General features: G+C 72.7%; 47 protein-coding genes and 1 tRNA gene (2 of these 48 only partly in view). 23 read left to right on the top strand and 25 right to left on the bottom strand.

All coding sequences use genetic code 11. The annotated features are described in order from the left end of the window. Nucleotides 1-648: the 5' end (the start) of an energy-dependent translational throttle protein EttA gene (ettA, locus tag ACIGO6_RS01735; RefSeq protein WP_399869932.1), read on the bottom strand. 1017 nt of this gene lie to the left of the window's left edge; only the first 648 of its 1665 coding nucleotides appear in the window; it begins with the start codon at nucleotides 646-648; its stop codon lies off the left edge, out of view. A gap of 192 nt (nucleotides 649-840) precedes the next feature. On the opposite strand from ettA, the gene ACIGO6_RS01730 reads away from it, so the two are divergent. Continuing rightward, a complete protein-coding gene (locus tag ACIGO6_RS01730) occupies nucleotides 841-1359 on the top strand; it encodes an HAD domain-containing protein (protein ID WP_399869930.1) in 519 nt (172 codons plus the stop codon). Between the two features lie 62 nt (nucleotides 1360-1421). Here ACIGO6_RS01730 and ACIGO6_RS01725 read toward each other — a convergent pair whose 3' ends face one another. The 4 genes from ACIGO6_RS01725 to ACIGO6_RS01710 form a co-directional block, all read right to left on the bottom strand. Further along, on the bottom strand, nucleotides 1422-2837 hold the full coding sequence (locus ACIGO6_RS01725; protein ID WP_399869929.1) for a Cys-Gln thioester bond-forming surface protein: 1416 nt from the start codon (nucleotides 2835-2837) through the stop codon (nucleotides 1422-1424). 308 nt (nucleotides 2838-3145) lie between these two features. Then, nucleotides 3146-3613: a single-stranded DNA-binding protein gene (locus ACIGO6_RS01720; protein ID WP_399871560.1), complete on the bottom strand. Its 468-nt coding sequence runs from the start codon at nucleotides 3611-3613 to the stop codon at nucleotides 3146-3148. Nucleotides 3614-3865: 252 nt separating this feature from the next. Beyond that, a complete protein-coding gene (locus tag ACIGO6_RS01715) occupies nucleotides 3866-5917 on the bottom strand; it encodes a GTPase (protein ID WP_399871558.1) in 2052 nt (683 codons plus the stop codon). 447 nt (nucleotides 5918-6364) lie between these two features. Then, a complete protein-coding gene (locus ACIGO6_RS01710) occupies nucleotides 6365-7972 on the bottom strand; it encodes a dynamin family protein (protein ID WP_399869927.1) in 1608 nt (535 codons plus the stop codon). A 321-nt stretch (nucleotides 7973-8293) separates the two neighbouring features. On the opposite strand from ACIGO6_RS01710, the gene ACIGO6_RS01705 reads away from it, so the two are divergent. After that, nucleotides 8294-8366: transfer RNA gene (locus ACIGO6_RS01705), tRNA-Arg, on the top strand. A gap of 246 nt (nucleotides 8367-8612) precedes the next feature. After that, nucleotides 8613-8876 carry a hypothetical protein gene (locus tag ACIGO6_RS01700; RefSeq protein ID WP_399869925.1) on the top strand — a complete coding sequence of 88 codons (264 nt, stop codon included), beginning with the start codon at nucleotides 8613-8615 and terminating at the stop codon, nucleotides 8874-8876. A gap of 170 nt (nucleotides 8877-9046) precedes the next feature. On the opposite strand, the gene ACIGO6_RS01695 is transcribed toward ACIGO6_RS01700, so the two are convergent. From ACIGO6_RS01695 to ACIGO6_RS01670, 6 genes are all read right to left on the bottom strand, one after another. Next, nucleotides 9047-9319, bottom strand: coding sequence for a hypothetical protein (locus ACIGO6_RS01695; RefSeq protein ID WP_399869923.1), 273 nt, complete (start codon nucleotides 9317-9319; stop codon nucleotides 9047-9049). 146 nt (nucleotides 9320-9465) lie between these two features. Continuing rightward, entirely contained in the window at nucleotides 9466-9741 is a 276-nt protein-coding gene (locus ACIGO6_RS01690) for a hypothetical protein (protein ID WP_399869921.1), read from the bottom strand. Nucleotides 9742-9921: 180 nt separating this feature from the next. Continuing rightward, nucleotides 9922-10788 (bottom strand): tyrosinase family protein, encoded by an 867-nt coding sequence (locus ACIGO6_RS01685; protein WP_399869919.1) that lies wholly within the window; start codon nucleotides 10786-10788, stop codon nucleotides 9922-9924. Then, the gene (locus tag ACIGO6_RS01680) at nucleotides 10772-11329 is read right to left on the bottom strand and encodes a tyrosinase family oxidase copper chaperone (RefSeq protein ID WP_399869917.1); all 558 of its coding nucleotides are present in this window, start codon (nucleotides 11327-11329) and stop codon (nucleotides 10772-10774) included. The genes ACIGO6_RS01685 and ACIGO6_RS01680 overlap by 17 nt, the downstream gene beginning before the upstream one ends. Nucleotides 11330-11501: 172 nt before the next feature. Next, nucleotides 11502-11774 carry a hypothetical protein gene (locus ACIGO6_RS01675; RefSeq protein WP_399869915.1) on the bottom strand — a complete coding sequence of 91 codons (273 nt, stop codon included), beginning with the start codon at nucleotides 11772-11774 and terminating at the stop codon, nucleotides 11502-11504. A 167-nt stretch (nucleotides 11775-11941) separates the two neighbouring features. After that, nucleotides 11942-12784 carry a hypothetical protein gene (locus ACIGO6_RS01670; RefSeq protein WP_399869913.1) on the bottom strand — a complete coding sequence of 281 codons (843 nt, stop codon included), beginning with the start codon at nucleotides 12782-12784 and terminating at the stop codon, nucleotides 11942-11944. 383 nt (nucleotides 12785-13167) lie between these two features. Here ACIGO6_RS01670 and ACIGO6_RS01665 point away from each other — a divergent pair, with 383 nt between their 5' ends. The 8 genes from ACIGO6_RS01665 to ACIGO6_RS01630 all read left to right on the top strand — a co-directional run bounded on the left by ACIGO6_RS01665 (nucleotide 13168) and on the right by ACIGO6_RS01630 (nucleotide 23136). Further along, a complete protein-coding gene (locus tag ACIGO6_RS01665; protein ID WP_399869911.1) occupies nucleotides 13168-14265 on the top strand; it encodes a DUF3344 domain-containing protein in 1098 nt (365 codons plus the stop codon). A gap of 44 nt (nucleotides 14266-14309) precedes the next feature. Next, the gene (locus ACIGO6_RS01660) at nucleotides 14310-15506 is read left to right on the top strand and encodes a glycosyltransferase (RefSeq protein WP_399869909.1); all 1197 of its coding nucleotides are present in this window, start codon (nucleotides 14310-14312) and stop codon (nucleotides 15504-15506) included. After that, nucleotides 15503-16975, top strand: coding sequence for an exopolysaccharide biosynthesis polyprenyl glycosylphosphotransferase (locus tag ACIGO6_RS01655; protein ID WP_399869907.1), 1473 nt, complete (start codon nucleotides 15503-15505; stop codon nucleotides 16973-16975). Before ACIGO6_RS01660 ends, ACIGO6_RS01655 begins: the two co-directional genes overlap by 4 nt. A gap of 5 nt (nucleotides 16976-16980) precedes the next feature. Then, nucleotides 16981-18324 carry an O-antigen ligase family protein gene (locus ACIGO6_RS01650; protein WP_399869905.1) on the top strand — a complete coding sequence of 448 codons (1344 nt, stop codon included), beginning with the start codon at nucleotides 16981-16983 and terminating at the stop codon, nucleotides 18322-18324. A gap of 308 nt (nucleotides 18325-18632) precedes the next feature. Next, the gene (locus tag ACIGO6_RS01645; RefSeq protein ID WP_399871555.1) at nucleotides 18633-20570 is read left to right on the top strand and encodes a lipid II flippase MurJ; all 1938 of its coding nucleotides are present in this window, start codon (nucleotides 18633-18635) and stop codon (nucleotides 20568-20570) included. Beyond that, on the top strand, nucleotides 20554-21318 hold the full coding sequence (locus ACIGO6_RS01640) for a polysaccharide deacetylase family protein (protein ID WP_399869903.1): 765 nt from the start codon (nucleotides 20554-20556) through the stop codon (nucleotides 21316-21318). Before ACIGO6_RS01645 ends, ACIGO6_RS01640 begins: the two co-directional genes overlap by 17 nt. Nucleotide 21319: 1 nt before the next feature. Beyond that, the gene (locus ACIGO6_RS01635; protein WP_399869901.1) at nucleotides 21320-22471 is read left to right on the top strand and encodes a glycosyltransferase; all 1152 of its coding nucleotides are present in this window, start codon (nucleotides 21320-21322) and stop codon (nucleotides 22469-22471) included. Next, nucleotides 22468-23136 (top strand): lipopolysaccharide biosynthesis protein, encoded by a 669-nt coding sequence (locus ACIGO6_RS01630; RefSeq protein WP_399869899.1) that lies wholly within the window; start codon nucleotides 22468-22470, stop codon nucleotides 23134-23136. The genes ACIGO6_RS01635 and ACIGO6_RS01630 overlap by 4 nt, the downstream gene beginning before the upstream one ends. Nucleotides 23137-23183: 47 nt before the next feature. Here the strand turns inward: ACIGO6_RS01630 and ACIGO6_RS01625 are convergent, their stop codons facing one another. Then, a complete protein-coding gene (locus ACIGO6_RS01625; RefSeq protein ID WP_399871552.1) occupies nucleotides 23184-24464 on the bottom strand; it encodes a glycoside hydrolase family 26 protein in 1281 nt (426 codons plus the stop codon). A gap of 189 nt (nucleotides 24465-24653) precedes the next feature. Between ACIGO6_RS01625 and ACIGO6_RS01620 the strand changes: the two genes are divergently transcribed. Beyond that, on the top strand, nucleotides 24654-25937 hold the full coding sequence (locus tag ACIGO6_RS01620; protein ID WP_399869897.1) for an ATP-grasp domain-containing protein: 1284 nt from the start codon (nucleotides 24654-24656) through the stop codon (nucleotides 25935-25937). Further along, entirely contained in the window at nucleotides 25937-27205 is a 1269-nt protein-coding gene (locus ACIGO6_RS01615) for an NAD(P)-binding domain-containing protein (RefSeq protein WP_399869896.1), read from the top strand. The genes ACIGO6_RS01620 and ACIGO6_RS01615 overlap by 1 nt, the downstream gene beginning before the upstream one ends. 120 nt (nucleotides 27206-27325) lie before the next feature. Here the strand turns inward: ACIGO6_RS01615 and ACIGO6_RS01610 are convergent, their stop codons facing one another. From ACIGO6_RS01610 to ACIGO6_RS01595, 4 genes are all read right to left on the bottom strand, one after another. After that, the gene (locus ACIGO6_RS01610; RefSeq protein WP_399869894.1) at nucleotides 27326-28237 is read right to left on the bottom strand and encodes a chaplin family protein; all 912 of its coding nucleotides are present in this window, start codon (nucleotides 28235-28237) and stop codon (nucleotides 27326-27328) included. Between the two features lie 221 nt (nucleotides 28238-28458). Continuing rightward, complete coding sequence (locus ACIGO6_RS01605; RefSeq protein ID WP_399869892.1) at nucleotides 28459-29349, bottom strand: ABC transporter permease; 891 nt, start codon at nucleotides 29347-29349, stop codon at nucleotides 28459-28461. Continuing rightward, entirely contained in the window at nucleotides 29346-31997 is a 2652-nt protein-coding gene (locus tag ACIGO6_RS01600) for a CocE/NonD family hydrolase (protein ID WP_399869890.1), read from the bottom strand. Before ACIGO6_RS01600 ends, ACIGO6_RS01605 begins: the two co-directional genes overlap by 4 nt. A gap of 114 nt (nucleotides 31998-32111) precedes the next feature. Further along, a complete protein-coding gene (locus tag ACIGO6_RS01595; RefSeq protein WP_399869888.1) occupies nucleotides 32112-33536 on the bottom strand; it encodes an APC family permease in 1425 nt (474 codons plus the stop codon). Nucleotides 33537-33879: 343 nt separating this feature from the next. Here ACIGO6_RS01595 and ACIGO6_RS01590 point away from each other — a divergent pair, with 343 nt between their 5' ends. Beyond that, entirely contained in the window at nucleotides 33880-34764 is an 885-nt protein-coding gene (locus ACIGO6_RS01590) for a hypothetical protein (protein ID WP_399869886.1), read from the top strand. Between the two features lie 75 nt (nucleotides 34765-34839). On the opposite strand, the gene mmsA is transcribed toward ACIGO6_RS01590, so the two are convergent. Next, entirely contained in the window at nucleotides 34840-36342 is a 1503-nt protein-coding gene (gene mmsA, locus ACIGO6_RS01585) for a CoA-acylating methylmalonate-semialdehyde dehydrogenase (RefSeq protein ID WP_399869885.1), read from the bottom strand. A 708-nt stretch (nucleotides 36343-37050) separates the two neighbouring features. Here mmsA and ACIGO6_RS01580 point away from each other — a divergent pair. Further along, on the top strand, nucleotides 37051-37242 hold the full coding sequence (locus ACIGO6_RS01580; RefSeq protein WP_399869883.1) for a helix-turn-helix transcriptional regulator: 192 nt from the start codon (nucleotides 37051-37053) through the stop codon (nucleotides 37240-37242). A 51-nt stretch (nucleotides 37243-37293) separates the two neighbouring features. Continuing rightward, a complete protein-coding gene (locus ACIGO6_RS01575; RefSeq protein ID WP_399869881.1) occupies nucleotides 37294-37896 on the top strand; it encodes a GNAT family N-acetyltransferase in 603 nt (200 codons plus the stop codon). Here ACIGO6_RS01575 and ACIGO6_RS01570 read toward each other — a convergent pair. After that, nucleotides 37883-38920 carry a zinc-dependent alcohol dehydrogenase family protein gene (locus tag ACIGO6_RS01570; RefSeq protein ID WP_399869879.1) on the bottom strand — a complete coding sequence of 346 codons (1038 nt, stop codon included), beginning with the start codon at nucleotides 38918-38920 and terminating at the stop codon, nucleotides 37883-37885. The genes ACIGO6_RS01575 and ACIGO6_RS01570 overlap by 14 nt on opposite strands. Before the next feature lie 176 nt (nucleotides 38921-39096). Here ACIGO6_RS01570 and ACIGO6_RS01565 point away from each other — a divergent pair, with 176 nt between their 5' ends. Together ACIGO6_RS01565 and ACIGO6_RS01560 are read left to right on the top strand one after the other, a co-directional pair. Continuing rightward, on the top strand, nucleotides 39097-39336 hold the full coding sequence (locus ACIGO6_RS01565; protein ID WP_399869877.1) for a heavy-metal-associated domain-containing protein: 240 nt from the start codon (nucleotides 39097-39099) through the stop codon (nucleotides 39334-39336). 18 nt (nucleotides 39337-39354) lie between these two features. Continuing rightward, entirely contained in the window at nucleotides 39355-41634 is a 2280-nt protein-coding gene (locus tag ACIGO6_RS01560) for a heavy metal translocating P-type ATPase (RefSeq protein WP_399869875.1), read from the top strand. Between the two features lie 606 nt (nucleotides 41635-42240). Here the strand turns inward: ACIGO6_RS01560 and ACIGO6_RS01555 are convergent. The 6 genes from ACIGO6_RS01555 to ACIGO6_RS01530 all read right to left on the bottom strand — a co-directional run bounded on the left by ACIGO6_RS01555 (nucleotide 42241) and on the right by ACIGO6_RS01530 (nucleotide 51030). Further along, entirely contained in the window at nucleotides 42241-43530 is a 1290-nt protein-coding gene (locus tag ACIGO6_RS01555) for a citrate synthase (protein ID WP_399869872.1), read from the bottom strand. 237 nt (nucleotides 43531-43767) lie between these two features. Continuing rightward, nucleotides 43768-46035, bottom strand: coding sequence for an ATP-dependent RecD-like DNA helicase (locus ACIGO6_RS01550; RefSeq protein WP_399869870.1), 2268 nt, complete (start codon nucleotides 46033-46035; stop codon nucleotides 43768-43770). Between the two features lie 381 nt (nucleotides 46036-46416). Continuing rightward, on the bottom strand, nucleotides 46417-47070 hold the full coding sequence (locus tag ACIGO6_RS01545) for a hypothetical protein (protein WP_399869868.1): 654 nt from the start codon (nucleotides 47068-47070) through the stop codon (nucleotides 46417-46419). A gap of 56 nt (nucleotides 47071-47126) precedes the next feature. Further along, the gene (locus tag ACIGO6_RS01540; protein ID WP_399869866.1) at nucleotides 47127-47744 is read right to left on the bottom strand and encodes a TOPRIM nucleotidyl transferase/hydrolase domain-containing protein; all 618 of its coding nucleotides are present in this window, start codon (nucleotides 47742-47744) and stop codon (nucleotides 47127-47129) included. A 56-nt stretch (nucleotides 47745-47800) separates the two neighbouring features. Next, nucleotides 47801-49474, bottom strand: a complete 1674-nt coding sequence (locus ACIGO6_RS01535) for an amidohydrolase (protein WP_399869864.1) — start codon at nucleotides 49472-49474, stop codon at nucleotides 47801-47803. A 41-nt stretch (nucleotides 49475-49515) separates the two neighbouring features. Continuing rightward, a complete protein-coding gene (locus ACIGO6_RS01530; protein WP_399869863.1) occupies nucleotides 49516-51030 on the bottom strand; it encodes an APC family permease in 1515 nt (504 codons plus the stop codon). A 160-nt stretch (nucleotides 51031-51190) separates the two neighbouring features. Between ACIGO6_RS01530 and ACIGO6_RS01525 the strand changes: the two genes are divergently transcribed. Continuing rightward, nucleotides 51191-51913 (top strand): TetR/AcrR family transcriptional regulator, encoded by a 723-nt coding sequence (locus ACIGO6_RS01525; protein ID WP_399869861.1) that lies wholly within the window; start codon nucleotides 51191-51193, stop codon nucleotides 51911-51913. Between the two features lie 37 nt (nucleotides 51914-51950). On the opposite strand, the gene ACIGO6_RS01520 is transcribed toward ACIGO6_RS01525, so the two are convergent. Next, entirely contained in the window at nucleotides 51951-52946 is a 996-nt protein-coding gene (locus tag ACIGO6_RS01520; RefSeq protein ID WP_399869859.1) for an RNA polymerase sigma-70 factor, read from the bottom strand. 132 nt (nucleotides 52947-53078) lie between these two features. Between ACIGO6_RS01520 and ACIGO6_RS01515 the strand changes: the two genes are divergently transcribed. The 4 genes from ACIGO6_RS01515 to ACIGO6_RS01500 form a co-directional block, all read left to right on the top strand. After that, on the top strand, nucleotides 53079-53564 hold the full coding sequence (locus ACIGO6_RS01515; RefSeq protein ID WP_399869857.1) for a carboxymuconolactone decarboxylase family protein: 486 nt from the start codon (nucleotides 53079-53081) through the stop codon (nucleotides 53562-53564). Nucleotides 53565-53743: 179 nt separating this feature from the next. After that, the gene (locus ACIGO6_RS01510) at nucleotides 53744-54787 is read left to right on the top strand and encodes a LacI family DNA-binding transcriptional regulator (protein WP_399869855.1); all 1044 of its coding nucleotides are present in this window, start codon (nucleotides 53744-53746) and stop codon (nucleotides 54785-54787) included. Further along, nucleotides 54784-56319, top strand: a complete 1536-nt coding sequence (locus tag ACIGO6_RS01505; RefSeq protein WP_399869853.1) for a sugar ABC transporter ATP-binding protein — start codon at nucleotides 54784-54786, stop codon at nucleotides 56317-56319. Before ACIGO6_RS01510 ends, ACIGO6_RS01505 begins: the two co-directional genes overlap by 4 nt. After that, nucleotides 56309-57321, top strand: the 5' portion of a protein-coding gene (locus tag ACIGO6_RS01500) for a substrate-binding domain-containing protein (RefSeq protein WP_399869852.1). 943 nt of this gene lie beyond the right edge of the window; the window shows 1013 of its 1956 coding nt (coding positions 1-1013); it begins with the start codon at nucleotides 56309-56311; its stop codon lies off the right edge, out of view. Before ACIGO6_RS01505 ends, ACIGO6_RS01500 begins: the two co-directional genes overlap by 11 nt.

The following is a 57321-nucleotide window of genomic DNA, read 5'->3' as shown; positions in this document are numbered from 1 at the left end:
CCGGTCGTGGGTCACGGCCACGACGGTGCCCTCGTACTTGGCGAGGTGCTGCTCCAGCCAGTTCACCGACTCGGCGTCGAGGTGGTTGGTGGGCTCGTCGAGGAGCAGCAGGTCGGGCGCCTCGAGCAGCAGCTTGCACAGCGCGACGCGGCGCTTCTCACCACCGGAGAGGTTCACGACGGGCCAGTCACCGGGCGGGCAGCCCAGCGCGTCCATGGCCTGCTCCAGCTGGGCGTCGAGGTCCCAGGCGTTGGCGTGGTCGAGCTCCTCCTGGAGCTTGCCCATCTCCTCCAGCAGCGCGTCCGAGTAGTCGGTCGCCATCTGCTCGGCGATCTCGTTGAACCGGTCGAGCTTGCCCTTGACCTCGGCGACACCCTCCTGGACGTTCTCCAGGACGGTCTTGTCCTCGTTCAGCGGGGGCTCCTGCAGCAGGATGCCGGCCGTGTAGCCCGGCGACAGGAACGCGTCACCGTTCGACGGCTGCTCCAGCCCCGCCATGATCTTCAGAACGGTCGACTTACCGGCACCGTTCGGCCCAACCACACCGATCTTCGCGCCGGGCAGGAAGTTCAGGGTGACGTCATCGAGGATCACCTTGTCGCCGTGCGCCTTGCGCGCTTTGCGCATGGTGTAAATGTACTCAGCCAAGAGAAACCGTCCGGCAGCTTGAAATCAGGCAGTGGGCAGATACACCCCATCTTGCCGTACCGCCACCCCTGTGAGGAAACGCGTTAGCCGTGAGGCCTCTGACCTGGCCTTTCACGGACGACACCGGAGCCCCGCCGGTCACCATCGGTCGCCGGGTGCCGCTCCCCCACCCCGCCGGGCTACCGTGCCGCCGTGACCAGCGCAGCGGAGCGCCCGCCCCTCTTCCTCGACGTCGACGGCCCACTGATCCCGTTCGGGTCGCAGTCCGGTCGGCCGGAGGTCGCTGCGGCCGACACCTCGACGCCTGCCGGTCAAGGGAACCCGCTGCTGGCCCGACTCGACCCCGGGATCGGGGCGCGTCTCATGGCTCTGGGCTGCCGGCTCGTGTGGGCGACGACCTGGATGGAGGAGGCGAACGAGGTCGTCGCGCCGCGTGTCGGGCTGCCGAGGCTGCCCGTGGTGGAGTGGCCGGGTGTCGGGGCCGAGGGAGGCCCGCGGGGCCTGCACTGGAAGACCCGCTCCCTTGTCGAGTGGGCCAAGGGCCGCCCGTTCATCTGGGTCGACGACGAGATCGGCGCCGTCGACCGCCTGTGGGTCGCCGCCGGCCACCCCGGGCCGTCGCTGCTTCATCGGGTCGACCCGGCCAAGGGCCTCCAGGACGCAGACTTCCACGCGCTCACCGAATGGCTCGTTGCCGCCACGTCGGGATGAAGGTGTCAACCGCTGGCTCGCTGTTGAGTTGCCAAGGATCGGGGCGGCCCGTGTGCTGCCGGTCAGCCCTGGTCCTGTTCGCCCTTCTTGCGGAGGAGGAGCAGGACCGCGCCGCCGATCACGACCAGGCCGATGGCCGTGCCGCCGATCAGGGGCGTCGCTCCGGAGCTGCCGGTTTCGGCGAGGTTGGGGTTGGGGTTGGCGGAGGGGGTGACAACGGGGGCGGGGGCCGGTTCTCCGAGGGTGCGGGTGGTGTCGGCCGCCGCGGCGGTCGTGGTCCGGCAGTCGAGGACGCCGCTGAAGCGCTGCTCGAAGCCGGCCGGGCCGCGGACGGTGAAGTCGTAGGGCCGGTCCTCCGGCAGCGGAACGGTCACGGTCCGGGTCTCGCCGGGCGCGATGGTGTACTCGGTGTCCAGCAGCTCGAAGGTGAAGGCCTCGTCGCCCTTGTTGACCGCGGTGATGTCCAGGGCGCCCTCGGCGCAGTTCTTCTCGGCGGACAGGGCGGGTATCGCGCCCTGCTCGGCCCAGGTCGCCGTCGCCGTCGCCGCGACCGTCGACTCGCTGGAGCCGGCCAGGATCTGCGTCTGACTGCGGCTCTCGGAGGCAAAGGCGCGGCCGACTGGCACGGTGGTCGAGGCCTGGACGGTCAGCTCGGCGGTGTCGGCCGCCGCGTCGTCGGGCACGTCGAAGAAGATCTGGGTGCCGGAGGTGACGGAGGTGACGGGTGCGCCCTTCTGGTCGACGATCCGCACTCCGTTGGTGGTGGCGTCCACCGGCGGGGTCACCGTCGCCCCGCGGGCGTTGGTGCGCACCGTCACCGGGCCGAGCCGTTCGCCGGGGCGGCCGGAGACCGCCGGCGGGTCCAGGGTGAGGGACGCCGCGGGCTCCGCGAGGTCGCGGGCGTTCTTCTCCAGGTAGTCCGCGAGCCGCTCGGCCTGGGGGTCGACGGCCTCGACGTCCGTGTCGTCCGAGTACCGCCAGATGGCCACCTGTGTGCCGGCCGCCGCGTCCTGCTCGGTGAGCCCGCCGCGGACACCCGCCTTCTCAGCGAGCGCGGCGAGATCGTTGACCTGGGGGTAGGAGTTCTGCAGGATCCAACGGATGCGGCCGGCGTCCTTGTTGGTACCCAGCGAGGTGCCGCTCCACGGCGTCTCGTGGTACTTGGCGTCCTTCTGGGTCGGGTTCTGGATGTCGACGCAGTACGTCTGCAGCATCCCGCCACCCTCGACGGACATCTCGAACAGGCCGGCCGACACCTCCTGGTCGCCGTCGGCCCCGTGGATGACGGCGGTGCCGTACGTCTTGAGGCCTCCTATGGTGGCCGTCGCCCCGCCCTGGCCCTGCGCCGGCCCCTGCGCGGCGGCCGGGGCGGCGCCGGTCACCACGGTGGCGACGGCGAGCGCGGACGCCAGCGCCGCGGCGGCGAGGCGCGCCGTCCTTCGACCGGACAGAAACGGCGCAGTGAGCGAAGAAAACACCAAATTCCCCTTCGAGCAGGACCCGTTGGCGTGGGGGGAACGGTCCCACCAGCAGAATCAGCAGCCCCTCAGGGCTCGTTCGGCATCCTAAGGACGTGACACAGCGTGGCGCCGATGATGTTTCGTCCGGGCCGCGATCCGACTCGGAATCGTTATCGCCGACACCGCTGTGAGCAGGGCTTATCGACAAATCCATCCGGGATTGTCCGGGCGTATGTGCCGATAAGCCGCACTCGGGTCACTCGCGACGGTCACACGCGGTGTCACGCCATCGCGTGTCACGCCATCGCGTGTCACGCCATCGCGTGTCACGCCATCGCGGCGGGCTCCGGCCGCTGTTCGGTGGCCGGGGTGGCCGATTCACCGGCCGGTGTCTCCCAGTTGGGCTCCGGCCGCGGCGGCGAGCCCGCCGGCTCCGCCTTGCCGGTGCGCCGGAACGCCGCCGTGCCGCGCGCGAGGTCGTGGCCGATCGCCACCGCGTCGATGTCCGCCGAGGTCCAGTTCTGCCCGTCGCGCACATCCGTCCGCACCTTCAGACGGCCCTGCACGACCACCGGGTCGCCCACCGCCAGCGATGCCGACGCGTTGGTGGCGAGCTGCCGATTGGCCCACACCGTGAAGAAGTTGGTGTGACCGTCCGTCCAGGTGTTCTTCTCGCGGTCCCAGTAGCGCGCGGTGACCGCCAGCCGGAACCGCGCCGACGGCCCGTTCGCCAGGTCCCGGAACACCGGGTGCGTCGCCACGTTGCCCACGGCGCAGATCATCGTCTCGTTCATCGCGAGTCCTCCCTCGCGTACGGGCCCGTCCCGTACGGCTGCGTCCGGCGCGGCGGTCGTCGTGTTCCGTACGCCGCCGCTGCCCGTGACGACCGCGTCCGTCGCGATCGCCGCGAGGCCAGACTGCCTCCGTCCGGGCCGGGCCCGCTGAGCGCTGTGGACCGTCTCCCCGTCTGTGGACAACTCCGCCACCCGGGCGAGTGGGCGCCCGGGTGACCACCGCGTCCCCGGCCCGGGGCGACCACCGCCCCCCTACCTCGTCGTCGCCCCCACCCCCATGACCCTCCCGTACTGCTCCCGAACCTCCCGGTACCGCAGCAGCTCAGCCGCCAGGGGATCCAGCACCCGGGCCCGGCCGCACCCCGCGGCCGCCTCCCGCAACCGGCGTTCCGCCTCGTGGCCGTAGCGCCGCGCCGGTCCTCGTGCCGCCATGCGGCAACCCCACTCGATGAGGGGGCCGCCGATGATGCCGGCCACCATCAGCAGCACCGGCACGCCCAGGTTCGGCGCCATGAAGCCGATGATCTGGCCCAGCAGCCACAGGCCGCCCACCACCTGCAGCAGGGTCATGGACGCCTGGGCGAGCACGGCCACCGGCCACCATCCCGGCCTCGGCGGACGCCCCGGCGGCAGTCCCGTGCGCACCGCCAGCTCGTCGAGGGCCTCGGGCAGCCCCTGGGCACCGCGGACGGCCGCCTCGCGCATCGCCTGTGCCCACGGCACCGGCAGTCCGGCCGACGCCCGGTCGGCCACCGTACGCACCGCCTGTTCGACGGCCTGACGGGCCGTGGCCTCCTCGTCCTCCTGGGCGCGCAGCGCGAGCCGTCCCGTGGGGGGCTCGCGCCAGTCGTGGTACCAGTGCCACAGCCGCAGCCAGGGCGTGCCGCACGCGCGGTTGGCATTGCGCAGCCAGGCTCGTTCGGCCGCCTCGCCCGCCGCGGTGGCGCCCACCGCGTCCGCGAGCCGGTCCGCGAACTCCTCCCGTGCCTCCTCACTGAGCCCGGTCCGCCGTCCCGTGACGTACACGGGACGCAGGCGCCAGCCGGCGGCGTCCACGTCGGCCGCGATACGGCGCGCCGGAGCCTGCCGTGCGGCGACGAACTGGCCGAGCGTCTCGCGCAGTTCGCCGATGCCCTCGCCGGTCAGCGCGGACAGGGCGAGCACGGTCGCGCCGGGTTCGCCGTACTCCCCGAGCGCGACGCCGTCCTCGTCGAGCAGGCGCCGCAGGTCGTCGAGGACCTGTTCGGCGGCTTCCCCGGGGAGCCGGTCGATCTGGTTGAGGACGACGAAGGTGACCTCCGCGTGGCCGGCCATCGGCCGCAGATAGCGCTCGTGGAGCACGGCGTCGGCGTACTTCTCCGGGTCGACGACCCAGATGACGGCGTCGACCAGCCGCAGGATGCGGTCCACCTGCTCACGGTGCTGCACTGCCGCCGAGTCGTGGTCGGGCAGGTCGATCAGGACCAGCCCGCGCAGCGGCGCCTCGGAGTCCGGGTGCTGGACGGGCCGACGGCGCAGTCGGCCGGGGATGCCGAGCCGGTCCAGGAGGCTGGCCGCGCCGTCGCTCCAACTGCACGCGATGGGCGCCGCGGTGGTCGGCCGGCGGACGCCCGTCTCGGAGATCGGCACCCCGGCGAGCGTGTTGAACAGCTGCGACTTGCCGCTGCCGGTCGCGCCCGCGATGGCCACCACGGTGTGCTGACCGGAGAGCCTGCGCCGCGCGGCGGCCTCGTCGAGGACGCGGCCGGCCTCGGCCAGGGTCCCGTTGTCGAGCCGGGCGCGGGAGAGCCCCACCAGCTCGCGCAGCGCGTCGAGCCGCGACCTGAGCTGGCCGTCGTACGCCAGCGGCATCAGGGACGAGGAACCGGCGGGGCGGCTCGTCAGGACCGCGCGCTGCTCCGGCCCGGCCGTCTCGTCCACCCGCCGCGCGATCAGCCCGTCGCCCCAGGCATCCTCCCCGTCCCCGACGCCGGACGATCCCTCCGCCGCACGCCGGGATTCGGCCGCACGCGCGGAATCCGTCGTACGCACGGAACCCGCACCACGCTCAGAAACCACAGCACGCTCAGAACCCGCACCACGCTCAGGCCCCGCAGCACGCTCGGAACCCGTCGCGCGCTCAGAATCCGTCGTACGCGCGGAGCCCGCCGTACGCGCGGAGCCCGGCGTACGCGCGGAACCCGCCGTACGCGCGGAACCCGCACCACGCTCCAGACCACCAGCGCGTCCCGGGCCACTCTCCCGCTCCGGGTCTCCCACACTCTCCCGACCAGTGGTGCGCTCCCGGCCCGCCGCTCGCTCCATACGCCCCAGGTGCTCGTCCTCACGGCCCCGGTCCTTGTTCCGGCCCCGCGGCCGATCCGGGCCCTGTCCCTGGTCCTGGCGCTGGCCCTGGCCCGGATCAGGACCCGGGCCGGGACCCGGGCCGGGGTCCGGATCCGGACGGCGGCGCGTTCCGGCGTCGTCCACGCGCGCGTGGGGCCCGCGCTCGGGCTCGCTCGGGCGCCCCTGCGCGCGTCCTACCTCCTGCCCGGCGCCCACGGCGGCGGCGCCCTCTCGCGCGGCGCCCCCTCGCCCGGCAGCCTCCCCGGCGGGCCGTTCCCCGCCCCGGCCTTCCCCGGGGACTGCCCGGCCCGCCCGGCCCGCCTCGCTCGCCTCGCCTGCCCGACCGGCTCGACCGGCCTCGGCCGCCTGGTCCACCTCCCCGGTCGTGTGCTCGGTGGGGTCCTGGTCAGTGACGGCAGTCACCGGTCACCTCTCCTTCTGCAGTACGGACAGCGCGGCGATGAGTTCGGCCTGCGGCTCGGGATTGATCTCCAGCCTGTCGAGCGGCGCCAGCCGGCGATCACGCTCGACGTCCATGACCCGGTCCACGTGTTCGGTGAGCAGCCGCCCGCCCCGGTCGCGCAGCCGCACGGCACCATGGGCACCGATCCGTTCGGCGAGCCGCTCCCCCGCGCCGCGCGCCCGCCGCCCGCCGAGCAGCACGGTGGCGACCAGGGCGGCCACGACCTCCGGGTCCGGTGCCGTGCTCCGGTCGAGCAGGCGCACCTCTTCCTCGGCGTACTCCTCCATCTCCCGCCGCCATCGCCGTACGGCCACCCCGATGCGGTGCTCGGCACTCTCCGGTACGGGATCCGGGCCCGCGAGTTCCGGGGCGCCGGCCGCCGGTTCGCTCCGCCAGGCCTCGCCGACGCGTTCGTCGGCGGCGGTGACGGCGCACAGCAGCAGGGCGCCCAGGCTCTCCACCAGCGAGTCGAGGAGTTCCCCGGGGGAGCAGTCGAGCGGAAAGGCCCGCCACCGCTTCAGCGCGTCCCCGGCGAGCACGGCCCCCGCCTGCAACCGTCCCCGCACGCGCGCGTGCTCGCCGTCGTAGGCGCTGTCGACGGCGGCGCTGAGCCGCAGCGCGGCGGCGTACTGTGCGGCCGTGGCACCGGCCAGCTCGGGCATCCGGGACTTGAGCGAGTTCAGGAGGCCGTACGCCGTACGGGCCATCGCGTGGTGACGGGCGTCGAGGTCCTGCGCCCGGTGGACGAGCCAGGACCGCAGCGGCGCGACGGCGCTGGCCGGCAGCAGGCCACCGCCCCAGGCCGACTCGGGCAGCTCCGGGACGGTGAAGCGGGGGACGTCGCCGAGCCCGGCCTTGGTGAGCAGCGCCGCGTACTGCCGTGACACCTCGGCCACCACCTGGTGGGGTACCCGGTCGAGGACGGTGACCAGGGTGGCGTCGTACTCCTTGGCGGTGCGCAGCAGGTGCCAGGGGACGGCGTCGGCGTACCGGGCGGCCGTGGTGACCATGACCCAGATGTCGGCGGCGCAGATCAGTTCGGCGGCCAGGACACGGTTGTCGGCGACGAGGGAGTCGACGTCGGGCGCGTCGAGGAGGGCGATGCCGGGCGGCAGGGTGTCGGCGGTCTCGACCCGCAGCACGCGCGTGGGGTTCTCGCCCGGCGCGAACAGGTCGTCGTCCGGTTCCCGGTGGGGCATCCACACACGCGTGAGGTCGGGCAGCACCCGCATGCCGCTGAACCAGTGGTGGTCTTCCGGATGGCACACCAGCACCGGTGTCCGCGTGGTGGGCCGCAGCACCCCCGCCTCGCTGACCCGCCGTCCCACCAGGGAGTTCACCAGGGTGGACTTCCCGGCGCCGGTGGATCCGCCCACAACGGCCAGCAAGGGCGCTTCGGGCTCTCTCAGCCGGGGCACCAGGTAGTCGTCGAGCTGTGCGAGCAGTTCGTCGCGGTTGGCACGCGCGCGTGGGGCCCCCGCCAGGGGCAGCGGGAAGCGTGCGGCCGCGACCCGGTCGCGCAGGGCGGAGAGTGCGTCGAGCAGCTGAGGCCGTACGTCCAATGTCACCACATGCGAAGAATGCCCAATTTTAGGGGAATTCTGAAGCATATGAGCATGTCTGCGTGCCGACCAGACACAAGGGGCGGAAGGGACTTGTGGGACGCGTGCACAGTCCAGGCATAACGAGTGCACAACACCCGGCACTCGAGACGTCAAAAGCGATGCACGATTCGCACCTGCCTGCGATTATCGGGACCGCTTCACCGAACCTCCACATCGAGCCACGGAGGCGAAGCATCTCGGGCAAGGAGTCGGGAGCCCTATCCTTGTCCCCGGCGACGTCACGGATCGGCCCATGCCCGGCCACCACGACCGAGGCCACCACACCAGGCCCCCGTAGCTCAGTGGATAGAGCAGGCGCCTTCTAAGCGCTTGGCCGCAGGTTCGAGTCCTGCCGGGGGCGCCCACACGTGGGAAGCGCGGAACACCCGCGTCCCGCCGGGCTCCGAACGGTCTGCACCGCTTGCAACCGGTTTCCACCGGTTTGGCGTGTCTCATCGATGCCATGTCAGCTCAACAAGTCCCCCAGCGCTGGGGTGTCACCGCCGACCCGGCCGGTCGGGCCGGTCGGGCCGGTCGGGCCGGTCCGGTCGGCCCCGGCCGGTTAATCCATCGGGATCGCCCACAATTGAGTAATTACGCCGGGAAAGTGCGCCCCCTGTGTAACGATGGACCGGAGGTCGTCACTCTGCGCTTCGCGCAGCGGCATCCCGAGTTCGTCCGTCGCATCGTCTTCTGCGGCGCGGCCAAGCGCCATGCGGAGATCTACACCGATGCCGTGCCGCGGCTGTCGCGGGCGCTCGAACGCGGCGAGATCGACGAGGTCGCCGGCGGAGCGGTGCGGCCATGCCTGTCGAACCCGGAGGCCGGGCGGGTCCGCAAGCAAAGGCGGTCGAGCACAGCACGAGGTTGATGAGCCGTCGAGTCGCCACAGAAACAGGCAGAACTCACGCAGAACGCACGTGGAGCACGCAAAGAATGGCCGGGACCCAGTATCGGTTCCCGGCCATTCTCGGCTGTACGAGAGGCTCCACGACGGGCGCCGCCGCCGCGCAGAGGGCGTCGCGGCTGCCTCGTCGGACGTCAGGACTGCTGCTTGGGCACGCCACCACTGGCGCTGCAGCTCATCTCGCCCGAGCCCGAGCAGGTCACCGACTGCCTGTTGACGATCTGGTACTTGCCGTCCTTGTCGGTGAGCACGTACTCGCTCTCCTGAACGCAGCGAACATTGCCGTTGCTTGCCTCAACGCACTTGGCGGGCTCGTTCTCGGCGAAGGCCTGGCCGGCACCCATACCAGCGAGCGCGATGCCCCCGAGGGCTCCCACCGTCGCTGCGATCTTCTTCGAAATGAACATCTGCTCTTTTCCTTAACGGGCGCCCCTCCACGACTGAACGGAGGGGCGTTCCCAACGCCTGAATCGGCATGAAAGCCGAACAGGCCCGGGACTTGAGCACCTGGGCTCCCGTCCCGGGCCTGCCTGGATCAGCTGGTCAGAGACCGTCAGCCGCCGAGACCGAACACGGCGTTGCACTCCTGAGCGGTGTCGTGCGACGCGCTCGCCTGGCCGAGGACGGCGATGGCGTTGTCGTTGAGGACGTCGCTGACGTTCACCAGGCCACCGAAGCCGGTGCTCGACTCGTTCGACTCACACGACGTGCTCTGCTCGTTGTCCAGCTTCACGGACGGGCCCTCACCGGCGTGGCCGACGCCGGCGCCGAGGAAACCAACACTGCCGAGCATGGCCGCGACGACCGCAGCCTTCTGGATCTTGCGCATTACCTCTCCGTTTCGGTTACGTCGATACAGCCCGTTATGAGCTGTTCACCGACAGTCACGACTATAGGTCGTCGTTGCGGCTCATGTGTACTCGAAACACCCATACGCGCAAATTTCTTTAGAAATCCCTGTTGAGGCGGGTCTGCGCGCCCCGTCGACCGGCCCTGAACCCCCGCCCGCTTACGCGTACCGGTAGATCCGCCCCACGTCCTCCAGCTCACTCGGCGTCACATCCCACGGCGGCAGCCGCTCGTGCCGTGCCACGACGCGGCCGTGCTGCGCGTCACCGGAACCCGGCGGTGTCGCGGGGAGGTAGCGGGCCCTCGCGTGACGGCGCTGCCAGCGGTACCACTGCAGGTCGACGAAGGCGTGGTGCAGCCAGAAGGCGGGGTCGTTGACGGCGGCGGCGCCGAGCATGTCGCCGCCGACCCAGCGGTGCACCCTGTTGTGGTTCCGCCAGGAGGCGCTGCCACGGCCGGTGCCCCATCCCTCCAGCTTGTTGCGGAAGCCCTTCGTGACCGTCGAGTCCCAGGGCGCCACGTCGTAGGCAGGGTCCTTCAGTGCCCACTCGAGGTCGCTCTTCAAGGGCAGATCGATCGGGGCGCCACGTCGGCCGAGGTCCCGGGTGAGGAAGCCGCCTTCGGTGAAGCCCACCCGGATGGTCCAGTTGCCCTGCCGATGCGCGAACGGGCCGGTCATCACCTGGCGGTCGGAGCTGCGTCCGTTGCCGCCCAGGAGGTCCGCCGTCCAGGGCACGGAGGTTGCCGTGCGATCGCGGGTCCAGTCCCAGTACGGCAGGGTCACGGAGGAGTCCACGCGGCGCAGGGCGTTCTCCAGGTCGAGCAGGAGCCGGCGGTGCCAGGGCAGGAAGGAGGGAGCCATGTGCGCGGCGCGCAGTCCGCGCTCGCCGTCGGGGGCGTTGTACGCGATGTGCATCCGCACGAACTCGTCGTACTCGCCCCGCCGCTTGACCTCCAGCAGGGCGTTGACGAACCGGCGCCGCTCGGTCCTGGTCAGCGTGGCGACGTCCCTACGCACGTGCGCCATGGAGGCCCCCCGCGTGCTCGTGCGGCCGTCCCGTGTCCGTCGGCGCCGACGCCGGGTCGCGCAGCCGCCGGCCGGGGCCGAGCGCGTCGACGGCGGCTCGGGCGGCCTCGAGCGGTGTGCGGTGCGAGCAGTAGTGGTCGAGCATGCTCAGCCAGGTGCCGTCGGCGCGACGCATCAGGTGCAGGGGACGGCCGTCGACGGTGACGTGCCACCGACCGTCCTCGGCCGGGCCCCGGGCGGGGGTCCGGACACCCCGGATGCGGCGGCCGCGATGGGTGACGTCGAAGCCGGTGTCGCGCGCGGCGCTCCCGGGCAGGGACTGAGGGCACTCGGGCCACATGGCGGTGAGCGCCGGAGCCAGGGCGGCGGCGAGTGCGCAGGCGCGCAGGCCGCGTGCCATGTCCCGCCGTGTTCTGCCCATCGGTTCGGGCTGCGTCGGGCCCTGCGCGCCGTCCGCGGCCCCAGCCCCGTCCCCGGCTCCGTGCCCGTGTCCGTCCTCGTGCTCGGCACGCGCCGGTGCCCCGCCCATGTGGATGTTCATGGTCCACTCCTCGTCCGTGCGGTTGTCGGTAGCGGTAACCGACGAACCCGGTACGCGGTCACCGCCTCGCGGCGAGACGGTGAACGCCGGGGGGGGGGCGGCGTCACTCACCGGGCGGCACACGAAAGCCGGCCCCCGTGAACCCGGGGGCCGGCTTTCGTGTGCCGCGGTGTCAGGCGCGCAGCCCCACATCGCCGTGGACCGGCTTGGCCTCGTCCACCACGGCCACCGCGTCCTTGGTCGTGTGCAGCAGCGAGCTCTCGTTCTCGGTGCCGCCCACGTGCGACGACTGCTGCTGCGGCATCAGCTCGAAGGGGACCGCGGTGCGCAGGCCGGTGTCGAGGCCGGTGGAGGCCAGCTCGGTCTCCCCGGCGTACGCGGGGGCGGCGACGCCGGCGGCGATCAGGGACCCGGCAATGACGGCGGCAGCCTTCAGGGACTTCATCGTGTTCCTTTCTTCGGCGAAGCAGGTCGCCGGAGGGGAATGGTTACGCCGTGCCTAACGCCTCCCGGCCGAAGCGGAAACCGGGAGGCCGAAGGTTGACGAGTCCTCATATGAGATCCACGAAGGCCAGGAACGCCGGGTCACCAGGGTCACCCGGGTCACCCGGGTCAGGAACCCGGCAGCAGCGAGGAGAGCAACGGAAGCTTGAGGCCCGACAGCAGGGGCAGCTGCGAGGCCGGTGCCGCCTCGGCCGGGGCGGGGAGGGTCGAAGCCTGCGGGTCGGCCGGGGCGGGCTGGGTCGACGCCTGCGGAGCGGCGGCGGTGCCGGTCAGCAGGGCGAGGAGGTCGTTCACCTCGGCCAGCAGGCTGTCCACCGAGGAGGGCGCCTGGGTGGTGGTGGCGGCGTCGTCGTCGGAGCCGACCAGCTCCATCAGGTCGTCGACGGCGTCGCTCACGGTGTCCAGCAGGTCGTTCGAAAGCTCGGTCTCGTCGTCGACCGTGTCGTCGGCATCTGCGTCGGCGTCGGCCGCGTCGTCGGTGGTGTCGTCGGTCGCGTCGTCGGCATCGTCCGTCGTGTCGTCGGTCGTGTCGTCCGTCGCGTCGTCGGCGTCGTCGTCGGTGAGCGGCGTGTCGTCGTCGTCCGGGTTCGGTGCCGCCGGTGTGGTCGTGGCCGCCGAAGCCGGTGCCGCGGGGGTGGCCGTGTCCTTCCGGGCCTTCTCGGCAGCCTTCTGCAGGGCCTCCTTGGCGGCCGCGCCCAGTTTCGTGGCCTCGGCCGGGGACAGCCGGCCGCCGTCCGCCGCGAGCACGGCCTCCAGCAGGTCGGCGACCGGGGCGAGTTCGCCCTCGTCCGCATGGAGGCTCCTGACCTGCACCAGCAGCGTGTCGGACGATGCCGCGGGAGTGCGTTCGCGGGCCGGGTCGGCCGCCATGGCGGCGGGGCCGGTGATGCCGACCAGGAGGGCGGCACAGCACGCACCGAGTGCGAGGCGCCGTGCGGGCAGAGCAGGCATGGGGTTCCTTTCGATGGATCTCGGAGTGTGAGCCCACCGTCAGTGCGCCCCAGGAGCCCCGCAACCGGGAGGGCCACCCGCACCGTCCCGCCTTTCACCCCCCTGCTTCGACCTGCCTGTTCAGACGCTGTGTCAGGTCGGGCGCTCCGCGCCCCCGTTCGGCGCAGTGCCAGTGGCTGCACCCCGGCGATCTCGGGCGGAACGGCCGTTCGAACGGGTCTTCACATTCCCAACACACTTCGCTTTATGTCCCGATTTTCGGTGAATTCTGCCCGTTGGTGGCTAGAGTTGCGAACTCCTGACGCACCTCCGCAGGCGGATGCATCGTGCTCGTACCGCTGCCCACCGCCACCACCACCTGCTCCGAAAGGGCACCGACGGTCATGCGCCAAACCCTGGGTCAGCGGCTACGCAGTGCGACGGTGGGCGTCCTCGCCCTCACCTCCCTGTGGGCACCCGCCGGCTCCCCGGCGGCGGCGCCGGCCGCACCGCCCGCGCCCGAGGCGGCCGACCTCCCGTTCGCCCAGCGGTACACCGCGCTCCAGCACGGTGACATCGTCCGCGCGGCCAACACCTCCATCAGCTGCCGCACCGCCGAGGCACCTTCGTGCCCGGGCGTACAGGCGGGCGGCGCCGGGGTGAACGGCGGCTTCGACATGTTCTACGTCGACGCCGACCGCGACCCGAACACCTACAACTCCTCCCACGCGGAGGTCCGCCTGCCCGTCGGTTCCCGGGTGACGTACGCACGCCTGTACTGGGGCGGCAACCTGCGCGTGGGCGAGCAGAAGCCCGCGGCGGACAACGGGCGGGTGCTGATCGCCGAACCCGGCGGGGAGTACAAGGAACTCCTCGCCGACACGGTCGTCGGACACCGCGTGACCGAGAGCGCGGACGCCTTCCAGGCCTCGGCGGACGTGACGCGGCTGGTGCGGGACAGCGGGCCCGGGCTGTACACGGTGGCGCAGGTCAACGTCGCCATGGGCAGGTCGGCGGCCGGCGCCTGGGGCGGCTGGACGCTGGTGGTGGCGTACGAGAACCCGGCGGAACCGCTGCGGCACCTCGCGCTCTGGGACGGCTTCGCACCGCTGCGGTCCCGCCCGGCGGAACTCCGGCTGCGCGGCCTGCGCTACCCCGCGGCCGCCGGGGGCAGTGTGGGCCTGGTGGCGTACGACGGCGACCGCGGCACCGGCGGCGACTCGCTCACCGTGACCACCGGGGGGGCCGGTGGCGGCCCGGTCTCGTTCACCGATGCGGCCAACCCTGCCGACGACGTCCTGAACTCCACCGTCGGCGGGCCCGGGGGCTCCGCCCCGACGCGGGTGCCGGCGTACGCGAACACGCTCGGCTACGACTCCGACGTGTTCGCTCTCGCGGGACGCCTGCCGCACGCCGGTGACGACGCGACCGTCCGGCTCACCTCCGAGCGCGACGCGGCGTGGGCGGGTGTGCTCTTCGCCGCGGTCGACGCGCGGCGGTGAACGCCGCGCCCCCCGTCCCCAGCGCCTACCCGAGCGAGGAAGCCGTGGCCCCCTCCCCCTCCGGCCGCCGGCCGCGGGTCCTGCACGTCACCCAGCCGGTGGACGGCGGGGTCGCGCGCGTCGTGACGGATCTGGTCCGCGAACAGGTCGGGCACGGCCTGGACGTCACCGCGGTCTGCCCCGACAGCGCCCTCACCGCCCGGCTGCGGGCGCTCGGCGCACAGGTGCGGTCCTGGCGGGCGACGCGGTCGCCGGGGCCGGCGCTCGTGCGGGAGGTACGGCAGCTCGCCCGGCTGGTCGACGAGGAGCGCCCCGATCTGGTGCACGCGCACAGCGCGAAGGCCGGGCTCGCCGCGCGGCTCGCGGTGCGCGGGCGGATCCCGACCGTGTTCCAGCCGCACGCCTGGTCGTTCGAGGCGGTCGGCGGGGGCACCGCCGCCCTCGCGCTCGGGTGGGAGCGCTGGGGGGCCCGCTGGGCCACGCGGGTGGTGTGCGTGAGCGAGGCCGAACGCGTGACCGGCGTGCGCGCCGGGATCAGCGGCCGGTGGACCGTCGTCCCCAACGGCATCGACCCCGAGCACTACCGGCCGACCGCCGCCGACGCCGTACGGGCGCGGCTCGCACCGCTCGCCGGTGTGTCCCCGGCGGCGCCGCTCGCGGTCTGTGTGGGACGGCTGTGCCGGCAGAAGGGTCAGGACGTCCTGCTGCGGGCGTGGGACGCCGTCGTGCGCAGGGTGCCCGCCGCCCGTCTCGTCCTGGTCGGTGACGGACCCGACCTCGACCGGCTGCGTCCGGACGCCCCCGCCTCCGTGCTGTTCACGGGAGCCGTCACCGACGCCGCGCCCTGGTACCAGGCCGCCGATCTCGTCGTCCTGCCGTCCCGCTGGGAGGGCATGGCGCTGGCCCCGCTGGAGGCGATGGCCTGCGGGCGGCCGGTGGTGGTCACGGACGTCGACGGCGCCCGTGAGAGCCTGCCGTCCTCCCTCACCGCGCGGTGCCTGGTCCGGCCCGAGGACCCGGCGGAGCTGGCCGAGGCCGTCACCGGACTGCTGCTCGACCCGCCGCTGCGCGCATCCCTCGGCGACCGGGGCCGCCGGCACGTGCTGTCCCTCCACGACGTACGGCGCACCGCCGCGCAGATCGCGGACGTCTACCACGAGCTGCTCGGCACCCGGCCCGCCGGCCACCGGACACCACCGCACGTCGAGTCCACCGAGCACAGGGAGTCCATCCACTCGTGACTGCCGAACGTACCGTGCCCTCCCCCGGCGCAACGCCACGGGGCCACGGATTCTCATCCCTCTCATCCCTCTCATCCCTCTCTCCCACCTCTTCCGGCTCCTCCGTCTCCGTCATGCCGCCGCTCGGCAACGCCACGGGCTCACGGTTGCCCGCCCCGCGGCGCCCGGCCCGGCCGCCCTCTCCCCTTCCGCTGATCGCCGCGGACGCGGGCGCCGCGCTGCTGGGCGCGTCGGTGCTCACCGGCGCGCACGGCCACCCGCTGGTCGTCGCCCTGCTGATCGCGGCGTCACTGCTGCTGCGCCCGCGCGCCGGCCGGCCACCGGTGCCGGGGCTGCTGGAGGAACTGCCCGCCGTGTGCGGCCGTATCGCCGTCGCCTGGCTGTCGTCCGCCGCGCTCTGGGCGGCGTACCGGCCGGAGCACGCGCTGTCCGCCGGCACCGTGCTGACCGGCCTCGCCGTGCAGGCGACGGCAGGCTGTGTGCTGCGCGCGGCCGTGCACGGGCGGCGGCGCGCCGCGCTGCTGCGTCACCCGCACGCCGCGCTCGTCGTCGGCCCGGCCGCCACCGCGCAGCGCGTCGCCGCCGCCGTGCTGCGCCATCCGTCGTGCGGGGTGCGCCCGGTGGGGATCGTCGCCGAGCAGCCGGACGGCACCGAGGGGATCCCGGTGCTGCGGACCGGCGAGGAGGTCGAACGGGCCGTCATCCAGAACGGGGTGCGGGCCGTGCTGGCGGTCCACCCCTCGGTACGCGCCGAACAGGGGCCGCTGCTGCGCACGCTGGCCGAGTCGGGGTGCGTGGTCTGGGAGGTCGACGCCGACTCCCCGTCGTACGCCGCGGCGGGACGGCTGGCCGGGTTCCCCTGCCGACGCCTGAACCTGTCCCCGGCGCGGCGCGACGGCGCGGGCAAGCGGATGCTCGACATCGTCGTGTCGGGAACGCTGCTGCTGATGGTCAGCCCGCTGCTGCTGGTGTGTGCGGCGGCGCTGCGGATCAGTGACGGGCCGGGCGTGGTGTTCCGGCAGGAGCGCATCGGCCGGGGCGGAAAGCCGTTCACACTGCTGAAGTTCCGTACCCACCGACCGGTCGACGAGCACGAGTCGGCGACCCGGTGGAGCGTGGCCAACGAGAGCGAGATGCGCTGGTTCTGCCGCATGCTGCGGCGCACCTCGCTCGACGAGCTGCTCCAGCTGTGGAACGTGCTGCGCGGAGACATGAGCCTGGTCGGACCGCGGCCCGAACGCCACTACTTCGTCTCGCAGTTCAGCCAGACCTACCCGGGTTACGCGGCCCGCCACCGCATGCGGACCGGCATCACCGGCCTCGCGCAGGTCCACGGACTGCGCGGCGACACGTCGATCGAGGACCGCTGCCGGTTCGACAACGCCTACATCGACGACTGGTCGCTGTGGCAGGACATCTGCATCCTGCTGCGCACCGCGGTCCTGCTGGTCCGTCCGACGGGGAGCTGACCGACGTGAGCCTCGCCCTCGCACCGCTGCCGCGCCGTGCCGCCGCGCTGGTGCCGGTCCTGCCGCTGGTGGCGGTCCCGGCGCTGCTGGCCCTGCCGCCGACGGGGGACGGTGCGGGGCCCGCCGACGTGGTCTCCGGGCTGGCGGTGGCGTACTGCGTGGTCCTGCTGCTGCGCGAGCGGCGGCGGCCGCTGTCGACCGCCGCGGTGCTGGTGCTGGGTCTGCCGGTGGTGGGGATCGCGCTCGCCGCGGTGGGGGCGTCCTCGCCGGAGGCCGGGCTCGCGGGCATGGGCCGTTATCTGCAGGTCTTCGTGCTCGTCCCGGCGGCCGTGCTGGTGCTGGTCCGACACCGGGCCGACTTCCGGGTGCTGGCCTGGTCGGTCGTGGGGCTCGCGCTGTGGCAGGGAGCCGTCGGCGTGCACCAGTACGTCACCCGCAGCGGCGCCTCCTACCAGGGCGAGGACATCCGGGCGGTCGGCACCTTCGGCGCCCACGACGTGATGGGCATGGCGTCGGCGGTCTCCCTCGGCCTGGTGTGCGCGGTCGGGATCGCGCTGGGCCGGGCACCGGTGTGGCATCGGGCGACCGCGGCGGGCTGCGCCCTTCTGCTGCTGGCGCCGCTCGCGGTCTCCTTCAGCCGGGGTGCCTGGATCGCGACCGCCCTGACGTGCGCCGTACAGCTGGCGCTGGCGGGGGTGCGGCGCGCGCTGAAGGTGGCCGCGGCCCTGGCCGCCGCGGGGGTGATCCTGATGGGCGGGCTCGGCGTCGGCACGGCGCAGCTGCAGGAGCGGATCGACAGCATCACGCAGGTCACCGACTCCCCCGACCAGTCCGTCATCGACCGGTACAGCCTGTGGTCGTCGGCCACCGGCATGTGGCGCGAACACCCGTTGACCGGCGTGGGCCTGAAGAACTTCCCCGCCCACCGCGACACCCACGCCACGCTGGCGCTGTCGTCGGGCAGCGACATCGAGGGCGCCGGGGCGGATTTCGAGCGGCAGGCGCTGCTGTCGCCGCACAGCATGTACCTGCTGGTGCTGAGCGAGCAGGGCCTCATCGGACTCGTCACGCTGGTCGGAAGCTGGCTGGCGCTGCTGGTGTGCGCGGTGCGCCGGCTGCTGCGCGTCCGGCGTCTCGGCCCGGGCCTCGACTGCGGGCTCGTCGCCTGCGGGCTGCTGGTCTGGCTGCTGACCGACTTCGTCTACGGCGACATCGGCGGCCCCTCGACCGTGCTGACCGCCGTGGGCCTGGGCCTCGCGGCGTGGTGGGCGCTGGCCGGCGTCGAGCGGCGGGACACGGTGCGGCGGGGCGGCGTACCGGAACGCGTCGAGGAGGCCGTGGCGCGATGACGGTGCTGCCCTCACAGACCCCGGGGCCGGAGACGGCCGGGGCGGAGCCGGACGAGCTGGCGACGGACGGCTCGGAGACCGACGGCCGGGAGACGGCCGGGCTGACGACAGACGCCCTGACTGCGGACGCCTTGACTGCGGACGGCCTGACTGCGGACGGCCGGGAGGCCAACGGCCAGGAGACCAACAACCTGACGCCGGCCGGCCGAAAGGCGGACGACCTGAAGACCGACGACCCCGAGGCCGATGGCCGGGTGCCCGACGGGCCGGCGACCGTGCCCGCGGCGCGGGCGTCCGGCCCGGGCGGTATCGGGGCCGAAGCCGGTGTCGGGGCCGGGGCCGGGGCCGGTGTCAGTGTCGGGGCCGGTGTCGGAACCGGAATCAAGGCCGGAGCCGAGGCCAAGGCCGGGGCCGGTGTCGACACCGGGGCCGGGGACGGAACCGGCGTCGAGACTGGGACCGGAGTCGGAACTGGGACCGGCGTCAAAGCCGGTGTCGGGGCCGAGACCGGAGACGGGGCCGAGACCGGTGACGGGCCCGACACGGCTGGGGCCGAGACCAAGGCCAGGGCCGGGGCCGGGACCGAAGCCAGGGCCGGGACCGAGGGCAGGGCCGGGACCGAGGGCAGGGCCGCGGCCGAGGTGGACACGGGGTCGGGGGCGCCCTCTCGGAAGTTTCTCGCACGGGCCACGCTCGTCACGGCGTCGTTGTCCATCGCCGGCTCGTTGCTCGGCCTGGTCCGCGACCAGTCGCTGGCGCGGCTGTTCGGCGCCGGGAGCGACACGGACGCCTTCCTGGTCGCGTGGACCGTGCCGGAGCTGGCCGCCACGCTGCTGATCGAGGACGGGCTGGCCCTGGTGCTGATCCCGGCGTTCAGCCTGGCGCTGGCCCGCCGCGCCCGGGGCGCCGCCGGTGACCCGGTCCGGGCCCTGGTCGCCGCCACCCTGCCCCGGCTGTGCCTCGCCCTGGCCGCGGTGGCCGCGCTGGTCGCCTTCGCCGCTCCCCTCCTGGTCCGGGTCCTGGCGCCCGGCCTGCCCGACCCCCGACTCGCCGTCGACTGCACCCGGCTCACCGCGATCAGCCTGCTGGCCTTCGGACTCGCCGGGTACTGCAGCGCCGCCCTGCGCGCCCACCGCCGCTTCTTCGCGCCGGCGGCGATCTACGTCGCCTACAACACGGGCATCGTCGCCGCGATGTTCCTGCTCGGCGGCCGGTGGGGCGTACGCTCCGCGGCGGTCGGCGTCGCGGTGGGCGGCCTGCTGATGGTGGCGGTGCAACTGCCGTCGCTGTGGCGGCAGCTGACGTCACGCACGCCGTCCGCCGGCGGGCCCGCGGCCGGGGCGGACGTCGCGGAGCGGCCGATGCGGCTCGCCCTGGTCGCCGCCGTGCTCCTGTTCGCGCTGTGCCGCCAGTCGCAGGTCCTCGTCGAGCGCTTCCTCGCCTCCTCCCTGCCCGCCGGGGCCATCTCGCACCTGAACTACGCGCAGAAGGTCGCCCAGATCCCCATGACCCTCTCGCTGATGGTGTGCACCGTCACCTTCCCCGTGGTCGCGCGGGCCCTCGCCGACGGGGACACCGCACGCGCCCGCGCCCGGGTGGAACGGGACCTGGTGCTGGCGTCCTGCGTCGTGCTGCTGGGCATGTGCGCGGTGCTCGCCTGCGCCCCGCAGATGATCGAACTGCTCTTCCAGCGCGGCGCGTTCACCGCGAGCGACACCGTGGCGACGGCCGACGTGATGCGGGTGTACGCGCTCGGCCTGCTGGGCCAGACGCTGGTGGGCGCCCTGGTCCGCTCGTACTTCTCGGCGGGCCGCCCCAGCTGGTACCCGGTCGGGGTGATGGCCGCGGGCATCGCCGTGACGTCCCTGATCGGCGCCCTGGCCGTACGTCCCTGGGGGGTGGCGGGGATCGCCGCCGCCAACGCCCTCGGCATCACCGTCACGGCCGCCCTCCTGCTCGCCGGACTGCGCACGGCCCGGCGCAGCGACCCGCACAGCGTGTCGGTCCGCGTCCGGCAGGTCCTGGCCGAGCTGAGCGGCCCCGTGGCCGCCACGGTCGCCGCCACCGTCGCCGGGGCGTTCGCCGCGAGCCGGTGCTCGTCCCCGGTGGCGGGCCTCGCGGCCGGGGCGCTGACCGTGACCGCCGTCTTCGTCCCGCTCGCCTGGGCCCTGCGGCCCGGTTCCCCGTCCGCACTGCGCTCCGTACGCACCGTCACACGAAGGCTCCGCCATGGCCGCTCCCGTTGATTCCGCACAGACCGGCAGACTCCCCGCCCCCCGCCCGGGCCCCCTGCCGTGGGTGGCGATGTACCACTCGGTGGGCGACTGCTCGGACGACCCGTACCGCATCACGGTCACCCCCGCCCGGCTGGGCAGCCAACTGGCCTGGCTGTCCCGGCACGGGCTGCGCGGCGTGTCCGTCGCCGACCTGCTCGCCGCCCGCGCCCGGGGCGAGGGGCGGGACCTGGTCGGGCTGACCTTCGACGACGGGTACGCCGACTTCCTCACCGGCGCCCTGCCGTTGCTGCGCCGCTGGAGGTGCGGCGCCACCCTCTTCGTACTGCCCGGACGGCTCGGCGGCGACAACGCCTGGGACCCGCTCGGCCCGCGCAAGCCGCTGCTGACCGCGGACGGCATCCGGCAGGCGGCCGCCGAGGGCGTGGAGATCGGCTCGCACGGGCTGACCCACGTCGACCTCACCCAGGCCGACGACCTCGCACTCAAGACCGAGACCGTCGAGAGCCGCGCCCTGCTGGAGGAGCTGACCGGCACCCGCGTCGACGGCTTCTGCTACCCGTACGGCACCATCGACGCCCGCGCCGTCGAGGCCGTACGGGACGCGGGGTACGCCTACGCCTGCGCCATCGACCCCGGCCCGCTGACCGGCCGGCACGCCCTGCCGCGCGTCCACGTCGGCCAGAACGACACGGCCTGGCGCCTGTTCCTCAAGCACCGGCTGCACCGCCTGCGCCGGCGCCCGGTGGAGGGCCTGTGAGATGAGAGCCCTGCACATCATCACCGGCCTCGGCGTCGGCGGGGCCGAGCAGCAACTGCGGCTGCTGCTGCGCCACCTGCCCGTCGACTGCGACGTCGTCACGCTCACCAACCCCGGCGCGGTCGCCGAGGGCCTCAGCGCCGACGGTGTCCGGGTCGTGCATCTCGGCATGGGCGGCAACCGGGACCTGACGGCGCTCCCCCGGCTGGTCCGGCTGATCCGCGCCGGCGGCTACGACCTGGTCCACACCCACCTGTACCGGGCCTGCGTCTACGGCCGGCTCGCCGCCCGCGTCGCCGGGGTCCGTGCCGTCGTCGCCACCGAGCACTCCCTGGGCGACTCCCAGATGGAGGGCCGCGACCTGACCGCGGGGGTGCGCGCGCTGTACCTCGCCAGCGAGCGGCTCGGCTCGGCGACGGTCGCCGTCTCCGCCACCGTCGCCGACCGCCTCAAGCGCTGGGGCGTCCCCGCGCCCCGTATCGAGGTCGTCCCGAACGGCATCGACCTGGACCGCTTCCGCTTCGACCCGGAGCGGCGCGAACGCACGCGCCGGCGCCTCGGACTGCCCCCGGGCGCGTTCGTCGTCGGCGGCGTGGGCCGGCTCGCCCCCGGGAAGCGGTTCGACGTCCTCGTCCACGCGCTCACCCGGCTCGGGGACGACCACTGGCTGCTGCTGGTGGGCGGCGGCCCCGAGGAACACGTCCTGCGGCGCACCGCGCACGAGGCGGGCGTGGCGGGCCGCGTCCTGTTCACCGGCGAACGCCCCTACCTCACCGACGGCTCCCCGGGCCCCGACCTGCCCTCGCTCACCTCGGCGATGGACGTGTTCGCGTCCCCGTCCGCGGAGGAGGCCTTCGGCCTGGCGGCCGTGGAGGCGCTGGCGTCGGGCCTTCCCGTGCTTTACGCCTCCTGCCCGGCGATCGAGGACCTGCCGCCGTCGGCCACCGCGCGGCGCGTGCGCGGCGGCCCCGAGGAGTACGCCCGCGCGATCGCCGAGGTGCGCGCGGCGGGCACCCGGCCGCGCACGGCCCCCGAGGTCACGCACCGCTACAGCATCACCCGCAGCACGGCCCGCCTCATGGACGTGTACGCGGCAGCCGTCTCCCGTTCGCCGTCCTCCTCCTTCTCACCCCTCGGAGCAAGCCCGTCATGACCGACACTCCGACCCGTAAGCGCCTGAAGCCCCTGGCTCGTCTCAAGAGGCTGCCGTCCTGGTCCGCGCTCGTGGCCGGCACCCTCCTCGGCGGCCTGCTCGGCGGCGCGTACGGCATGCTCACCCCCGTCACCTACACGGCCACCAGCTACCTGGTCGCCGTACCGACCTCGAAGTCCACCCCGGAGGCCGCGCGGGGCTTCGCGCAGGCCTACGGCCGGGTGGCCACGCAGCTCGCGGTGCTCGGGGACGCGCAGGTGTGGGCGGGCGTGCCGGTGCGGACGCTGCAGGACCAGGTGCGCACGGCGACCTCGCCGGACGCTCCGATGGTCGCCGTCTCGGCCAGCTCCGCGCGGCCGGGGCAGGCCGTCGACATGGCCAACGCGGTCGCCCGCGCGCTGAAGCAGCACGCGGACCACACCAAGAGCAGCACCCAGGTCCGGCTCGTGCAGTTCTCGCGGGCGGTGAAGCCGAGCGAGCCGGCGTCCGCGTCGCCCGCGGTGACCACGCTGGTGGGGGTGAGCGCGGGCGGGTTGCTCGGCGGGCTGGCGCTGCTGGCCCGGCCGCGGCGCACCGGCCGGGACGAGGCCCCCGCCCCTGGCCCCTCGGTGCCGGGCCCCGCCACCGCCACCGCCACCACCGCCGCCGTGTCCGGAAAGCGGTGACAGCGGTGACGGCGGTGACGGCGGTGAGCCCGGTGGCGGGAGGTGCGCTAGTCGGTGCGCGACCACCAGTCGAAGCGCAGGCAGAGCCGGCCTCCCAGCCAGTACTCCACCCAGTCGCCCAGGTCCAGCGGCGTGCAGTCCGCCGGGGGCTCGGGCGCGGTCGGCACGGGATCGGTCGGCGTGGGTGTGGGCTTCGGCGGGGGTGTGGGCTTCGGCGTCGGTGCGGGCGTCGTCCCGTCGGTGCGGCCGGTGAGGACGGACCGGTAGACGCGGGACGAGTCCGGGTTGTCGTCGCACTGCCACACACCGTGCGGGCAGTAGTCGGTCAGCGTGTTGTAGAGCGGTCTGTGCTCGTCGATCCAGGCGAGCATGCGCCGCATGTACTCGGGATTGTCGCCGTTGCGGAAAAGCCCCCATTCGGGATAGGAGATGGGTTTCCCGTGGGCCTTGGCGAAGTCCACCTGTGCCTGGAGGCCGTAGGGCTCGCTCACCTGCCGGTCGAAGGACAGCCCGGCCGGCTGGTCGTAGGAATCCATGCCGACGATGTCGACCACGTCGTCCCCCGGGTAGCACTCCGTCCAGGGAACGGCGTCCTGGCCTCGGCTCGGCGTGAAGTCGAACCGGAACTTCTGGCCCGGCACCGCGCGCATGGTGGTGACGATCCTCTTCCAGTACTTCTTCCAGGCCTCCGGGTCCGGTCCGCACCGGTGGGTGTACGTGGTGCCGTTCATCTCCCAGCCGAGCACCAGGACCGTGTCCGGCACCTTGAGCCGGACCAGCCGCTCGGCCAGGGCACGGAAGTGGTGGTCGAACTCCCCGGCCGCGCCGCGCCGCAGCAACTGCCGGACCTCGCGGTCGGGGACGCCCTCCTCGTTGCGCTCCTGCAGGGGCACGTTGAGGACGAGCATCCGGTCGTCCTTCTCGTTGCGCCAGTCCGCCCAGGCCTCGAGGAAGTGGATGTCACCCTCGATGTCGCTCCAGCGGTTGCCGGGCAGGTAGGTGTGGCCGACGCGCAGCTCCGCACCGCCCAGCCAGCGGCTGAGCTGCTCCATGCGGGCGACGCCATGGGCGTCGGACCGGAGGAAGGCGCCGAAGGCCGGGGTCTCCTCGCGCGGCACCGGCGTGGTCGCCGAGGACGTCGTCGACGGGGTGGGAACGGCCGGGCGCGGGTCGGCGACGCTCACCACCTCCACCCCCGTCGCGTGACCGGCCGCCAGGGCGGCCGACACGGCGACCGCCGCCGCGCCCACGAACAGCCTGCGGACCCGAGTCCGTCCGTGCATTCGTCTGTGAGTCCGTCTGTGCGTTCGTCTGCGCTGTGGAGCCATTCCCGCCATTTCCGCTCCTTTCCTCGCTCTGGTCCGCCTTCTGACCCGGTTTTCGTTATTGACGATCAGTCATATGAAGTCACGCACAGGAAATCCGGTGGCGCCACCGCCCCTGGGGCTTTCGAGTGCCGCACTCGCCCGTGCGGGTGAGCCGAGTCGTCCGAAAGAACGGGAAGAAAGAGAGAGTTCGTGTCACAGCTCGACACCCGCGTCCCCGCCGTACTGCTGCGGATCGACCGGAATCCCTTTCACCACGGAACGCTGGGCGCCGTGCGTTCGCTCGGCCGGGCGGGGGTGGAGGTGCATGTCGTCGCCGATTCGGCGGGCAGTCCGGTCACCCGGTCGCGCTACGTACGCCGGATGCACCCTCCGCCGCTGCCGGGCGCGTCCGCGGACGAGATCCTCGCCGTGCTGCGCCGGGTGGCCGGTCATGTCGCGTCCCCTGCCGTCCTGGTCCCGATGGACGACGCGAGCGCGATCGCCGTGGCCCGCATGCGGGCCGACCTCGCGCCCTCCTACCTCCTGCCCGCGATGCCCGCGGAGCTGGCCGCACGCGTCGCCGACAAGGCCGAACTGGCGGCCGTGTGCGCGTCCGCGGACGTGCCGCATCCGGTGACGCTGATCCCGGACAGCCCGGAGCGGGCCGCCGACGACGTACGCCGGCTCGGACTGCCGGTGGTGGCGAAGTGGAGCCGGCCCTGGCTGCTGCCGGCCGGCAGCGGGCTGCGCAGTACGGTGCTGGTGCGGTCCGCACAGCAGGCCCGTGAGCTGCACCGGCGCACCGAGGAGGCGGGCAGCCGGCTGCTGCTGCAGGCGTATCTGCCGCCGGGGCCGAACCGGGACTGGTTCTTCCACGGCTACGCCGACCACTCCGGCGCCGTGCGCGCGGGCGGACCGGGCCGCAAGCAACTGTCCTGGCCGCGGGGCGCGGGCCTGACCGCGGTGGGCCACTGGACGCCCAACCCGCAGGTGCGGGCGGCGGCCGAGCGGCTCATCGGCGCACTGGGCTACCGGGGCGTCCTCGACCTCGACTTCCGCCGCTGCGGCGAGACGGGCCGCTACCACCTGCTCGACTTCAACCCGCGCCCCGGCGCCCAGTTCCGGCTCTTCGCGGACAGCGCGGACCTGGACGTCGTACGCGCGCTGCACCTGGACCTGACGGGCCGTCCGTTCCCGGACGGGCTCCCGAGGGCGGGGCGGGCGTTCGTGGTGGAGAACTACGCGCCGCTCGCCGCGCTGCGTCCGGCGCCGAACGGACGCGAACTGGCCTGGTACGCCCGGGACGACCGCGGTCCCGGGCGGGCGATGTGGGCCCTGTGGGGCCGTCATGTGGCCGGCCGGCTGCGGGAACGGCTGGCCGCGCCGAAGCCGGCACAGGAAACACGGGCGGCACACGTGCCTCACCCGACCCCCGGGGCGGCCTCGGTCTCCCCGGCCGACAACCCGACCGACAACGAGAAAGCGAGCAGCTGATGATCTACGACCTTCTGGTGGTGGGCGCGGGTCCGTACGGTCTGTCGATCGCGTCCCACGCCGCTGCCGCCGGCCTGAATCTGCGTGTGTTCGGCCGGCCCATGGCGTCCTGGCGGGACAACATGCCCGGCGGCATGTTCCTGAAGTCGGAGCCGTGGGCGTCCAACCTCTCCGACCCGCAGGGACGCTGGCGCCTGGACGCGTACTGCAAGGAGCGGGGGATGACGGCACGTCACGCGCAGCCGATCCCGGTGGAGGAGTTCGCGCAGTACGGCCTCTGGTTCGCGCGCCACGCGGTGCCGGAGGTGGAGGAGCGCACGGTGACCCGGGTGGCGGCCGGCCCCGACGGCTTCACCGCCCTCACCGAGGACGGCGAGGTGGTCTACGCACGGACGGTGGCGCTGGCGGTCGGTGTGATGCCGTTCATCGAGGTGCCGCCCGCCCTGCGCGGACTGCACCCCTCGCTGGTGACGCACAGCAGCCACCACAACGACCTCACCCCCTTCCGCGGCAAGGACGTCACGGTGATCGGCGGCGGCCAGGCGGCGCTGGAGACCGCGGCGCTCCTCGCCGAACAGGGCACGCGGGTGCGGGTGCTGGCGCGTGCGGAGCGGCTGCGCTGGAACGACGTGCCGCCGCCCTGGGAGCGTCCCTGGTGGCAGTCGGTCCGTTCCCCGCACAGCGGCCTCGGCCCGGGCTGGCGGAACTGGTTCTACTCCGAGCGCCCCGGCCTCTTCCGGACCCTGCCGCAGGCGACGCGGGCCCGCATCGCGGCCACGGCGCTGGGCCCGGCGGGTGCCTGGTGGGTGCGGGACCGGGTGGAGCGGGCGGTGGAGCTGCTGCCGGGCCACCAGGTCACGGCGGCCTGCGCGGTGCCGGGCGGGGTGCGGCTGGACACGGTGAGCGTGACGGGTCTGGTGCGCACCCTGGAGACCGAGCACGTCGTCGCGGCCACGGGGTTCAAGCCGCGTTGCGACCGGATGGGGATGCTCGCCGCCGAGCTGTGCGGGACGCTGGCGGTGCTGCCCGACGGCTCGCCGGCGACCGGGCGCGACTTCGAGTCCTCCCACCCCGGGCTGTTCCTCGCGGGCCTGGTGACCGCCTCCGGCTTCGGCCCGGCCATGCGTTTCGTGCAGGGCGCGACGTTCACCGCGGCGACCCTCGTCCAGGGGGTACGGCGCCGGCTGCGGGCGACGCCGGCGCGCGGCAAGGTCCCCGTTCCGGGAGCCGGCAGCCGGAGCGGGTCGCCGACGCCCGTGAGCCACTGAGGCACGACGAAGCGCCCCCGTACCGACCCGGCCACCTCGTGGGGTGGCTCGCGTCGGGACGGGGGCGTCGTGGTGAGGGGCGTGGGCGCCGGGCGGGTCGCGTCCGGCGCCCGGGAGCGGCTACCGGCGTGCCGCGCTGCGGCCGCGGCGGTACAGCACCGCCCCGCCCATGAGCAGGGCGGCACCGGCGGCCGACGCCACCAGCATGCCCTCGCTGCCGGTCTCGGCCAGGTGGGGCGGCTCCTCGGGCACCTCGACGCCGACCGAGGGCGGCGTGTCCACGACGCGGGTGGGGGGCGGCGGGGTGGCGGGAGTGCCGGTGGTGGGGGGCGTCATCTCTTCGGTGCCGTAGCCGGTCTCCTCGTTGTAGCAGGAGTTGCCGTACGTGTCGTTGAGCACGGAGGCCACGTTGACGGCGTTGCCGCACACGTTCACCGGCGCGTGGACCGGCGCCTGGATGACGTTCCCGGACAGCAGACCGTAGGCGCCCTCGGAGGTGCCGACCGCCTCGCTGCCGCGGGTGGAGGAGGTGCCGTACGAGGACGCGTAGGCGTCCTGCGAGGTGTTGCCGCAGGAGTTGCCGTACGTGTCGTTGAGCGCCGCGGCCACGTTGACGGCGTTGCCGCACACGTTCACCGGCACGTTGACCGGCGCCTGCACGACGTTCCCGGACGCCACACCGTCGGCGTTCTCGGAGGATCCCACCGCCTGGCTGCCACCGGCGCGGGAGCCGGTGGTCGAGGACTCCGACGAGGACGCCGCCGAGGAGGCGGCCGAGGGGACGCCCTGCGAGGTGTTGCCGCAGGAGTTGTCGTGGGTGGAGTTGAGGGCCGCGAGGGCGTTGACGGCGTTGCCGCACACGTTCACCGGCGCGTGGACCGGCGCCTGGATGATGTTCCCGGACGCCACACCGTCGGCGTTCTCGGAGGTCCCCACCGCGATGGAGTCGGCGAGGGCGGGAGCGCTCGTCAGGGACAGAATGCCCGTGGCGGCGGCCGCCGCGAGCACTCCCCTGCTCAGGGTCTGTCGCAATGTGGTTATCTTCCTGCTTGGTGAACTGTGAAAGCCGGCCTCGGCACGAAAATCGACATCCAAGGCCGGCCCTGTCATAGCCGGGGGCTGTGCGGGCTCGTGACGTCGCGTGCCCTACTGCTACAACAACCCGACGGATGAGAAACGGTTTCGCAGGTTCACCCGGTTGGACCGCATGACAACGGGAAAAGCAGGAAAGGAGAAGAGGCGGCAACGGCCGCTCAGGACACCACGTCCTTACGGGCGAAACCCCGGAAGGCCAGCGCGAACAGCACGAGCGCGTACGTCACGGAAATCGCCGTGCCCTGCATCATGCCCGCCCATTCGGGACGCGGCTGGATGGCGTCCGCCCAGGCGAACTGCCAGTGCGCCGGCAGGAAGTCGCGCCAGTGTCCGAGGGCCGTCACGGCGTCCAGGACATTGCCGACGATGGTCAGGCCGACGGCTCCGCCGACCGCGCCGAGCGGGGCGTCGGTCTTCGTGGACAGCCAGAACGCGAGGCCCGCGGTGACCAGCTGCGAGACGAAGATGTACGCCACGACCACCACCAGGCGCTGCGCCGCCGTCCCGGGGGCGAGCGAACCGCCGGTGGGGATCGCCAGCGGCCCCCAGCCGTAGGCGACCGTGCCGACGGCGAGGGCCACCAGCGGCAGCAGCACCATGGCGGCGAGGCTCAGGCCGAGGCCGACGGCGAGCTTGGAGGCGAGCAGCCGGGCGCGCGGCACCGGGGCGGCGAGCAGATAGCGCAGGGAGGACCAGCCGGCCTCCGAGGCGACGGTGTCCCCGCAGAACAGGGCGACGGGGATGACGAGCAGGAAGCCCGCCGAGACGAACAGGCTCACGGCGGCGAAGTTGGCGCCGGACGCGGTGGCCGTGTCCATCAGCGTGATCCGGTCGTCGGGGCCGTCGGGCTCGCCGCCGATGGCGAAGGCGACGACGAGGACGAACGGCAGCAGGGCGAGGATCGCGCCCATCACCAGCGTGCGGCGCCGTTTGAGCTGACGCACCAGCTCCACCCGCAGCGGCAGGGTGCGGCCCGGCCGGTAGCCGGCGGCGGCCTCGACGGGCTCGGCGCGTCCGGGCTGCGGGTCTCGCTCGGTGAGCGTGCTCATGCGGAACCTCCGATCAGGGTGAGGAAGGCGTCCTCCAGGCGGCGGTGCGGGCCCACCGAGGACACCGGCACCTCCAGCCGGACCAGCTCCGCGACCAGGCGGGCGGCGGTGCCGTCGGCGTCGAGCCGGACCAGGAGCCCGTCGTCGGTGCGCACGGCGGAGGCGACGCCCGGCAGGGCGGCGACCTTCTCGGCGACGGGCTCCTCCACGGGCACGTCCGTGCCGACGAGGAGGGTGTCGCCGAAGCCGACGATCTCACCGACCGGGCCCGCCTGGACGAGCCGGCCGCGGTCCATGACCACCAGGTGGGTGCAGGACTGCTCGACCTCGGAGAGGAGATGGCTGGAGACGATGACGGTGCGGCCGCCGGCGGCGTACCGGATCATCACCTCGCGCATCTCGCGGATCTGCGGCGGGTCGAGGCCGTTGGTCGGCTCGTCCAGGATGAGCAGGTCGGGCAGGCCCAGCATGGCCTGGGCGAGGGCGAGCCGCTGGCGCATGCCCTGCGAGTAGGTGCGCACCGCGCGGGCCAGCGCGTCGCCGAGGTCGGCGATCTCCAGGGCCTCGTCCAGATGGGCGTCCTCGGGCGGGCGGCCGGTCGCCCTCCAGTACAGCTCCAGGTTCTCCCGGCCGGACAGGTGCGGCAGGAAACCCGCGCCCTCGACGAAGGCGCCGACCCTGGACAGCACCGGGGCGCCCGGCCGGACGGCGTGACCGAAGACGCGGATCTCCCCGGTGTCCGGCTTGATCAGGCCCATCAGCATGCGCAGGGTGGTCGTCTTGCCCGCGCCGTTGGGACCGAGCAGGCCGAGGACCTGGCCCTTCTCCACGCGGAAGGACAGCTCCCGCACCGCGTACCGGTCGGCCGACCCGGCGTACCGCTTGCCGAGGCCGGTGATCTCCAGGGGGACCGCGGCGAGCGCCGGGTCCGGGGCCGGGGGGGCGGTGCGGCGGCGTCCGGTGAGCAGCAGGAGCAGCGCCACGACGGCGCCGGCGAGCGGCAGCCACCACACCCACGCGGGCAGCGGGGCGGCGGCGGTGGTCACGCCGGGTGCGGTCGGCACCTGGAGGTCGCCCTTGAGGGAGACGGTGTAGGTCGCGGGGGCCGCCGGGGAGGCGTACCCGAGGTCGGTGGAGGCGAGGACCAGGCGGAGCCGGTGGCCCTTCTCCACCTCGTGGTCGATCGCCGGGAGGGTGAGCGTCACGTCCCGGCCGGCCTTGGCGTCCTCGACGCGGACGGGCGTCACCAACTGGGCGGGCAGCACCTGGCCGGTGCCGTCCGGGCCGACGTCGTACACCTTCCCGAACAGCACGGCGTCGTCGGTGGTGGACCGGACGTGGACGGTCACGGTGGGCGAGCCGGTGATGTGCAGGTCGTCGCCGACGGGGGCGGAGTCGAAGCGGGCGTGCTGGCCGGGGAAGTCCAGCGACACCCCGACGCCCAGCGAGGAGAGCTGGGCCAGCCCGCCGGAGCCGCCGAGTCCGGGCAGGGCGGAGACGGCGGGCGGGTTGGCGCCCGCCGGGTTGTCGAAGCGCTGCTCACGGCCGCCGAGGTCGATGGTCCGCCGTCCGCTGTCCAGGCCCGGGTACCGGTCGGCGCTCGCGCCCCGCAGCTGGGCCCGGCCGTCGGTGGAGTCGACGCCTCCGGTGCGGGTGACGCGGAAGGCCGGGCCGGTGTCGGCGCCCTTGTCGTCCTTGAGGTAGCGGTCGAACCACTCCTGTACGCGGCTGCGGACGCGGTCGGTCTCCATCTCGCCGCCGTCGTGCCCGCCGGCGATCCAGTCGACGTCGACGGGAGCGCCGTTCGCCCGGATCGCCTTCGCCGCCGCGTCGGCCTGGCCGAGCGGGAACAGGGAGTCGGTCTGGCCCTGCACCAGCAGGGTGGGCACCTTGATGCGGTCGCCGACGGCGGACGGCGAGCGGGCCTGGAGCAGCGAGCGAGCCTCGGGGTCCGGCTGCCCGGACTCGGCGACCCGTTCGTACATCCGGCACAGCCGGTCCTCGAACTCGGCGCAGCCGCCGCCGGAGTTGACGAAGATGCCGGCCCACAGCTTCTTGAACACGCCGTTCGGGAACAGGGCGTCCGCGAGGTTCCAGTACGTGACCGCCGGGGCGATGGCGTCGACCCGGCCGTCGTGTCCGGCGGCGAGCAGCGCGACCGCGCCGCCGTACGAGGCGCCGGCCATGCCGACGCGCGGGTCGCCCTTGCCGTCCAGCAGCACCTGCGGCTGCTTCGCCAGCCAGTCCAGCAGCCGTGAGACGTCGGTGACCTCGCCCTCCGGGTCGTTGAGCCCGATCTTCCCGGTGGAGCGGCCGAAGCCGCGCGCCGACCAGGTGAGCACCGCGTACCCGTCCCGGGCCAGGCTCTCCGCCTGCTCCCGGACGTCGGCCTTGCTGCCCCCGAAGCCGTGCGCCAGCAGGACGGCCGGGCGGCGGCCCTCGGCGCCGGCCGTGAAGTACGAGGTGTCCAGGCGCACCCCGTCGGCCACGGCCACGGCCCGGTCGGTGCGGTGCACCGCGGGCGCGTCGTCGTCGGCGACGGCCGTCCACGTACCGGCGCCGGCGAGCACGACGACGGCGGCCGCGGCGGCGAGCAGCCAACGCGGCCGCCGCAGCAGCCCGCGCACTCGGGGCAGTCGAAGATCCATGCGCCCAACGGTACGGGCCGCCGCCGACAACCGGAGCAGTCCGGAGGCTGAACCCTCGCACCTCCTACGGAGGTACGGGGACCCCGCCGCGTACCGCAGGCGCGGTAGGGCAGGTCACGGCCGGGCGGGCTCGCGGACGTCCTCGGGGACCGTCACCAGCCAGCGGGTGTCGCGGCGCGGGCGCAGGTACAGGGCCCAGTACAGGGTGGCGACGGCGGTGATGCCGCCGGTCCACAGCAGGTAGTCCGTCTCCTGCTGGGTGAGGATGTAGGCGAGGACCACGATCAGCACCACGGGCACGACGGGCCACAGCGGCATCCGCCACGCGTGCGCGTGCCGGTGGGCACCGCGCCGGGAGAGCAGGGCGGCGACCGCGACGAGCAGGTACATGCCGGTGACGGAGACGCCCGTGACGCCGTACAGCGTGTCCAGGTTGACGTAGCACAGCGCGGCGCCGGGGACTCCGACGGCGAGGGTGGCGACCCAGGGGGAGCCGAACCGGCCGAGCTTGGCGAAGAGGTGGTTCACCGGCTCGGGCCAGGCCTTGTCGCGGGCGGAGGCGAACAGCACGCGCGAGTTCTGGATGACCATCACGATGCCGGCGTTGACGATGGCGAGGGCTACGCAGAGGCTGACGAAGGTGCCGACGGCGGAGTTGGACCAGGCGGTCACCATCGAGCCGATGTCGCCGCCGGTCAGCTCGGCCAGGTCGGAGGCCCCGAGCGTGATGGCGACGACCGGGACCAGGATGATCACGGCGGAGATGCCGAGGGTGGCGAGCACCGTGCGGGCGACGTTGCGGCGCGGGTCCTCCAGCTCCTCGGAGAGGTAGACGGCGGTGGAGAAGCCCTGGGTGATGAACAGGGCGATGGCAAGCCCGGAGACGACCAGCATGCCCGTCACGGGGTCCGCGCCGCCGTCCGCGCCGGCCACCTCCATGGAGGCCAGGCTGCCGAGGCCGCGCTCGCCGTGGGCGAAGCCCAGCACCGCGACGACGGCCGCGGCGATGACCTCCAGCACCAGGAAGACGCCGGTGATCCAGGCGTTGGCGCGCAGGTCGAGCAGACCGGCGAGGGTGGCGAGCAGCATGACGCCGGCGCCGGCCAGGGAGGGGTCGAGGTGCAGGATCGGTTCGAGGTAGTCGGCCGTGCCCATCGCGATCACCGGCGGCACGATCATGACGACCAGCAGGGACAGCACGAAGACCAGCCAGCCCGCCAGCCGCCCGGCCATCGTCGAGACCATGGCGTACTCGCCGCCCGCGCTGGGGATGAGGGTGCCCAGCTCCGAGTAGCAGAACGCCACGGCGATGCAGAGGAGGGAGCCGATGGCGATCGTCAGGGCGGTGGCGGTGCCGAGCGAGCCGAACAGGTCGGGGACGACCACGAACAGCGTGGAGGCGGGGGTCACGCACGAGAGGGTCAGCAGCGTGCCGCCGACGACCCCGATGGAGCGCTTGAGCGTCCGGGCGTCCGGACGGTCCGGGAGATCCGGGGGAACTGCGGCAGCGGTCTCGGCGGGGCGGAGCGTGTCGGTCATGCAGCGGTTCCGATCGACTCGTGCGGCGTGGTTCGGGCGGGAGCGCTATCGCCTCCGGCGGCTTGGTCGTACGTCGTTCTCGTCCGCTCCCGGCGCAAGATGGAATCCCGACGAAAACCGCTGCGTCAATGGCTGTTCACCTACGGAATCCGTTGATCGGAGACGGCTGAACACCTGGAATCGCATCAGAGCCCGGTGAAAGAGCGCCCCTTGAGGCGTACGGGAACCGTAGGTAACGGGATGGAAAAACGTGCCGCCATCCGGCATGCGGACGCTGTCGGTGGAGCCCGGTAGAGTCCCGGACACAGAGAGAACACAGGTTCACAGCAACGGGTGGGGACTCATGAAGCTGAGGTACACCGCGGCCTGGGTGGGGCTGACGGCGGCGGCGATGATCACGGCCACCGCGTGCGGCTCGGGCGACACCAAGACGGCCACCGACACCGCGACCGAGAGCGCGACGGAGACCGCCGACAAGGCCACCGACAAGGCCGGATCCCCGGCCAACATGGTCATGGCGGCGCTCTCCCGCGCCACCGACCGCACCGAGGAGCTGGGCTCCGCCGAGGTCAGGACGACGACCGACCTGGGCACCGGCGAGCCGATCTCCATGGACGGCACGTACTCCTGGGGCGACGGCTACGCGCTCGACGTCGAGATGGACGCCGAGGCCGCGCAGATGCAGGAGCTCACGGACTCCCCGACGGTGCGCACCCTCTTCGTGGACGGTGCGTACTACTACGACATCGACCCGCAGCCCGCCGGCCCGCTAGAGGGCAAGGAGTGGATGAAGATCGACGGGTCGGCCGTGTTCGGCGAGTCGGGCGCCGCGGCGATGGCCGGCGGCGGCGGTGGCAGCCCGGCCGCCTCCATGAAGGGCCTCGAGTACGCGAGCGACGTCGAGGACCTCGGCAAGGAGACCGTCAACGGCAAGCCCACGACCCACTACCGGGCCGTCCTCGACCAGGAGGACATGGGCAAGTTCAAGGAGGCCTTCAGCGGCGCCGACAGCCTGCTCAACTCGGCCACCGGGGGCGGCTCGATCACCATGGACATCTGGGTGGGCGACGAGGACCTGCCGGTGCGCCTGAAGCAGGAGTTCGGTGCCATGAAGGTCACCATGGACTTCGACAAGTGGGGCGCCACCCAGGACATCGTGGCCCCGCCCGCCGACCAGACCGGCGACCTCACCGAGGAAGTGATGGAAGCCGGGACGCAGCAGGGCTGAGCCCGCGTACGGCGGTGCCCCCGCCCCACCCCGCGCGGGTGGACGGGGGCACCGTGCGTCTCGCGGCGGCCCGCCTCAGTGGTTGCGCGGGAAGCCCAGGTCCACGCCCGCCGGGGCGTCGGACGGGTCCGGCCAGCGGGTGGTGACGACCTTGCCGCGGGTGTAGAAGTGCGTGCCGTCGTTGCCGTAGATGTGGTGGTCGCCGAAGAGCGAGTCCTTCCAGCCGCCGAAGGAGTGGTAGCCCACGGGGACCGGGATCGGCACGTTCACGCCGACCATGCCGGCCTCGATCTCCAGCTGGAAGCGGCGGGCCGCACCGCCGTCCCGGGTGAAGATCGCGGTGCCGTTGCCGAAGGGGGAGGCGTTGATGAGCGCCACGCCCTCCTCGTACGTGTCGGCGCGCAGCACGCACAGGACCGGGCCGAAGATCTCGTCCTGGTACGCCTTCGCGGTGGTCGGCACGCGGTCCAGCAGGGAGATGCCGATCCAGTGGCCGTCCTCGTGGCCGTCGACCGTGTGGCCGGTGCCGTCCAGGACGACCTCGCAGCCCTCGGCCGCCGCGCCCTCGACGTAGGACGCCACCTTGTCGCGGTGGGCCTTGGTGATGAGGGGGCCCATCTCCGACGTCGGGTCGTTGCCCGGGCCGATCTTGATCTTCTCGGCGCGCTCGCGGATCTTCTCGACCAGCTCGTCGCCGATCGCACCGACCGCGACGACCGCGGAGATCGCCATGCAGCGCTCGCCGGCCGAGCCGTAGGCCGCGGACACGGCCGCGTCGGCCGCCGCGTCGAGGTCGGCGTCCGGCAGCACCAGCATGTGGTTCTTGGCGCCGCCCAGCGCCTGGACGCGCTTGCCGTTGGCGGAGGCGGTGGTGTGGATGTACCGGGCGATCGGGGTGGAGCCGACGAAGGAGACCGCCTTGACGTCCGGGTGCTCCAGGAGGCGGTCCACGGCCACCTTGTCGCCGTGGACGACGTTGAAGACACCGTCGGGCAGACCGGCCTCGGAGAGCAGCTCGGCGATCTTCACGGCGGCCGACGGGTCCTTCTCGCTCGGCTTGAGCACGAAGGTGTTGCCGCAGGCGATGGCGATGGGGAACATCCACATCGGCACCATGGCCGGGAAGTTGAACGGCGTGATGCCGGCGACCACGCCGAGCGGCTGCCGGATCGAGGACACGTCGACGCGGGTGGCGACCTGCGTCGACAGCTCGCCCTTGAGCTGCACGGTGATGCCGCAGGCCAGGTCGACGATCTCCAGGCCGCGCGCGACCTCGCCCAGCGCGTCGGAGTGCACCTTGCCGTGCTCGGCGGTGATCAGCGCGGCGATCTCGTCGCGGTGCGCGTCCAGCAGCGCCCGGAACTTGAAGAGGATCGAGGTCCGCTGGGCCAGCGAGGACTGGCCCCAGGTCAGGTACGCCTCCTTGGCGGCGGCGACCGCGGCGTCCACCTCCTCGACGGAGGCGAAGGCGACCTTGGTGGTGACCTCGCCGGTCGCCGGGTCGGTCACCGGCCCGTACGTGCCCGAGGCGCCTTCGGCGGTCTTGCCGCCGATCCAGTGGTTGACGATGTTCGTCATGACCGAGAACTCCTTCACAGATGGCGGCGACGGGTCGAGACGTGCCGTTGGTCCTGCTCACGGGCCGTGACCGCCGACGTTCGGGTCGCGGCCTGTGCCATGGGTCCATCCCAGCAGCCGGGCGCTTCGGGCGGGCCCGACACTGTGTATGCGGTTTGGGTGTCCGCGTAGACACGTGGGCGAGTGTGGGCGGCGCGTGCCCCTACGGGACGCGGGAACCTCCGGCGCGGAGCCGGTGCGAGCGGGGAGTCGGCGCTCGTGCTTCGCTCCTGCCAGGGCGAAGCGGCCTTCCCGCGCCGGAGGCGTTTCGTGGGGGAACCGGCGACGACGGGAGCGGACTTCGGCCCCCCGGCGATCAGGTCGTGCGCCATCGCGTTCCCCTTCGTGCCCGTCGTTGCCCGCCCGCCGATGCGTCTCCCCGGTTTCTAGCCCCGCGCGTGCGGCCTGTCAATGTTTTGTCCGGACATTCGGACGACATGGTCCGGTCGGCCGCGTACGCCTGTGTGGCACGCGTGTCACAAAGGCCGCCTTCCTGTCACGCATGTCACGCACCGACGGGTGTTCCGTCACAGCCGGGAACGGCCCCTGACCGCTCCCCGCCCGGTCTCGTTCACCCCCTACAGGCTTGGTGATCGCCGACACAGCACCCGGCTCCCCCCGGCGGCCGTCCCCGGTCGCCGCCGCGGTGCGCACAGGGAGGTGCGACCCGTGACCGACCGAAGGCTCTGGTCCTACCAGGACATCGCGGCCCACATCCGGGTACGGCCGGACACCGTGCGCTCGTACCGCAAGCACGGGCTCCTTCCCCCGCCCGACCACGTGGAGCGCGGGAAGCCCTACTGGTACGCGGACACGATCCGCGCCTGGGTGGCGTCCCGACCCCGCAACCGGAACCGGTAGGCCGGGAAAATCGTTCTCCGCCGCAGGGTCACGTGGGGCACAGTGCGGTGCATGGACTTCTCCCTGAAACCCGTCCTGACCGGTGACAGGACCGTGCTGCGACCGTTCACCGAAGCCGATGCCAAGCGGATGTGGGAGATCATCAACGATCCCGAGGTCCGGCACTTCACCGGCTCGCCGGGACGCGAGCTCACCCCGGAGCTGCTGCGCGACTGGTACGGCTCCCGCAGCGCACAGCCCGACCGGCTCGACCTGGCCGTCACCGATCCCGCCGACGGCGAACTCCTCGGCGAGGTCGTGCTCCACGAGTGGGAGCCCGAGAGCCGTACCTGCACCTTCCGCACGCTGATCGGCGCACGGGGGCGCGGTCGGGGCATCGGCACCGAGGCGGCCCGGCTGATCGTCGACTACGGGTTCGAGGCACTCGGGCTGCATCGCGTCCAGTTGGACGCCTACGGCTACAACCACCGGGCCCTGCGGGTCTACGAGAAGGTCGGATTCGTGCTGGAGGGAACGCGGCGTGAGGTGGAGTGGCGCGACGGGGCGTGGGTGGACGAGGTGCTGATGGCCGTCCTCGACCACCAGTGGGCCGTCCACCGCGGGCACCCGCAGGCCGACCGCGGGCACCCCGAGGCCGCCGTCACGGCTCGATGACCGTCACCCCCGCGCCGGGCTCCGTCCCCATCGCCGCCAGGGCCTGCGGGACCTCGTCCAGCCCGATGGTGGACGTCACCAGCAGGTCGGGCCGGAGCGCTCCGGCGCGGACCAGCTCCAGCATGGGCGGGTAGGTGTGCGCGGCCATCCCGTGACTGCCGAGCAGTTCCAGCTCCAGGGCGACCGCGCGGGCCATCGGCACCGGCGTGGTGCCGGTCGGTGAGGGCAGCAGCCCGACCTGCACGTGCCGGCCCCGGCGGCGCAGGCCGTTCACGGAGGCGGCGCAGGTGACGGGCGAGCCGAGGGCGTCCAGGGAAAGGTGGGCGCCACCGCCGGTCAGGTCACGGACCGCCGCCGCCGTGTCCGGCGTCGAGGCGGCGTCCACGCACTCGGCCGCGCCGAACGTCCGCGCCAGTTCCAGCGCCCGGGGCGACACGTCGACGGCGACGACCCGCGCGCCCGCCGCCGCGGCGATCATCACCGCCGACAGGCCGACCCCGCCGCAGCCGTGCACCGCCACCCACTCCCCCGCCGCGAGGCGCCCCTGCTGCACCACGGCCCGGAACGCCGTGGCGAACCGGCAGCCGAGCGAGGCGGCCGTCGCGTACGACATGCCGTCGGGTACGGCGACGAGGTTGACGTCGGCGTGGTCGAGCGCCACGTACCGGGCGAACGAGCCCCAGTGGGTGAAGCCGGGCTGGGTCTGCCGTTCGCACACCTGCTGGTCGCCCGCCGCGCACGCCGCGCAGCTTCCGCAGGCGCAGACGAAGGGCACGGTCACCCGGTCGCCGGGCCGCCATCCGGCCACCCGGTCGCCGACCGCCTCGACGACACCGGCGAGTTCGTGACCGGGCACGTGCGGCAGGGTGATGTCCGGGTCGTGCCCCTGCCAGCCGTGCCAGTCGCTGCGGCACAGCCCGGTGGCCTCGACCCGGACCACGACACCGTGCGGCGCGGGCGCCGGATCGTCGACCTCCCGCACCTCGGCAGGCTCCCCGAACCGCTCGAACACGACCGCGCGCATCTGCACCCTCACTTCCCTGTTCCCGGCTCCACGTCACACTTCTCACGGAAGGCTAAGCGGCTTCCATACCCCCTAGGGGTACAGTGGGGAGTGCGTGGTCCACACGCTGGATCACGGTACTCACGGGTACTCACTCACGGGTGCCCGCCCCCGCACGCCCCGACGAGGAGTAGGACATGACCGTTCAGACCGACACCCAGGGCTCCGTCACCACCGTCTACAAGGTGACCGGAATGAGCTGCGGACACTGCGAGGGCGCCGTCTCCGGCGAGATCTCCGACATCGCGGGCGTCGGCTCGGTGCAGGCCGTCGCCGCCACCGGCGAGGTCACCGTCGTCTCCGAGGCCCCCCTCGACGACGCGGCCGTGCGCGCGGCCGTGGACGAGGCGGGCTTCGAGCTCGTCGGCAGGATCTGAGCCCGGAGAGCCCGGACCATGACCAGCACCACCGCGGACACACCCACGGCACCCACGGCACCCACGGCCGCCGAGCCGGGCCTCGCCGAGGTCGAGCTGCTCATCGGCGGGATGACCTGCGCCTCGTGCGCGGCCCGCGTCGAGAAGAAGCTCAACCGCATGGACGGTGTCACCGCCACGGTGAACTACGCGACGGAGAAGGCCAGGGTCAGCCACCCGGTGACCACCGATGTCGCCGACCTGATCGCCACCGTCGTGAAGACCGGGTACACCGCCGAGGAGCCCGCGCCGCCGCCGGAACCCGCCGACGAGGCCGAGGAGGCCGAGGCCCCGGAGGCCGCCGACGACCCCGAGCTGTCCGCCCTGCGCGGGCGCCTCGTCGTCTCCGTCCTCCTCGCCGTGCCCGTCGTGCTGCTCGCCATGGTCCCCGCGCTCCAGTTCGACAACTGGCAGTGGCTCTCGCTCACCCTGGCCGCGCCCGTCGTGGTCTGGGGCGGCCTGCCCTTCCACCGCGCCGCCTGGACCAACGTCAGGCACGGCGCGGCCACCATGGACACCCTGGTCTCGCTCGGCACCCTCGCGGCGTTCGGCTGGTCGCTGTGGGCGCTGTTCTTCGGGGACGCGGGCATGCCGGGCATGCGGCACGGCTTCGACCTCACCGTCTCCCGCACGGACGGCGCCTCCACAATCTACCTGGAGGCCGCCGCCGGTGTCACCGCCTTCCTGCTCCTCGGCCGCTGGCTGGAGGCCCGCTCCAAGCGCCGCGCCGGCGCCGCGCTGCGGGCGCTGATGGAGCTGGGCGCGAAGGACGTCGCGGTACTGCGGGACGGGCGCGAGGTACGGATACCGGTGGCCCGGCTGGCCGTCGGCGACCGGTTCGTCGTACGGCCCGGCGAGAAGATCGCCACCGACGGGACGGTGGTCGAGGGCGCCTCCGCCGTCGACGCCTCCCTGCTGACCGGCGAGTCCGTGCCGGTGGACGTGGCCGTCGGCGACGCCGTCACCGGCGCCACGGTCAACGCCGGGGGCCGGCTGGTGGTCGAGGCGCGGCGGGTCGGCGCCGACACGCAGCTGGCGCGGATGGCCAAGCTGGTGGAGGACGCGCAGAGCGGCAAGGCCGAGGTGCAGCGACTGGCCGACCGGATCTCCGGGGTCTTCGTGCCCGTGGTGCTGGTGATCGCGGTCGCCACCTTCGGCGGGTGGCTGGGCGCCACCGGCGACGCGGTCGCCGCGTTCACGGCCGCCGTCGCCGTACTGATCATCGCCTGCCCGTGCGCGCTGGGCCTCGCGACACCGACCGCGCTGATGGTCGGCACGGGACGCGGCGCCCAGCTCGGCATCCTCATCAAGGGCCCGGAGGTCCTGGAGTCCACGCGCCGTGTCGACACGGTCGTCCTGGACAAGACCGGCACCGTCACCACCGGCCGCATGACCCTCCAGGAGGTGTACGCCGCCGAGGGCACCGACGAGCAGGAGGTGCTGCGGCTCGCGGGTGCCGTCGAGCACGCCTCGGAACACCCCGTGGCCCGTGCCGTCGCGGCCGGCGCCGAACGGCGGGTCGGCGCGCTGCCCGGCGTCGAGGACTTCACGAGCGTCCCCGGGCGCGGCGTGCGCGGGCGCGTGGAGGGCCGTGAGGTGGCCGTGGGGCGCCTCTACGACGACCTCCCACCACAGGTGGCCCGCGCCAGGGACGAGGCCGAGGGGGACGGTCGTACGGCCGTCGTCGTCGGGTGGGACGGGGCGGCGCGCGGGGTCGTCGCCGTGGCGGACGCGGTCAAGGAGACCAGCGCCGAGGCGGTGGCCGAGCTGCGCCGGCTGGGCCTCACCCCGGTACTGCTGACCGGCGACAACCGGCGCGTGGCCGAGTCGGTCGCCCGGGCCGTCGGCATCGACGAGGTGATCGCCGAGGTACTGCCCGAGGACAAGGTCGCCGTGGTGGAGCGGCTGCGCGCCGAGGGCCGTACGGTCGCCATGGTCGGGGACGGCGTCAACGACGCCGCCGCGCTGGCCGTCGCCGATCTGGGTCTGGCGATGGGCACGGGGACGGACGCGGCGATCGAGGCGGGCGACCTGACGCTGGTGCGCGGGGACCTGCGGGTGGCCGCGGACGCGATCCGCCTCTCCCGGCGCACCCTGTCCACGATCAAGGGCAATCTCGTGTGGGCCTTCGGCTACAACGTGGCCGCGCTGCCGCTGGCCGCCGCGGGGCTGCTGAACCCGATGATCGCGGGGGCGGCGATGGCCTTCTCCTCGGTGTTCGTGGTGACCAACAGCCTGCGGCTCCGCGCGTTTCGCTGAGGTCTCGATGGCCGGAGCCCCCTGGAGTCCGGCACGCGCCTCACATAAGCTCTTCACACGGCTCGCGCATATTCCTTACGCTTGAGTCCCGTTCACCGTTTCGGGGCTCTTGCGCATCTAAGGGACATATGCAAGAGACGCAGATCACAGTGACGCGAACGTAACCATCGAAGGGGTTCGAAGGTCTAAGTTGGCGATGTCAGGCAGCGTCTTGGGGGGCGCCACCTGGCATCTGGGGATGTCTTGGGGGACTTTCCCAGAGCTGCGTTGCCGGGACACGTACACCGGGAAGCTTTGAGCGGCCCTCCCGGGCGTGCGCTGTCCCGGCAGACCGCACGACACGACACACGCACGGCGGGTTCGGCCCGTCGTGCACATACACAGCGATTCAGGCGCTGTCCTCACAGACGCCCGGCCGGATCCCGTGGGGGGAATCCGCACCGGGACATGGGAAGGCGCCCTGGTTCGTCGGCCCGTGGGGGGACCGGCGCCAGGGCGCCTTCTGCTGCCCGCGATCGGGCTACTGTCCGCGGCCGGGTACGGAAAGGCCCCGCACCCGACGACGACGCGTCGAGTACGGGGCCCCACCGGCCTCGAGGAGAGCGCTCAGCGCTCCTCGACCGGGACGAAGTCGCGCTCGACGACGCCCGTGTAGATCTGGCGCGGGCGGCCGATGCGGGAACCCGGCTCCTTGATCATCTCGTGCCACTGGGCGATCCAGCCCGGCAGCCGGCCGAGGGCGAACAGGACCGTGAACATCTCGGTCGGGAAACCCATGGCCCGGTAGATCAGACCGGTGTAGAAGTCCACGTTCGGGTAGAGGCTGCGCGAGACGAAGTAGTCGTCGGAGAGCGCGTGCTCCTCCAGCTTCAGGGCGATGTCCAGCAGCTCGTCGGACTTGCCGAGGGCGGAGAGCACATCGTGCGCGGCGGCCTTGATGATCTTGGCGCGCGGGTCGAAGTTCTTGTAGACCCGGTGGCCGAAGCCCATCAGGCGGACGCCGTCCTCCTTGTTCTTCACCTTGCGGATGAAGGAGTCGACGTCGCCGCCGGCGTCGCGGATGCCTTCCAGCATCTCCAGCACCGACTGGTTGGCGCCGCCGTGCAGCGGGCCCCACAGGGCGTTGATGCCGGCGGAGATCGAGGCGAACATGTTCGCCTGCGAGGAGCCGACCAGGCGGACCGTGGAGGTCGAGCAGTTCTGCTCGTGGTCCGCGTGCAGGATCAGCAGCTTGTCCAGGGCGGCGACGACCGTCGGGTCGAGCTCGTACTCCTGCGCCGGGACCGAGAAGGTCATGCGCAGGAAGTTCTCGACGTAGCCGAGGTCGTTGCGCGGGTAGACGAACGGGTGGCCGATCGACTTCTTGTACGCGTAGGCCGCGATCGTCGGAAGCTTGGCGAGCAGCCGGATCGTGGAGAGGTTGCGCTGGCGCTCGTCGAACGGGTTGTGGCTGTCCTGGTAGAACGTCGACAGCGCCGAGACGACCGACGACAGCATCGCCATCGGGTGGGCGTCGCGCGGGAAGCCCTTGTAGAAGTTCTTGACGTCCTCGTGCAGCAGCGTGTGCTGCGTGATCTCGCCCTTGAAGGCCGCCAGCTGGTCGACGGTCGGCAGCTCACCGTTGATCAGCAGGTAGGCGACCTCCACGAAGGAGGAGCGCTCGGCCAGCTGCTCGATCGGGTAGCCGCGGTACCGGAGGATGCCGGCCTCGCCGTCCAGGTAGGTGATCGCGGATTTATAGGCGGCGGTGTTGCCGTAGCCGCTGTCCAGCGTCACCAGACCGGTCTGGGCTCGGAGCTTCCCGATGTCGAAGCCCTTGTCGCCGACGGTGCTGTCGATCACCGGGTAGGTGTACTCGCCGTCGCCGTACCGCAGTACTACAGAGTTGTCGCTCACGTCTTCCCTCACCGACGTAGTGCCTCATCTTCGAGGTGCCCTGACTGTCTCTACCATCCCCCACTTGGCTCAGGAGAGTGCACTCGGGGTCGACCATCGGGCCTATTGGCGGCACTCAGTGCCGCCAACTTGCTCATCTTGCCCCCTCCCTCCGCCTTCCGGAAGAGCTCTGTGACCTTTGCGACTCGTTTGATCGATCATTTTTCTCACACGGGCCGAGAGGTTTACCGCAGGGTTTCAAGGCTGCGAGCCCGCCAGCCGGAAGTCGAGCGCCGTGCAGCGCCGACCGGCCGACACCGTGCGCACCGCCTGGCCGATCGCCCTGCGCGAACCGACGAGGACGACCAGCTTCTTCGCCCGGGTCACCGCCGTGTACAGCAGGTTCCGTTGCAGCATCATCCAGGCCCCGGTCGTCACGGGGATCACCACCGCCGGGTACTCGCTGCCCTGGGAACGGTGGATGGTCACCGCGTAGGCGTGGGCCAGTTCGTCCAGTTCGTCGAAGTCATAGGGGACCTCCTCGTCCTCGTCGGTCAGCACGGTGAGGCGCTGGTCAACCGGATCGAGCGAGGTGACCACGCCCACGGTGCCGTTGAAGACTCCGTTCTCCCCCTTCTCGTAATTGTTGCGAATCTGGGTGACCTTGTCGCCGACGCGGAAGACCCGACCGCCGAACCGCTTCTCGGCGAGATCCGGGCGGCCGGGGGTGATGGCCTGCTGGAGCAGCCCGTTGAGCGTGCCGGCGCCGGCGGGTCCGCGGTGCATGGGGGCGAGGACCTGCACGTCACGGCGCGGGTCGAGCCCGAACTTCGCGGGGATGCGGCGCGCGGCGACGTCCACGGTGAGCCGCCCCGCCTCCTCCGTGTCGTCCTCGACGAAGAGGAAGAAGTCCTTCATCCCGTCGGTGAGCGGGTGCTGCCCGGCATTGATCCGGTGCGCGTTGGTCACCACCCCCGACTGCTGGGCCTGCCGGAAGACACGGGTGAGGCGGACGGCGGGGACGGGGCCACCCTCGGCGAGCAGGTCCCGAAGCACCTCTCCCGCCCCCACGCTGGGCAGCTGGTCGACGTCCCCGACGAAGAGGAGATGCGCACCCGGCGGGACGGCCTTGACGAGTTTGTTGGCGAGGAGCAGGTCCAGCATGGACGCCTCGTCGACCACGACGAGGTCGGCGTCGAGCGGCCGGTCCCGGTCGTACGCGGCGTCGCCGCCCGGCTTGAGCTCCAGCAGCCGGTGCACGGTGGACGCCTCCGCGCCGGTCAGCTCGGCGAGGCGCTTGGCGGCGCGGCCGGTCGGGGCGGCGAGGACGACCTTCGCCTTCCTGGCCCGCGCCAGCTCGACGATGGACCTGACGGTGAACGACTTGCCGCAGCCGGGCCCGCCGGTGAGGACGGCGACCTTCTCGGTGAGGGCGAGACGGACGGCCGCCTCTTGCTCGGGCGCGAGCTCGGCGCCCGTGCGCTGCCTGAGCCAGCCGAGCGCCTTGTCCCAGGGCACGCTCTGGAACGCGGGCATCCGGTCCTCGTCGGTACGCAGGAGGCGGCGAAGCTGTCCGGCCAGGGCCAGCTCGGCGCGGTGGAAGGGCACGAGGTAGACGGCGGTGACGGGGTCGCCGCCCTCCGGGTCGGGGACCTTCTCGCGTACGACGCCGGGGTCCTCGCCGTCCTCCTCCGGCTCGGCGGCCAGCTCGGCGAGGCACTCGATGACGAGGCCGGTGTCCACCTGGAGCAGCTTCACCGCGTCCGCGATCAGCTTCTCCTCGGGGAGATAGCAGTGCCCCTGGTCGGTGGCCTGCGACAGCGCGTACTGCAGGCCCGCCTTGACCCGGTCCGGGCTGTCGTGCGGGATGCCCACGGACTGGGCGATCTTGTCGGCGGTGAGGAAGCCGATGCCCCAGACGTCGGCGGCGAGGCGGTAGGGCTGGTTCTTCACGACGGAGATCGAGGCGTCGCCGTACTTCTTGTAGATCCGCACGGCGATCGACGTCGACACCTCGACGGTCTGGAGAAAGAGCATGACCTCCTTGATCGCCTTCTGCTCCTCCCAGGCGTCGGCGATCTTCTTGGTCCGCTTGGGGCCGAGGCCGGGGACCTCGACGAGTCGCTTGGGCTCCTCCTCGATGATCTGGAGCGTGTCCACGCCGAAGTGCTGCGTGATGCGGTCGGCGAAGATGGGCCCGATGCCCTTGACCAGGCCCGAGCCGAGGTAGCGCCGGATGCCCTGGACGGTGGCCGGGAGCACGGTGGTGTAGTTCTCGACGTGGAACTGCTTGCCGTACTGCGGGTGGGACCCCCAGCGCCCCTCCATCCGCAGGGACTCCCCCACCTGCGCACCGAGCAGCGCGCCGACGACGGTCAGCAGGTCGCCGGCACCTCTTCCGGTGTCGACGCGGGCGACCGTGTAGCCGTTCTCCTCGTTGGCGTACGTGATGCGTTCCAGGACGCCGGTGACTTCGGCAAGACCGGGCCGACCCCCTCGGTCCGGACCTTTTCCCCCGCCAGACACGGTCTCACCTGCCCCTCACGTCTCCGTACGGAAGGAGGCTACCGGCCGCCTCGGACAACGCGGGGCGTGATCATCCGAAGCGATCCACATGAACGCCGGAAAATTTACCCAAATCCTATTGACTCGCCAGATAAAGGGCGTAGTAGTAGTTACTAGACGGCAACACCGAAAGAGCCACAAAGTCGACGAGGACGTCTAGCCGATGGAGTGACTCGGACAGGATGTCGTTCAGGCCCCCGGCAAGCCGGCGCGATACCGAGGCAACAGTGACGACTGAGGCTTCAGGACACGTGCAGCACTACCGGGGACTGTTTTTTTGTGCCGTGGACGGTGGAGACGTCGGAGTCGCCGCCCACCCCGTACACGAGCAGCCGCCGACGGTCAGCCCGTTATGGAGAAGAAGATCGTGTCCTGGGTGTACCAGTCGACGTTCTTCGTGGCGTACTCCCATTCCGTGTGCTCGAAATCGAGCTTCTCGATCAGCTCCTGGACGTCGTACCGGAAGCTCTCGTCCATGCGGTCCAGCACCGCGCGGTAGGCGTCGGCGGCGGGCTTCGCGGAGGCCAGGGGGAACATGCCGATGTGCGGCCCGTCCACGGGATGGGGGATGTGGAAGGGGACGTCGTCCGGCGGCCCCGAGAACAGGTGGTCGTGCAGCAGGAGACCGGGGCTCACGCCCAGGCGGCGCAGCTCCTCGTCGAGCAGGCTGAAGAATGTGGCGGGCTTGGAGTACACACCCAGCTCGGAGGGGTCGGACGCGTTGCAGTCGATGATGTGCTGGAAGGCCCGGTAGTAGGCGCTCGCCGCGTACTCGGCGTTCGAGTTCGCGTGACCGGCCAGGAGGTGGTCGAGCGCGTCGGGCACGGACAGGCCCAGGTCGATGCCCTGACGCTCGAGTTCGCGCTGACTCTTCTGGGCCTGTTCACGCATGATGCCCAGGAGACGCTGCTGATTCGACGTCAGCTTGTCGACCGCGCCGAGGAACCCGAGGACGTCGGCCTTGTCGGCCGTGCTGTACGAGATGATCCGACTCATGATCGTCATCCTGTCAGCCGCCACTGACACCGGGGGCCGGCCCGCGAGGTGAGCGGTCAGAGGGCGGCGAGCAGGTTGGCGAGGGGGGCGGGGGCCCGGTCGGGGGTGAGGGCGGCGACGAGGGCGTGGCCGTAGTGGATCTTGCGGCCCTTCTTTGTGCCGAGGAAGCGGCGCAGTTGCTGCTGGGCGGTGCGGCCCTGCTGGGCGGGCTGGCGCAGGAAGGTCTTCAGGGGGCGGGCGTCGCCCTCCGCCTCCACGAGTTCCGTCACCCGGGTCACGCCCAGTGCGCGGATCAGTTCGTCCTCCAGGTCCGCCGCGCAGACGAAGAGACCGTGCAGTGACGCGTCCGCCTGCTCCAGGGCGCGGACGTAGTAACCCCGCTCCCGCTCGTCGCACAGGCCGGTGAGGCGGAGGTCCAGGCCGGACGGCCCGAGGAGGCGGGCGAAGCGGCCGACGCTCATCGCGCCGCCCATCGGGAGGACGCAGACGCCCTCCCCCGCCAGGTCCCGGCCGTGGCGCGCGGCCAGCGCCTCGACCGCCGCCGCGTCGCTCGGGCCTTCGAGCAGGACGGCCGTCCGCACGGACAGCCGCCCGGCCAGCTCGTGTACGGGCCCGCCGGGGCCACCGGCCGCCCACGCGGTGACCGCATCCCGGAACGATCCCATGTCCGCCATGGGCCGAGTCTGCGTCCTTCGCGGCCGGCGCGGTAGGGATTTTCGGCGGGGAGTGCCTACGCGCCCGGCGCCGCGTGGACGCGCCGGCCCGCCACGAAGGTCTCCAGGACGCGGGTGGCGGCGATCTCCTCGGGCGGCCCGGCGAACGGGTCCCGGTCGACGACGACCAGGTCGGCGGCCTTGCCGACCGTGATGCTGCCGGTGATGTCGTCCAGGTGGTTGGCGTAGGCACTGCCCGCCGTGTACGCGGCGACAGCGGTGCCCAGGTCGAGGCGCTGCCCGGGGAGGAAGACCGGAGTGCCCTCGGGCGCCTCCGGGGCGATGCGGTTGACGGCGACGTGGATGGCCTGGAACGGGTCGGGGCTGCTGACCGGCCAGTCACTGCCCGCGGCCAGCGTCGCGCCGGCCCGCAGCAGATCGCCGAACGGGTACTGGCGCGTGCCGCGTTCGGCGCCCAGGAAGGGCAGGGTCAGTTCGTCCATCTGCGGTTCATGGGCGGCCCACAGCATCTGGAGGTTGGCGGTGGCGCCCAGGGTGCGGAAGCGGCGGACGTCGGCGGGGTGCACGACCTGGAGGTGGGCCAGGTGGTGACGGGTGTCCCGCCACCCGTTGGCCTCGCGGGCCGCCTGTACGGCGTCGAGCGCCTCGCGCACCGCCCGGTCGCCGAGGGCGTGGAAGTGCACCTGGAAACCGGCCGCGTCCAGTTCCGTGACGTACTTCCTGAGCTCCGCCGGCGCGACGAAACTGATGCCGCTGTTGTCCGAGGCGCAGCCGCAGCCCGTGAGGTACGGGTCGAGCATGGCCGCCGTGTGATTCTCCGCGATGCCGTCCTGCATGATCTTCACGGAGGTGGCGCGGAAGCGGTCGCGGGTCAGCTCCTCGCGGCGGGCCACGAGTTCGGGGATCTGCTCCGCGCCCCGCTCCCGGTCCCACCACAGGGCGCCGACGACGCGTGCGGTGAGCAGGCCCCGGTCGAGGGCCGCCCGGTAGGCGGGGGCCGGGTCGGTCATGTTGGTGTAGGCGCCGACGATGGCGTCCTGCCAGGCGGTGACGCCGTGGGAGTGCAGGACGGACTGGGCGCGCAGGAGCGCGGCGAGCTGTTCGTCCGGTGTGGGGTCCGGGACCAGAGCGCCCACCAGGTGGGCCGCGCCCTCCTGGAGCATCCCGGTGGGGTTTCCCGCGGCGTCGCGTTCGATCCGGCCGTCGGCGGGATCGGGGGTGCGGGCGTCGATGCCCGCGCGCTCCAGCGCCCTGCTGTTGACCCAGGCACCGTGGTGGTCGCGGTTGGGCAGGAACACGGGCCGGTCCGGGACGACCGCGTCGAGGGCCGCGGCGGTGGGCGTACCGCCGGGGAACCCCTCCATCGACCAGCCGCCGCCGGTGATCCACTCGGCGTCCGGATGCTCGTCCGCGTACGTCCTGACCCTGCGCAGGTACTCGTCGGGGTCGGTGGTGTCGCCGAGGTGGCAGAGGCCGAGTTCGAGGCCGGCGCCCTGGGGGTGGACGTGGGCGTCCTGGAAGCCGGGCAGCAGCAGCTTGCCCGCCAGGTCGACGACCTCGGTGCGCGGCCCGATCAGCTCGTGCACCTCGTCGTGGCCGACGGCCGCGATCCGCCCGTCGCGCACGGCCACGGCGGTGGCGCGGCTGCGGGCGGGATCGACGGTGTGCACCGGTCCCCCGGTGAGGACGAGGTCGGCGGGTCCGGCGGCGGTGGGCTGGGCGTGAGACATGTGGCGTGAACTCCGTGGGAGGGATGGGGCGGACGGGGGCGTCAGACCGTCTCGCGGTCCGTCGGCAGGGTGGTCAGGGATTCCGCGTCGGTGCCGCGCCCCGTGGCGAAGTACGGGGAGCGCCTGACGTACTTGGCCACGGCGGCCATGACGAGCCCGGCCATGACGATGCCGGCGGGCAGCGAGAACATGAACCAGCCGTTGTCCGGGCTGAGTTCGAAGTGGTCGCTCATGGTCAGGTACGAGTATCCGAGGTAGCCGCCGAGCCCCAGCAGGACGAGGCTGGACGCGGCGGGCACGCCCACGGCGAGCAGTGCCTCCCGCGGCCCCTCACGCAGCGCGGAACGGAAGCGGACGGCGCAGGCCAGCGCGGTGAGCCCGTAGTACAGGGCGACGACCAGGCCGATGGCGCTGACGGCGGCCAGCAGCATGTCGCTCAGCTTGGGGATGGCGACCGCGAGCACGGCGGTCACGGCGGCGATGGCGACGAGGACGACCGTTCCGGCGGCGGGCGTGCCGTACCGGGGGTGGACCCGCGTCCACACCGGCCCCATGGTGCGGTCGCGGCCCATGGCGAGCAGTCCGCGCGCCATGGGGATCAGCGACGCCTGGACGGAGGCGACGGCGGAGAACATCAGCGCGATCACGGGCAGCGTGGCCCACGGCTCGGCGGCCAGCTTCTCCCCGAGGTAGGGCAGGGCCTGGGGACCGTTGTGGATCAGCTCGGCCAGGCCCATCTCCCGCTGGAAGGCGACCGAGGCGAAGAGGAACAGTCCCAGCATGGCGAACAGGGCGATGAGCCCACCCCGGGCGGAGTCGCCGGGGCTCCTGGTCTCCTCGGTGACGCTGAAGGCCGCGTCCCAGCCCCAGAAGAAGAACACCGCCAGGACCATGCCCTGGGCGAAGGCGGTGCCGTCGGGTATCGCGAACGGGTCGAACCAGGAGAGGGAGAAGGCGTGGTCGCCGGTGACCACGGCCCAGCCGCAGAGCGCCAGCAGCACCACGTACTCGAAGACCAGCAGGCCGAACTGGAACCGGGTGGCGACGCGGGTGCCGGTCACGGTCAGGACGGCGAGGACGAGGAGGACCACCAGCCCGACCGCCGTACTGACGCCTGTGGACGTCGGGTCCAGGGCGAGGCCGGCGAGGGTGTGCAGACCGGCTCTGTTGGCGAGGATCAGCAGGACCGAGCCCATGACCGCGCTCGTGTAGGCGCAGAAGACGATCGAGCCGACGACGGTGACCCAGCCGGTCAGGAAGCCCAGCCAGGGGCTGAGGGACGTGCCGACCCACACGTAGCCGTTGCCGCAGTTGGGCTCGGAGCGGTTGAGACGGGCGTAGGCGAGCGCGATGCCGAGCACCGGCAGGAACGCCAGCAGCAGGAGGGCGGGGGCCTGGAGGCCGACGACGGAGGCGACCGTGCCCATGCCGATGGCGATGCTCGTGGTGGCGGCCGTGCTGGAGGCGGCGAGGGCGACACCGTCGACGACGCCGAGGGAGCGCTTGAGGGCGGGACCGGGAGGGGGTGCGGGGATCGGGGGCGGCACGGATGGCATGAGGGCTCCTCGGGAGGCGGGACGGGGAAGAGCCGCGCGGCAAGGTGATGGAACAACCGGCGTCGCATTGCGTCAATGCTGTTGACATAAGGCCGCGGCGGTCGTTCACTGCGGAGGAGCCGGCCGGAGGGTGGCGGGCCGGCAAGGAAGGGAGCCCGCGATGACGTCCCGTGTCCCGCAGGAGCGCCGCCGACGGCGGCCCACTCGCTCCGGGGTCCTGCTGTCGGAGGACCTGATCGTCGAGACCGCCCTGCGGCTGATCGGCCAGCACGGTCCCGACGCGCTCAGCGTGCGCCGGCTCGGCACCGCCCTGGGCTGCGACCCGAGCGCCCTGTACCGGTACTTCCACGACACCGACGACCTGGTGCTCGCCATCGCCGACCGGATCATCGGCGACGCCATGGCCGGGTTCGTGCCGGGGGACGACTGGGTGGCCTCGCTGCGGGAGATGGCTCTGCGGGTCCGCGCCGGGTATCTCGCCCACCCGCGCGCGGCGGCCATGGCGTCGTACCGGGTGACCCGCCGCCCGCACGAGATCCGGGCCGTCGACACGGGGATCGGCCTGCTGCTGTCCGCGGGCTTCGAGCCCGCCCCGGCGGCGCGGCTCTATCTGGCGTTCATCGACACCGTGCTCAGTCACGCGGCCACGGATGCGGCCTTCCAGGCACTCCCCGGGCAGCAGCGCGACGCCGACCGAACGGCCTGGCGGGCCGTCTACGCCGGCCTCGACCCCCGGTCGTACCCGGCGCTGACCGCGGCGGGCGACGGGCTGTCCGCGATGGCGGAGAGCTCCTTCGAGGAGGCGGTGGATCTGATGCTGGAGGCGCTGGCGGCGCGGGCACCGAAAGGGCGGCGGGACGGCACCGGGGGCATCGGCGACTGAGCGCGCCGGCGTCCCCGATTCACCCCGCACCGGCTCTTCAGCGGTGCAGGACGGCCTCCCGCCGCATGCCGCTCAGCTTCTCGGGGTTGCGCACGGCGTAGAGGCCGGTGATGCGGCCCTCGTCGAAGCGCACCGCCATCACGGTGTCCAGCTCGCCGTCGAGCCGCACGACCAGGGCCGGGTAGCCGTTCACCTGGGCCGCGCCCATGGACACGGCGTCGCCCTGCTTCATCAGCCCGCCGATCATGAGACGGGCCACCTTGTCGGCCCCCGAGATCGGCCGCAGGACGGCCTGCTTGATGCCGCCGCCGTCGCCCAGCAGGACGACGTCGGGCGCGAGGATGTCGAGCAGGCCCTGCAGGTCGCCCGTCTCGACCGCCCGTTGGAACGCGGCGAGCGCGTCGCGGCTCTCGGTCGGGGAGACGACCCCGCGCGGCCGGCGTGCCGCGACGTGCGCGCGTGCCCGGTGCGCGGTCTGGCGGACGGTGGCCGGGCTCTTGTCGACGGCCTCGGCGATCTCGTCGTAGCCGAGGTCGAAGACCTCGCGCAGGACGAACACCGCCCGTTCGACCGGCGCCAGCGTCTCCAGGACCAGCATCATCGCCATCGAGACGCTGTCGGCCAGCTCCACGTCCTCGGCCACGTCGGGGGCGGTGAGCAGCGGCTCGGGCAGCCAGGAGCCCACGTAGGACTCCTTGCGGCGGCCGAGCGTGCGCAGCCGGTTCAGGGCCTGGCGGGTGGTGATGCGGACCAGGTAGGCACGCCGGTCGCGCACCGTGTCGAGGTCGACGCCCGCCCACTTCAGCCAGGCCTCCTGGAGCACGTCCTCGGCGTCGGCCGCCGAGCCGAGCATCTCGTAGGCGACCGTGAAGAGCAGGTTGCGGTGCGCGACGAAGTCCTCGGTGGCCGCGTCCACGGGGCCACCGTCGCCGGTGGCTGCCGCCCGCCCGGTCGCGTCGCCCTGTTCGCGTCCGTTCTTCTCGCTGGTCACCAGGTTCTCCCGTTCGTTCGGTTCCGGCGGTGTCACGCGCACAGGACACCGGTCGCCGTGGTTCCGTGACACCCGCCGACGGTGGTCTGCGTCACACCGGCGGCCTGTCACGGGAGTCGGGGCACCGGTGTCTTGTGTTCGTCACCGAGGCATCGACACAGCGAGGACGAGATCATGGACACCCGATTCAACCTCTTCGAGAACGAGTTCGCCGGCCGGTTCGGGAAGCGGTTCGCGGGCATGGGCATGCTGCTTCACGAGTCGGCACTGCCGAAGGCCACGCAGGAACTGGTGTCGCTGCGGGCCAGCCAGATCAACGGCTGTGGCCACTGCATCGACTTGCACGTCAAGGAGGCCGCGGCCGCCGGTGAGAGCGCGGTCCGGCTGCACCTGGTCGCCGCCTGGCGCGAGTCCACCGTGTTCACCGAGGCCGAGCAGGCGGCGCTGGCCCTCGCCGAGGAGGGCACCCGGCTCGCCGACGCCCACGAGGGCGTGTCCGACGAGACGTGGGAGCAGGTGCGCAAGCACTACGACGACGACCAGGTCGCCGCGCTGATCTGCCTGGTCGCCCTGATCAACGCGGCCAACCGGCTCGCCGTGATCACGCACCAGAAGGGCGGCTCGTACGAGGCGGGGATGTTCGCGGCGGCGGTGAGCTGACCTGCCGGGGGCGGTTCGGGCGGCACCCGGGGCCCAGTTGCCCCGGGTGCCGCCCGCTTCTCTGCCCGTGACCTCCCCCGGTCACGATTCGATCTCGGGCCCATCCCGCCCCTTGATTCCGCTCGTGTAATCGATTCCAATCCTCCGTGTAATCGATTCCACGAGGAGGTGGAACGGCGATGGCGAGCATCAAGGACGTCGCCGCCGAGGCGGGCGTCTCCGTCGCGACGGTCTCGCGTGCGCTCAACGGCCACCCGTCCGTCAGCCCCGCCGCGCGCGAGCGCGTGCTGGCCGCCGTCGAGGCGCTGGGCTACCGCCCGAACGCCGTCGCCCGGTCGCTGCGCACCGCCCAGACCCGCACCCTCGGGCTGGTCATCAGCGACGTCATGAACCCGTACTTCACCGAGCTGGCCCGTTCCGTCGAGGAGGAGGCCCGCGCGCTCGGCTACAGCGTCATCATCGGCAACGCCGACGAGCGGCCCGACCTCCAGGACCACCACGTCACGACGTTGCTGGACCGCCGGATCGACGGGCTCCTCGTCTCCCCCACCGACGGTGGCTCGCCGCGGATGCTGGAGGCCGCGCGGGCCGGGACCCCGATGGTGTTCGTCGACCGCTGGATCCCCGGCGTCGACGTGCCCGTCGTCCGGTCGGACGGGCGGGGTGCCGTACGGGACCTCGTCGCCCACCTGCACGGGCTCGGCCACCGTCGGCTCGCGATCATCGCCGGGCCCGCGGCCACCACCACCGGACGCGAGCGCGTCGACGCCTTCCGCGAGGCGCTCGGCGCATACGGGCTTCCCCTGCCCGACGCCTACATCGGCCAGGGCGACTTCCAGGCCGGCAGCGGGCGTCGGGTCACCGAGGGCTTCCTCGACCTGCCCGAGCCGCCCGAGGTCGTCTTCGCCGCCGACAACCTGATGGCGCTCGGCGCGCTGGACGCCGTACGCGCCCGCGGGCTGCGGGTCCCCGAGGACATCGGTCTCGCCGCGTTCGACGACATCCCCTGGTTCGTGCACACCGATCCGCCCGTCACCGCGATCGCCCAGCCCACGGGCGACCTCGGGCGGGCCGCCGTGCGCGCGCTGGTCGACCGCATCGAGGGCCGGCCCGGCGAGTCCGTCACCCTTCCGGCGCGGCTCGTCGTGCGCCGGTCGTGCGGTGAGGCGGCAGCGGCCCGGAAAACCCCGTCCCCGTCCCCCGTACAAAGGAGTACGCCGTGAGCAGCCGCAGTCCGGACGAGTTGCTGCGCATCGAGGGCATCCGCAAGACCTTCCCCGGCGTCGTCGCGCTCGACAGCGTCGACTTCGACCTGCGCCGGGGCGAGGTGCACGTGCTGCTCGGTGAGAACGGCGCGGGCAAGAGCACCCTCATCAAGATGCTCTCCGGCGCCTACACGCCCGACGCCGGGCGGATCCTGGCCGGTGGTGAGGAGGTGCGCATCCACGGTGCGCAGGACTCCGAGCGCCTCGGGATCGCCACCATTTACCAGGAGTTCAACCTCGTTCCCGATCTGACCGTCGCCGAGAACATCTTCCTCGGGCGGCAGCCGCGCCGCCTCGGCATGATCGACCGGAAGAGGATGGAGGCCGACGCCGAGCTACTGCTGCAGCGGGTGGGCGTCAAGGTCTCCCCTCGCGCGCGGGTGCGTGAACTCGGCATCGCCCGGCTCCAGATGATCGAGATCGCCAAGGCGCTCAGCCTCGACGCGCGCGTGCTCATCATGGACGAGCCGACCGCCGTGCTCACCTCCGAGGAGGTCGAGAAGCTGTTCGCCATCGTGCGGCGGCTGCGCGAGGACGGCGTCGGGATCGTCTTCATCACCCATCACCTGGAGGAGATCGCCGCCCTGGGGGATCGGGTCACCGTCATCCGGGACGGCCGCAGCGTCGGGCAGGTGCCCGCCTCCACGCCCGAGGACGAGCTCGTACGGCTCATGGTCGGGCGGTCCATCGAGCAGCAGTACCCGCGCGAACGCGCCGAGGCGGGTGAGGCGTTGCTCAAGGTGGAGGGGCTGACCCGGGACGGCGTCTTCCACGACGTCGGGTTCGAGGTGCGCGCCGGTGAGGTCGTCGGCATCGCCGGACTCGTCGGCGCCGGGCGGACGGAGGTCGTCCGGGCCGTGTTCGGGGCGGACCCCTACGACGCGGGGTCCGTGCACGTCGCGGGCGCGCCGCTGCGGCGGCACGACGTGAACGCCGCCATGGCGGCCGGGATCGGGCTCGTGCCGGAGGACAGGAAGGGGCAGGGGCTCGTGCTCGACGCGTCCGTCGAGGAGAACCTCGGCCTGGTCACCCTCCGCTCCACCGCCCGCGCGGGGCTCGTCGACCTCAAGGGGCAGCACGCGGCCGCGGAGCGCATCGCCGGGCAGCTCGGGGTGCGGATGGCCGGGCTCGGGCAGCACGTGCGCACCCTCTCCGGCGGCAACCAGCAGAAGGTCGTCATCGGCAAGTGGCTGCTCGCCGACACCAAGGTGCTGATCCTCGACGAGCCGACGCGCGGCATCGACGTCGGCGCCAAGGTCGAGATCTACCAGCTGATCAACGAACTGACCGCGGCCGGTGCCGCCGTGCTCATGATCTCCAGCGACCTGCCCGAGGTGCTCGGCATGAGCGACCGGGTGGTCGTCATGGCGCAGGGGCGCGTCGCGGGCGAGCTTCCCGCCGAACGGGCCACCCAGGACGCCGTCATGGCGCTCGCCGTCAGCACCCCCCACACCAACGGAACCGGAACGGAGGCCTCCCGTGGCCACTGACACGCTCAAGAGCAAGCCGGGCGCGCAGGGCGGCGCCACGGCCGGCCTGCGCCGACTGCTGCTCGACAACGGCGCGCTGACCGCGCTGATCGTCCTCGTCATCGCCATGTCGGCGCTGTCCGGGGACTTCCTGACCGCCGACAACCTCCTCAACGTCGGCGTCCAGGCCGCCGTCACCGCGATCCTCGCCTTCGGCGTCACCTTCGTCATCGTCTCCGCGGGCATCGACCTGTCGGTCGGCTCGGTCGCCGCGCTGTCGGCCACCGTGCTGGCGTGGAGCGCCACCGAGGCCGGGATGCCGGTCGTGCTGGCGGTGCTGCTGGCCGTCGCGACGGGCATCGCCTGCGGTCTGGTGAACGGTTTCCTCATCTCGTACGGGAAACTGCCGCCGTTCATCGCGACGCTGGCCATGCTGTCGGTGGGGCGCGGTCTGTCGCTGGTCATCTCGCAGGGGTCGCCGATCGCCTTCCCGGACTCCGTCTCCCACCTCGGTGACACGCTCGGCGGGTGGCTGCCCGTGCCGGTGCTGGTGATGATCGTGATGGGGCTGATCACGGCGTTCGTCCTCGGGCGGACCTACATCGGGCGCTCCATGTACGCCATCGGCGGCAACGAGGAGGCCGCGCGGCTGTCCGGGCTGCGCGTGAAGCGGCAGAAGCTCGCCATCTACGCGTTCTCCGGGCTGTTCGCCGCCGCCGCGGGCATCGTGCTCGCCTCCCGGCTGTCCTCCGCGCAGCCGCAGGCCGCACAGGGCTACGAACTCGACGCCATCGCCGCCGTCGTCATCGGCGGCGCCTCGCTCGCGGGCGGCACCGGCAAGGCGTCCGGCACGCTGATCGGCGCGCTGATCCTCGCGGTGCTGCGCAACGGGCTCAACCTGCTGTCGGTCTCCGCGTTCTGGCAGCAGGTCGTCATCGGCGTCGTCATCGCGCTGGCGGTGCTCTTCGACACCCTGCGGCGCAAGGCGGGCGCGACCGTGCCGGCGGCCGGGGCCGGCGGGGG

Source organism: Streptomyces sp. NPDC053750 (assembly GCF_044544295.1).
In the GTDB taxonomy this organism is placed as follows: Bacteria; Actinomycetota; Actinomycetes; order Streptomycetales; family Streptomycetaceae; genus Streptomyces.
The sequence above is the reverse complement of the archived record's forward strand: the minus strand, read 5'-3'. Positions and strand labels throughout refer to the sequence as shown.

Bases quoted from the DNA above. Each gene is read 5' to 3' on its own strand.
- ACIGO6_RS01575 (WP_399869881.1), top strand. From the start codon at position 37,294: ATGGACTTCTCCCTGAAACCCGTCCTGACCGGTGACAGGACCGTGCTG.
- ACIGO6_RS01630 (WP_399869899.1), top strand. From the start codon at position 22,468: ATGACCGACACTCCGACCCGTAAGCGCCTGAAGCCCCTGGCTCGTCTC.
- ACIGO6_RS01560 (WP_399869875.1), top strand. From the start codon at position 39,355: ATGACCAGCACCACCGCGGACACACCCACGGCACCCACGGCACCCACG.
- ACIGO6_RS01615 (WP_399869896.1), top strand. From the start codon at position 25,937: ATGATCTACGACCTTCTGGTGGTGGGCGCGGGTCCGTACGGTCTGTCG.
- ACIGO6_RS01525 (WP_399869861.1), top strand. From the start codon at position 51,191: ATGACGTCCCGTGTCCCGCAGGAGCGCCGCCGACGGCGGCCCACTCGC.
- ACIGO6_RS01680 (WP_399869917.1), bottom strand. From the start codon at position 11,329: ATGAACATCCACATGGGCGGGGCACCGGCGCGTGCCGAGCACGAGGAC.
- ACIGO6_RS01720 (WP_399871560.1), bottom strand. From the start codon at position 3,613: ATGAACGAGACGATGATCTGCGCCGTGGGCAACGTGGCGACGCACCCG.
- ACIGO6_RS01675 (WP_399869915.1), bottom strand. From the start codon at position 11,774: ATGAAGTCCCTGAAGGCTGCCGCCGTCATTGCCGGGTCCCTGATCGCC.
- ACIGO6_RS01690 (WP_399869921.1), bottom strand. From the start codon at position 9,741: ATGCGCAAGATCCAGAAGGCTGCGGTCGTCGCGGCCATGCTCGGCAGT.
- ACIGO6_RS01600 (WP_399869890.1), bottom strand. From the start codon at position 31,997: ATGGATCTTCGACTGCCCCGAGTGCGCGGGCTGCTGCGGCGGCCGCGT.
- ACIGO6_RS01665 (WP_399869911.1), top strand. From the start codon at position 13,168: ATGCGCCAAACCCTGGGTCAGCGGCTACGCAGTGCGACGGTGGGCGTC.
- ACIGO6_RS01715 (WP_399871558.1), bottom strand. From the start codon at position 5,917: ATGGAGCGAGCGGCGGGCCGGGAGCGCACCACTGGTCGGGAGAGTGTG.
- ACIGO6_RS01685 (WP_399869919.1), bottom strand. From the start codon at position 10,788: ATGGCGCACGTGCGTAGGGACGTCGCCACGCTGACCAGGACCGAGCGG.
- mmsA (WP_399869885.1), bottom strand. From the start codon at position 36,342: ATGACGAACATCGTCAACCACTGGATCGGCGGCAAGACCGCCGAAGGC.
- ACIGO6_RS01670 (WP_399869913.1), bottom strand. From the start codon at position 12,784: ATGCCTGCTCTGCCCGCACGGCGCCTCGCACTCGGTGCGTGCTGTGCC.
- ACIGO6_RS01540 (WP_399869866.1), bottom strand. From the start codon at position 47,744: ATGGCGGACATGGGATCGTTCCGGGATGCGGTCACCGCGTGGGCGGCC.
- ACIGO6_RS01515 (WP_399869857.1), top strand. From the start codon at position 53,079: ATGGACACCCGATTCAACCTCTTCGAGAACGAGTTCGCCGGCCGGTTC.
- ACIGO6_RS01565 (WP_399869877.1), top strand. From the start codon at position 39,097: ATGACCGTTCAGACCGACACCCAGGGCTCCGTCACCACCGTCTACAAG.
- ACIGO6_RS01635 (WP_399869901.1), top strand. From the start codon at position 21,320: ATGAGAGCCCTGCACATCATCACCGGCCTCGGCGTCGGCGGGGCCGAG.
- ACIGO6_RS01570 (WP_399869879.1), bottom strand. From the start codon at position 38,920: ATGCGCGCGGTCGTGTTCGAGCGGTTCGGGGAGCCTGCCGAGGTGCGG.
- ACIGO6_RS01535 (WP_399869864.1), bottom strand. From the start codon at position 49,474: ATGTCTCACGCCCAGCCCACCGCCGCCGGACCCGCCGACCTCGTCCTC.
- ACIGO6_RS01595 (WP_399869888.1), bottom strand. From the start codon at position 33,536: ATGACCGACACGCTCCGCCCCGCCGAGACCGCTGCCGCAGTTCCCCCG.
- ACIGO6_RS01530 (WP_399869863.1), bottom strand. From the start codon at position 51,030: ATGCCATCCGTGCCGCCCCCGATCCCCGCACCCCCTCCCGGTCCCGCC.
- ACIGO6_RS01590 (WP_399869886.1), top strand. From the start codon at position 33,880: ATGAAGCTGAGGTACACCGCGGCCTGGGTGGGGCTGACGGCGGCGGCG.
- ACIGO6_RS01545 (WP_399869868.1), bottom strand. From the start codon at position 47,070: ATGAGTCGGATCATCTCGTACAGCACGGCCGACAAGGCCGACGTCCTC.
- ACIGO6_RS01640 (WP_399869903.1), top strand. From the start codon at position 20,554: ATGGCCGCTCCCGTTGATTCCGCACAGACCGGCAGACTCCCCGCCCCC.
- ACIGO6_RS01695 (WP_399869923.1), bottom strand. From the start codon at position 9,319: ATGTTCATTTCGAAGAAGATCGCAGCGACGGTGGGAGCCCTCGGGGGC.
- ACIGO6_RS01510 (WP_399869855.1), top strand. From the start codon at position 53,744: ATGGCGAGCATCAAGGACGTCGCCGCCGAGGCGGGCGTCTCCGTCGCG.
- ACIGO6_RS01605 (WP_399869892.1), bottom strand. From the start codon at position 29,349: ATGAGCACGCTCACCGAGCGAGACCCGCAGCCCGGACGCGCCGAGCCC.
- ACIGO6_RS01625 (WP_399871552.1), bottom strand. From the start codon at position 24,464: ATGGCTCCACAGCGCAGACGAACGCACAGACGGACTCACAGACGAATG.